Annotated in this window: 48 protein-coding genes (1 of these 48 only partly in view); 18 read left to right on the forward strand and 30 right to left on the reverse strand. The window is 72.0% G+C overall.

The features are described 5' to 3' along the window. Together ACFOX0_RS18070 and ACFOX0_RS18075 are read right to left on the reverse strand one after the other, a co-directional pair. Positions 1-179 carry the 5' portion of a DUF397 domain-containing protein gene (locus ACFOX0_RS18070; RefSeq protein ID WP_377547253.1) on the reverse strand. 10 nt of this gene lie to the left of the window's left edge, so only the first 179 of its 189 coding nucleotides appear in the window; it begins with the start codon at positions 177-179; its stop codon lies beyond the left edge, outside the window. Further along, positions 170-907, reverse strand: coding sequence for a DUF5753 domain-containing protein (locus ACFOX0_RS18075; RefSeq protein WP_377547256.1), 738 nt, complete (start codon positions 905-907; stop codon positions 170-172). The genes ACFOX0_RS18070 and ACFOX0_RS18075 overlap by 10 nt, the downstream gene beginning before the upstream one ends. Before the next feature lie 531 nt (positions 908-1,438). On the opposite strand from ACFOX0_RS18075, the gene ACFOX0_RS18080 reads away from it, so the two are divergent. After that, complete coding sequence (locus ACFOX0_RS18080; protein WP_377547259.1) at positions 1,439-1,768, forward strand: hypothetical protein; 330 nt, start codon at positions 1,439-1,441, stop codon at positions 1,766-1,768. A 195-nt stretch (positions 1,769-1,963) separates the two neighbouring features. Here ACFOX0_RS18080 and ACFOX0_RS18085 read toward each other — a convergent pair whose 3' ends face one another. The 6 genes from ACFOX0_RS18085 to tmk all read right to left on the reverse strand — a co-directional run bounded on the left by ACFOX0_RS18085 (position 1,964) and on the right by tmk (position 8,044). Beyond that, positions 1,964-2,815: a PSP1 domain-containing protein gene (locus tag ACFOX0_RS18085; RefSeq protein ID WP_377547262.1), complete on the reverse strand. Its 852-nt coding sequence runs from the start codon at positions 2,813-2,815 to the stop codon at positions 1,964-1,966. Between the two features lie 251 nt (positions 2,816-3,066). Continuing rightward, positions 3,067-3,726, reverse strand: coding sequence for a hypothetical protein (locus ACFOX0_RS18090; protein ID WP_377547264.1), 660 nt, complete (start codon positions 3,724-3,726; stop codon positions 3,067-3,069). Further along, on the reverse strand, positions 3,726-4,031 hold the full coding sequence (locus tag ACFOX0_RS18095; protein ID WP_377547267.1) for a hypothetical protein: 306 nt from the start codon (positions 4,029-4,031) through the stop codon (positions 3,726-3,728). The genes ACFOX0_RS18090 and ACFOX0_RS18095 overlap by 1 nt, the downstream gene beginning before the upstream one ends. 1 nt (position 4,032) lies before the next feature. Continuing rightward, complete coding sequence (locus ACFOX0_RS18100) at positions 4,033-4,356, reverse strand: YbaB/EbfC family nucleoid-associated protein (protein ID WP_377547269.1); 324 nt, start codon at positions 4,354-4,356, stop codon at positions 4,033-4,035. 224 nt (positions 4,357-4,580) lie between these two features. After that, complete coding sequence (locus ACFOX0_RS18105; protein WP_377547271.1) at positions 4,581-5,861, reverse strand: DNA polymerase III subunit delta'; 1,281 nt, start codon at positions 5,859-5,861, stop codon at positions 4,581-4,583. Then, the gene (gene tmk / locus ACFOX0_RS18110; protein WP_377547389.1) at positions 5,861-8,044 is read right to left on the reverse strand and encodes a dTMP kinase; all 2,184 of its coding nucleotides are present in this window, start codon (positions 8,042-8,044) and stop codon (positions 5,861-5,863) included. Before tmk ends, ACFOX0_RS18105 begins: the two co-directional genes overlap by 1 nt. A gap of 336 nt (positions 8,045-8,380) precedes the next feature. Here tmk and ACFOX0_RS18115 point away from each other — a divergent pair, with 336 nt between their 5' ends. Next, a complete protein-coding gene (locus tag ACFOX0_RS18115) occupies positions 8,381-9,601 on the forward strand; it encodes an amino acid deaminase/aldolase (protein WP_377547273.1) in 1,221 nt (406 codons plus the stop codon). A 3-nt stretch (positions 9,602-9,604) separates the two neighbouring features. On the opposite strand, the gene ACFOX0_RS18120 is transcribed toward ACFOX0_RS18115, so the two are convergent. Beyond that, a complete protein-coding gene (locus ACFOX0_RS18120; RefSeq protein ID WP_377547275.1) occupies positions 9,605-10,300 on the reverse strand; it encodes a TetR/AcrR family transcriptional regulator in 696 nt (231 codons plus the stop codon). Positions 10,301-10,464: 164 nt separating this feature from the next. On the opposite strand from ACFOX0_RS18120, the gene ACFOX0_RS18125 reads away from it, so the two are divergent. After that, entirely contained in the window at positions 10,465-11,817 is a 1,353-nt protein-coding gene (locus tag ACFOX0_RS18125; RefSeq protein WP_377547277.1) for a D-arabinono-1,4-lactone oxidase, read from the forward strand. Positions 11,818-11,889: 72 nt separating this feature from the next. Here ACFOX0_RS18125 and topA read toward each other — a convergent pair whose 3' ends face one another. The 6 genes from topA to ACFOX0_RS18155 form a co-directional block, all read right to left on the reverse strand. Further along, the gene (gene topA, locus ACFOX0_RS18130; RefSeq protein WP_377547393.1) at positions 11,890-14,781 is read right to left on the reverse strand and encodes a type I DNA topoisomerase; all 2,892 of its coding nucleotides are present in this window, start codon (positions 14,779-14,781) and stop codon (positions 11,890-11,892) included. A gap of 337 nt (positions 14,782-15,118) precedes the next feature. Continuing rightward, positions 15,119-15,949, reverse strand: a complete 831-nt coding sequence (locus tag ACFOX0_RS18135) for a hypothetical protein (protein WP_377547279.1) — start codon at positions 15,947-15,949, stop codon at positions 15,119-15,121. Beyond that, positions 15,940-16,482: a hypothetical protein gene (locus ACFOX0_RS18140; protein WP_377547282.1), complete on the reverse strand. Its 543-nt coding sequence runs from the start codon at positions 16,480-16,482 to the stop codon at positions 15,940-15,942. Before ACFOX0_RS18140 ends, ACFOX0_RS18135 begins: the two co-directional genes overlap by 10 nt. A gap of 125 nt (positions 16,483-16,607) precedes the next feature. Beyond that, positions 16,608-18,977, reverse strand: coding sequence for a sodium-translocating pyrophosphatase (locus tag ACFOX0_RS18145; RefSeq protein ID WP_377547285.1), 2,370 nt, complete (start codon positions 18,975-18,977; stop codon positions 16,608-16,610). A gap of 229 nt (positions 18,978-19,206) precedes the next feature. Continuing rightward, positions 19,207-19,653: an ATP-binding protein gene (locus tag ACFOX0_RS18150; protein ID WP_377547288.1), complete on the reverse strand. Its 447-nt coding sequence runs from the start codon at positions 19,651-19,653 to the stop codon at positions 19,207-19,209. After that, the gene (locus tag ACFOX0_RS18155) at positions 19,650-20,006 is read right to left on the reverse strand and encodes an STAS domain-containing protein (protein WP_377547290.1); all 357 of its coding nucleotides are present in this window, start codon (positions 20,004-20,006) and stop codon (positions 19,650-19,652) included. The genes ACFOX0_RS18150 and ACFOX0_RS18155 overlap by 4 nt, the downstream gene beginning before the upstream one ends. A 140-nt stretch (positions 20,007-20,146) precedes the next feature. Between ACFOX0_RS18155 and ACFOX0_RS18160 the strand changes: the two genes are divergently transcribed. Together ACFOX0_RS18160 and ACFOX0_RS18165 are read left to right on the forward strand one after the other, a co-directional pair. Then, positions 20,147-22,741: a DEAD/DEAH box helicase gene (locus ACFOX0_RS18160; RefSeq protein WP_377547293.1), complete on the forward strand. Its 2,595-nt coding sequence runs from the start codon at positions 20,147-20,149 to the stop codon at positions 22,739-22,741. Positions 22,742-22,842: 101 nt separating this feature from the next. Then, complete coding sequence (locus ACFOX0_RS18165) at positions 22,843-23,421, forward strand: hypothetical protein (protein ID WP_377547295.1); 579 nt, start codon at positions 22,843-22,845, stop codon at positions 23,419-23,421. 50 nt (positions 23,422-23,471) lie between these two features. Here ACFOX0_RS18165 and ACFOX0_RS18170 read toward each other — a convergent pair whose 3' ends face one another. The 9 genes from ACFOX0_RS18170 to ACFOX0_RS18210 form a co-directional block, all read right to left on the reverse strand. After that, the gene (locus ACFOX0_RS18170) at positions 23,472-23,840 is read right to left on the reverse strand and encodes an Rv3654c family TadE-like protein (protein ID WP_377547297.1); all 369 of its coding nucleotides are present in this window, start codon (positions 23,838-23,840) and stop codon (positions 23,472-23,474) included. After that, positions 23,837-24,280: a TadE family type IV pilus minor pilin gene (locus ACFOX0_RS18175; RefSeq protein WP_377547299.1), complete on the reverse strand. Its 444-nt coding sequence runs from the start codon at positions 24,278-24,280 to the stop codon at positions 23,837-23,839. Before ACFOX0_RS18175 ends, ACFOX0_RS18170 begins: the two co-directional genes overlap by 4 nt. An 89-nt stretch (positions 24,281-24,369) precedes the next feature. Continuing rightward, positions 24,370-24,537 (reverse strand): DUF4244 domain-containing protein, encoded by a 168-nt coding sequence (locus ACFOX0_RS18180; RefSeq protein WP_377547302.1) that lies wholly within the window; start codon positions 24,535-24,537, stop codon positions 24,370-24,372. 198 nt (positions 24,538-24,735) lie between these two features. Next, complete coding sequence (locus tag ACFOX0_RS18185; RefSeq protein WP_377547305.1) at positions 24,736-25,461, reverse strand: type II secretion system F family protein; 726 nt, start codon at positions 25,459-25,461, stop codon at positions 24,736-24,738. Beyond that, on the reverse strand, positions 25,462-26,100 hold the full coding sequence (locus ACFOX0_RS18190) for a type II secretion system F family protein (protein ID WP_377547307.1): 639 nt from the start codon (positions 26,098-26,100) through the stop codon (positions 25,462-25,464). It abuts the gene before it with no gap. A 233-nt stretch (positions 26,101-26,333) separates the two neighbouring features. Then, positions 26,334-27,554, reverse strand: a complete 1,221-nt coding sequence (locus tag ACFOX0_RS18195; protein WP_377547310.1) for a TadA family conjugal transfer-associated ATPase — start codon at positions 27,552-27,554, stop codon at positions 26,334-26,336. Continuing rightward, positions 27,551-28,627 carry a septum site-determining protein Ssd gene (gene ssd, locus ACFOX0_RS18200; protein WP_377547395.1) on the reverse strand — a complete coding sequence of 359 codons (1,077 nt, stop codon included), beginning with the start codon at positions 28,625-28,627 and terminating at the stop codon, positions 27,551-27,553. Before ssd ends, ACFOX0_RS18195 begins: the two co-directional genes overlap by 4 nt. Positions 28,628-28,815: 188 nt before the next feature. Further along, a complete protein-coding gene (locus ACFOX0_RS18205; protein WP_377547312.1) occupies positions 28,816-29,469 on the reverse strand; it encodes a hypothetical protein in 654 nt (217 codons plus the stop codon). Continuing rightward, the gene (locus ACFOX0_RS18210; protein WP_377547314.1) at positions 29,466-29,792 is read right to left on the reverse strand and encodes a hypothetical protein; all 327 of its coding nucleotides are present in this window, start codon (positions 29,790-29,792) and stop codon (positions 29,466-29,468) included. The genes ACFOX0_RS18205 and ACFOX0_RS18210 overlap by 4 nt, the downstream gene beginning before the upstream one ends. A gap of 228 nt (positions 29,793-30,020) precedes the next feature. Between ACFOX0_RS18210 and ACFOX0_RS18215 the strand changes: the two genes are divergently transcribed. Next, a complete protein-coding gene (locus ACFOX0_RS18215) occupies positions 30,021-30,251 on the forward strand; it encodes a GntR family transcriptional regulator (RefSeq protein ID WP_377547317.1) in 231 nt (76 codons plus the stop codon). A 474-nt stretch (positions 30,252-30,725) separates the two neighbouring features. Next, on the forward strand, positions 30,726-31,772 hold the full coding sequence (locus tag ACFOX0_RS18220) for an alpha/beta hydrolase (RefSeq protein ID WP_377547320.1): 1,047 nt from the start codon (positions 30,726-30,728) through the stop codon (positions 31,770-31,772). A 58-nt stretch (positions 31,773-31,830) separates the two neighbouring features. On the opposite strand, the gene ACFOX0_RS18225 is transcribed toward ACFOX0_RS18220, so the two are convergent. Then, positions 31,831-33,084, reverse strand: a complete 1,254-nt coding sequence (locus ACFOX0_RS18225) for a hypothetical protein (RefSeq protein WP_377547323.1) — start codon at positions 33,082-33,084, stop codon at positions 31,831-31,833. A 181-nt stretch (positions 33,085-33,265) separates the two neighbouring features. On the opposite strand from ACFOX0_RS18225, the gene ACFOX0_RS18230 reads away from it, so the two are divergent. From ACFOX0_RS18230 to ACFOX0_RS18240, 3 genes are all read left to right on the forward strand, one after another. Further along, the gene (locus tag ACFOX0_RS18230) at positions 33,266-34,996 is read left to right on the forward strand and encodes a serine/threonine-protein kinase (protein WP_377547325.1); all 1,731 of its coding nucleotides are present in this window, start codon (positions 33,266-33,268) and stop codon (positions 34,994-34,996) included. A 245-nt stretch (positions 34,997-35,241) separates the two neighbouring features. Continuing rightward, complete coding sequence (locus tag ACFOX0_RS18235) at positions 35,242-35,745, forward strand: hypothetical protein (protein WP_377547327.1); 504 nt, start codon at positions 35,242-35,244, stop codon at positions 35,743-35,745. A gap of 163 nt (positions 35,746-35,908) precedes the next feature. Beyond that, positions 35,909-36,916: a LacI family DNA-binding transcriptional regulator gene (locus tag ACFOX0_RS18240; protein WP_377547329.1), complete on the forward strand. Its 1,008-nt coding sequence runs from the start codon at positions 35,909-35,911 to the stop codon at positions 36,914-36,916. A gap of 119 nt (positions 36,917-37,035) precedes the next feature. Here the strand turns inward: ACFOX0_RS18240 and ACFOX0_RS18245 are convergent, their stop codons facing one another. The 3 genes from ACFOX0_RS18245 to ACFOX0_RS18255 all read right to left on the reverse strand — a co-directional run bounded on the left by ACFOX0_RS18245 (position 37,036) and on the right by ACFOX0_RS18255 (position 40,367). After that, positions 37,036-37,656: a GNAT family N-acetyltransferase gene (locus tag ACFOX0_RS18245; RefSeq protein WP_377547332.1), complete on the reverse strand. Its 621-nt coding sequence runs from the start codon at positions 37,654-37,656 to the stop codon at positions 37,036-37,038. Between the two features lie 110 nt (positions 37,657-37,766). Continuing rightward, positions 37,767-39,326, reverse strand: a complete 1,560-nt coding sequence (locus ACFOX0_RS18250) for a pectate lyase family protein (protein WP_377547335.1) — start codon at positions 39,324-39,326, stop codon at positions 37,767-37,769. 177 nt (positions 39,327-39,503) lie between these two features. Then, positions 39,504-40,367: an alpha/beta hydrolase gene (locus tag ACFOX0_RS18255; RefSeq protein WP_377547338.1), complete on the reverse strand. Its 864-nt coding sequence runs from the start codon at positions 40,365-40,367 to the stop codon at positions 39,504-39,506. Positions 40,368-40,598: 231 nt separating this feature from the next. On the opposite strand from ACFOX0_RS18255, the gene ACFOX0_RS18260 reads away from it, so the two are divergent. Both ACFOX0_RS18260 and ACFOX0_RS18265 read left to right on the forward strand, forming a co-directional pair. Continuing rightward, positions 40,599-41,000: a MerR family transcriptional regulator gene (locus ACFOX0_RS18260; RefSeq protein ID WP_377547340.1), complete on the forward strand. Its 402-nt coding sequence runs from the start codon at positions 40,599-40,601 to the stop codon at positions 40,998-41,000. A 382-nt stretch (positions 41,001-41,382) separates the two neighbouring features. Next, on the forward strand, positions 41,383-41,532 hold the full coding sequence (locus ACFOX0_RS18265; protein ID WP_377547343.1) for a hypothetical protein: 150 nt from the start codon (positions 41,383-41,385) through the stop codon (positions 41,530-41,532). A gap of 144 nt (positions 41,533-41,676) precedes the next feature. On the opposite strand, the gene ACFOX0_RS18270 is transcribed toward ACFOX0_RS18265, so the two are convergent. Further along, positions 41,677-42,618 carry a LysR family transcriptional regulator gene (locus ACFOX0_RS18270; protein WP_377547345.1) on the reverse strand — a complete coding sequence of 314 codons (942 nt, stop codon included), beginning with the start codon at positions 42,616-42,618 and terminating at the stop codon, positions 41,677-41,679. Between the two features lie 81 nt (positions 42,619-42,699). On the opposite strand from ACFOX0_RS18270, the gene ACFOX0_RS18275 reads away from it, so the two are divergent. The 6 genes from ACFOX0_RS18275 to ACFOX0_RS18300 all read left to right on the forward strand — a co-directional run bounded on the left by ACFOX0_RS18275 (position 42,700) and on the right by ACFOX0_RS18300 (position 45,947). Next, positions 42,700-43,650 (forward strand): DMT family transporter, encoded by a 951-nt coding sequence (locus tag ACFOX0_RS18275; RefSeq protein WP_377547347.1) that lies wholly within the window; start codon positions 42,700-42,702, stop codon positions 43,648-43,650. After that, a complete protein-coding gene (locus ACFOX0_RS18280; protein WP_377547349.1) occupies positions 43,620-44,117 on the forward strand; it encodes a YbaK/EbsC family protein in 498 nt (165 codons plus the stop codon). The genes ACFOX0_RS18275 and ACFOX0_RS18280 overlap by 31 nt, the downstream gene beginning before the upstream one ends. A 166-nt stretch (positions 44,118-44,283) precedes the next feature. Beyond that, positions 44,284-44,577: a hypothetical protein gene (locus ACFOX0_RS18285; RefSeq protein ID WP_377547351.1), complete on the forward strand. Its 294-nt coding sequence runs from the start codon at positions 44,284-44,286 to the stop codon at positions 44,575-44,577. A 2-nt stretch (positions 44,578-44,579) separates the two neighbouring features. After that, positions 44,580-45,281: a hypothetical protein gene (locus ACFOX0_RS18290; protein WP_377547353.1), complete on the forward strand. Its 702-nt coding sequence runs from the start codon at positions 44,580-44,582 to the stop codon at positions 45,279-45,281. 43 nt (positions 45,282-45,324) lie between these two features. Continuing rightward, positions 45,325-45,663 (forward strand): hypothetical protein, encoded by a 339-nt coding sequence (locus tag ACFOX0_RS18295; RefSeq protein ID WP_377547355.1) that lies wholly within the window; start codon positions 45,325-45,327, stop codon positions 45,661-45,663. 5 nt (positions 45,664-45,668) lie between these two features. Next, a complete protein-coding gene (locus ACFOX0_RS18300; RefSeq protein WP_377547358.1) occupies positions 45,669-45,947 on the forward strand; it encodes a hypothetical protein in 279 nt (92 codons plus the stop codon). 114 nt (positions 45,948-46,061) lie between these two features. Here ACFOX0_RS18300 and ACFOX0_RS18305 read toward each other — a convergent pair whose 3' ends face one another. Continuing rightward, positions 46,062-47,561, reverse strand: coding sequence for a helix-turn-helix domain-containing protein (locus ACFOX0_RS18305; protein ID WP_377547361.1), 1,500 nt, complete (start codon positions 47,559-47,561; stop codon positions 46,062-46,064). Positions 47,562-47,912 lie beyond the last annotated feature (351 nt).

Here is a 47,912-nt window from a genome sequence, read left to right on the forward strand (position 1 = left end):
TTGGCCAGCTCGACGAACGACTTCCAGGCCGCCGGCGAGAAGGCCAGCGCCGGACCGTCCTGGTCCTTGCTGTCGCGTACGCCGACGACGCCACCGAGGTTGTCGGCCACCTCCACGCAGTCGCCACCGCTCGATCCGCTGCGGGTCGACTTGCGCCACCGCGCTCCGGTCAGGTCCATGAGTTCGCCACCTCTTTGATCAGATCCAATGACTGGCGCCAGGGAAGGGCGTCGTTGCGGACGTACTCCCATCTCCGCAACAGGCTAGCGAGCCCGGCCTCGCCGCGCACCAGTTCGCCGCCGAGTTGGCTCTCCAGGTGCCCGATCCACTCGCCCTCCGCCGACCGGGCCAGCACGAAGGGACCGGACAGTCCGATGTGCAGTGTGACGCTGGCCGGAATGGCCAGGATCGTGACGTTCGGGCGCTCGGCGCAGGCCAGCAGGTGCTGCAACTGCTCGGTCATGATCCCGGCGAACTCCTCGTCGGTCCGCCGCAACATGGCCTCGTCCAGTACGGCCACGTACTGAACCGGATTCTCCTGTGTCAGGATCTTCTGCCGCTCCATCCGGCCAGCCACCAGGCGCTCCACCTCGGCGTCGGAGAGCGCGCAGTCCAGCCGCAGGATCGCGCGGGCGTAGCGCTCGGTCTGGAGCAGGCCGGGAATGAGGTGCGGCACCCAGCAGCGCAGTTGCTCGGCGGCCTCCTCGGCCTCCCGCCACGTCCGCCACCAGGCCGGCTCCCGGCTGCGCTCGGCCTCCTCGTAGAGGTGCACCAGCAGGCCGCCCGTCTCCAGTACCTCGTCGGCCCGGAGCAGGAGAAGACGGTCCAGCGGGCGCTGGCCCAACTCGAACGCGGAGACCATCGAGTCCGAGTAGTGCACGAGCCGACCGAAGTCGGCCTGACTCATGCCCGCGGCCATCCTCATCCGCCGGAGCTGGGCACGGATCATGTCCAAATTGCGGTTCCGCTCACTTTCCACAGTGCTCCCAGGGGGTGAAGGTCGACTCCGGCGAGCCCCGGACACCGTTCCGGCACTCAACCCAAACCCTTCCAGGATAAGGCTCAGCGTAGCGAGACTGTGACCCAGCGAAACCGCTCGGGCCTGCGGGATGCGACAGGCCGATGTGTGAACGGGCGGGATCGCGGGGGTCGGTCCGGGCTCCTCACGGGCCGGCCCCCGTCCAGTCGACGCGAAGGATGGTGAGACATGTGGTCAAGCAGGCTCTGGCGGCTCCTCGACCGGCGACGGCGGCGACGCCTCCCGCAGCGCCGGCCCGGCGGCCCGCAGCCGGTGTGGATGAACGAACGGATGGCGGCCAGGCTCGCCGCCGACCCGCCCCGCCGGAGCGAGCCTCCCCGCCCGGCGTCCGGACCGAGATGGCGGACGAACGGGGACCTCTGGTGAGCGTGCTGGCCGAGCAGCGACGAGGGTACGGCAGTGACTGAGCACCCCGCCGCGACGGAATCCGCGAGCCTGGTCCCCGACCTCCGGGAGCCAGCGCCCCTCGCCGCCCACCAGCCTCGCAGGCCGATGTGGGTCTGCCGGGTCGACGCGCAGCCCTGGCCGTGCGCGAGCGCCCGACTCCACCTCAAGGCCACCCACGAGCGGGACCCGGTCGGCCTGTCCATCCGGATGGCCGGCGATCTGCACGAGGCGATGCGGGACCTCTACCGCCTCAACCCGGGCGACGCACCCAGCCCACGGGCGATGTTCGACCGCTTCCTGGCCTGGCCACCCTTCAAGAAGCCGGTGATCCCGGCGCAGTGACCACCCTCCTTCCCGAATAGGCGAAGCCCCGGCGCTTGGCGGCAACCAGGCACCGGGGCTTCGCCCCCCAACCGCCCCCAGTCCCAAGACCCCCGTTGATCATGAAGTTGTTGTCATGACACGCCGGGCGGGGTGACAACAACTTCATGATCAACCGAGGAGGCCCGGGGTGCGGCCGGCGGTGGGTGGGTGGGGTTAGGGGGTGTAGTGGGCGTCGTGGGCCTGGCGGGGGGCGCAGACCGAGGCGCGGGAGCAGGAGCAGCGGGAGCCGTCGGCGTCCAACCGGACGGTGACCGAGTCGCGCGGGACGCTGTGGCCGACCACCCGGCCGTCACCCTCCGGGGTGCTGACCCGAGTGCCGACCGCCGGCGCCGACGCCTGAAAATTTTGATACAAAGGATGTTCATATTTGAGACAACACATCAACCGGCCGCACGCTCCGGAGATGCGCAGCGGGTTGAGCGGCAGGTCCTGGTCCTTGGCCATCCGGATGGTCACCGGCTCGAAGTCGGTCAGGAAGGTCGCGCAGCACAGGTCCCGCCCGCACGGCCCGATCCCGCCCTGCACCCGGGCCGAGTCGCGGGCCGAGAGCTGGCGCAGCTCGACCCGGCAGTGCAGGGTCGCGCCGAGGTCACGGACCAGTGATCGGAAGTCCACCCGGTGCGGTGCGGTGAAGTAGATGGTGGTCCGGGCGCCGCCGTTGCCGCCGTTCGGGCCGACCGACTCGAAGACGTGGTCCACGGCGACCACCTTCATCGGCAGCCCGTGCTCGCGGATCAGCCGCTTGGCGGCGACCTTCGCCTCGGCCTTGCGGCGGCGCAGCGCCTCGTCCCGGCGCAGGTCCTGCTCGCCGGCCAGGCCGGCCAGCCGGGGAAAACCGCTGGTGTCGTCGCTGACCCACTGGGCGGCCCAGACGCACTCGGCCACCTCGGGTCCGTCGTCGGTGGGCACCAGCACCCGGTCGCCGACGGCGGGGCGCAGGTCACCCGGGTCGAGGTAGTACAGGCGGCCGTACCGGTTGAAGCTGACCGCGCAGAGCATGCCCATCCGCCCACCATACGACGCCGGGCGGGCGTCCGTCCGGGCTCGCCGCTCGGCGGGGACCGCCGACCGGTCGTCTCGTTGCCGCCGACCGTCCGGGCAAAAGCGCTCCTCAAACGAAGACAAACATCGGTGAACAGCGTTGAGTGGTAGCCAGGCCCGCGGGGGGTGCGCGAGGGGGCCGCGGCGTCGCAGCCGGAGCTTGCCGAGGGGTACGGCGCTCCCGAGCGCGACGCCGTCGGCTGTTCCGGCCACGGTCAGCCGGTTATCCAGGTGGTGCCGTCCCAGTCGCTCACCGCCTCCACCGGCCGCGGTGGGGGCAGTTCGGTCAGGTCCGGTCCCCAGCGCGCCAGCAGCCGTTCACCCGCGTCGTACGACTCGGCGACGGTCGCCAGCACCCGGGCACCGATCTCGGCCGCGGCCCGGCCCGGCCGGTCGTCCGGCCCGTCGGCCGTCACCACGAGCATCGCCTCCGCCGACGCCAGCACGTCGAGCAGGGTGTACGCCAAGGCCGTACGGCTGTCGGCGGCCCAGTCGGCGACCGCCTCGGCGTACCCGGCGGTGGCCGCCATCCGGCCGGTCAGGCTGTCCGGACCGTCGGTCAGCCGTTCGGCCAGCGCCGTCCGCCGGGCGGCGTACGCGTCGGCCGCCGCACCGCCCCACGAACCGTCGTCGCCGAGTGCCCGGCCGGCGTCGTCGTACTCGCGGATCAGGGTGCGCACGGCGTGGCCGGCGCGGGCCAGCGCGGCCGGGCGGAGCGCGGTGACCGCGCCCGCCGCGTCCCCGGGCAGGACGCGCAGCCGGCGCACCAGCGGCCAGATCCGGTGGTCGGCCGGGGCACCGACCCGGGCCAGCAGGTCGTCGACCCGGCCGAGTAGCTCGGCGGCCGGCCCGGCGAGCTGGTCGAGCGCGTCCATCACGCCTCCCGGTCGTGTCGCCGCCGGGTGTCGTCGTCGGTGTCTGCGTAACCGGCGGCGGCGGTCCGGACGGCCGCGGCGACCTCGGCGAGCCGGGCCGCCGCGGCGAGCGCCTCCCGTTCCCGGGCGTCCAGTGCGGCGAGCCACCGGCCGTGCAACTCGCGACCCAGTTCGCCGGGCCGGCCGGGGTGGTCGGCGGCGAGGTCGGCCGGGTCGGGTGGGCCGCCCACGACGGCGTGCCCGGCGGCGGTCAGCGTGGCCGCCGCCTCGTCGAGCCGGTCGGCGCGCCTGACGAGACCGTTCACCTCAGTACTCCCCCAACGGCCGGTAGTCGCCGAACGTCTCGGTCCGCAGCTTCTCCCGCGCCCACCGGGCGGCGTCGTCCGCCGCGGTGACCGCGGCCCGCACCGACCGGGCCAGGTCGCTGTTGGACCGCCCGGCGGACCCGAGGATGCGTACGTCGGTGATGGTCCCCGCGGCACTGACCGCCACCTCGACCGTGCCGTCCGGGGACCGGACGGTCACCTCGACGCCGTGCACCGCCTTGTCGAACTCGGCCCGCAGGGACTCGATCCGGCGGTAGCGTTCGACCGCCTCCTCGATCCAGGCCTCGTCGATCTCCCGCCCCATGGATTCCGGCCTTCCTGCCAGCCGCACCGGTGCACGCCGAACGCGCGGAATGTGCCGCTTCCGTGGCACTACCGGACGGACCGTACCGGTCGATCAGCGGCGGGTGAACCCTCCGCGACCATCTGTACCGCGTCTGTACCACGCGCACCGCCGGGGTGGATCCGCGCCGGGGTGGATCCACCCCGCGCCGGGCCGGACCCCCGACCCCGCCGGCGCGGGCCGGGTCAGCCGCGCCAGAGGGCGAGCATCATCGCTTCGACGGCGATCCGCGGCTTGACGTTGGCCTCGATCTCGGTACGGCAGGCGAGCACCGCCTCCAACCGCCGGAGCGTGCTCTCGGCGCTCCACTTCTCGGCCGCGGTACGGGCCAGCGGCGCGGTGTCGGTGTGCACCGGCGCCACCGGCGCCCGCATCGACACGGTCAGCACGTCCCGGTAGAACCCGGCCAGGTCGACCAGGGCACGGTCCAGCGCGTCCCGCTGCGCCCGGGTGGCCCGCGACTTCTGCCGCTTCTCCAGGTCCTTGAGTTGTCCGGCGGCGCCCCGCATCGCGCCGGCCGCCCCCCGACCGGTGCCGCCGGCGCCCAGCGCGGTCTCCAGGGCGGCCCGCTCGCTGGTGTCCGCCTCGGCCACCGACGCGGCCGCCTCGGCCTCGGCCGCCTCGATCAACGCGGACGCGGCGTCGAAGCAGGCGCCCACCCCGGTCAGCCGGCGCGGCACGGCCAGCACCGCCTCCCGGCGCCGACGGGCCTCCGGGTCCCGGGCCAGCCGGCGGGCCCGGCCCACGTGCCCCTGCGCGGCGGCGGCGACCCAGGCCGCCGCGTCGGGCGCGATCCCGTCCCGCCGGACCAGCACCTCGGCCACCGCCTCGGCCGGCGGTTGGCGCAGCGGCACCACCCGGCACCGGGACCGGATCGTCACCGAGATGTCGTCCGGGTGGGTCGACGGGGTGCAGAGCAGGAAGACGGTACGCGGTGGCGGTTCCTCGATCGCCTTGAGCAACGCGTTGCCGGCGGCCTCGGTGAGCCGGTCGGCGTCCTCGATCACCACCACCTGCCACCGGCCACCGGCCGGCGTGCTGGCCGCCCGCAGCACCAGCGCGCGCATCTCGTTGACGCTGATCGAGAGCCCCTCCGGCACCACGAACCGCACATCGGCGTGGGTGCCGGCCAGCGTGGTGTGGCAGCCGGTGCAGTCCCCGCAGCCGGTGCCGTGCACGCACTGCAGCGCCGCGGCCAACGCCCGGGCGGCCACCGACCGGCCCGAACCGGGCGGCCCGGTGAAGATCCAGGCGTGCGTCATCGCGTTGGCCGTCCCGGCCTCCGTCGTGGCCGCTCCGGTGCCCGCGTCGGCGATCGAGGGCGGGTCGGCGACCGGGGACGGGTCGGACCCGGCGTCCGCCCGGGTCGCGTCGGCGCGGAGGATCTCCGCCGCGCCGGCCGCGGCCCGGCGCAGGGTGTCGACGGCCTCGTCCTGACCGACCAGGTCGGCGAAGACGGATCCCATCAGGGCCGCCGTTCCAGCTCACCGCCGGTCCACGAGGCGTCGGCGCCGTCCGACGTCGGCTGGGCCACGATCCGCCCGGCCGGCACGCCGTCGGGCGGCGGGCGGTAGGCCAACTCCGCGGCGGATAACTTCGGCTGGACCGAGGTGTCCGGCTGCTTGGCGGGGTCGGGGTGGACGAACGCGTCCAGGTCGCTGAGCAGCGTCTCGATCCGCCCGCCGATCACCGACCCGATCTGGTCGACCGGGCGGGAGGCGTCCAGCACCAGATAGCGCTTGGGGTCGCTGGCGGCCAGGTCGAGGAAGGCGTACCGGACCCGCTCGTGGAAGTCGAGCGCCTCGCTCTCCACGAAGTCGGTGCCGGCGCCCCGGGCGGCGACCCGGGCCAGACCGGTGGCCGGGTCGACGTCCAGCAGCACCACCAGGTCCGGCTTGAGCCCACCCGTGGCCCAGGAGGACAGCCAGGACACCTCGTCCACCGGCAGCGTACGACCGGCGCCCTGGTAGGCCAGCGACGAGTCGACGTACCGGTCGCTGATCACCACGGCGCCCCGGCCCAGCGCCGGACGGACCACGGTGGCGACGTGCTGGGCGCGGTCGGCGGCGTACAGCAGCGCCTCGGCCCGGGGGGACAGCGCCTGCGCGCCGGTCGGCCCGTCCAGCACCAGGCCGCGGATCCGCTGACCGACCTCGGTCGCGCCCGGTTCCCGGGTCACGATCACCTCGCGGCCCTGCCGCCGCAGCCGCTGCGCCAGCGCGGTGACCTGGGTCGACTTGCCGGCACCCTCGCCGCCCTCGAAGACCACGAAGAGCCCGTGCGAGGCGAACGGCTCGGCCTGCACCAGCGGGCGACCCCGGATCGACCCCCACAGGTCGGCCAGCACCGGGACGCCGGGCTTGTCGTCCATCTGCTTGAACGCGCTCATCCCGGCGAAGATCCCGGCGATGCCGGCGGCCAGCAGCAACAGCCGGGTGGACGAGACCGAGACGCCCAGGTCGGCGATGCGCAACTGGCGGGACCCGCCGACGCCGACCAGCACGCTGCTCAGCGAGATCGCCAGCATCAGCACCAGCCGGGTGCCGGTCTGCACGACCGCGAAGACCCGCCCGCGTACGTCGTCGGCGATCTCTCCACCGAGCAGGGTGGTGCCGGCGAGGAACGCCATCCCGGCACCGGCGCCCACCAGGATCGCGCCGAGGATCGCCATCGACAGGTGGATCGAGGCGGCCAGCACCAGCACCGAGGCGCTGGCCAGCACGATGCTCATCCCGAACCAGCGGCGCCGGGACATCTCCTTGACGGTGAGCGGGCCGAGCCCGATGCCCACCGACAGGCCGACGAACAGCGCGCCGAAGAGCAGGAAGAAGGCGGCGTCGCCGGCGCCCAGCGAGGCGGTGAAGAACTTGGCGGTGCCGATCACGATGCCGCCGCCGGCGAACGCGCCGAAGATGCCCAGCACCAGGCCGCGGACCAGCGGGGTCTGGCCGATGAACTTCCAGCCCTCGACGAACTGGCGGACCACCCCCTGCTCGGGCTGTCCCGCGCTGCCGCCCCGGCCGGTGGCGCTGATCTCCTTGATCCCGAGCAGCACCACGAGCGCGGTGGCCAGCCGGGACAGCGCGTTGAAGAAGAGCGCCAACTGGGCGGGGTTGGCCCAGTCCGGGGCCGGCAGGCCGCGCACGCTGGCGTCAAGCGCCGACAGCCCGACCGCGGCCAGCACCGGGGTCAGCCCGTAGGTGGTGATCAGGGTGAGCTGGTTGGCCGTCTCCAGCCGGGTCCGCGGGATCAGGTTGGGGACCGCGGCCTCCTTGGCCGGGATCCAGATCAGCGTGACCGCCTCGATCAGGAAGGTGGCGATCGCCGCCCAGCCGACGACCACGCCGCCGCGCGCCCCGAGCAGCGCCACCAGTGGGATCGAGGCGAACAGCACGAACCGCAACAGGTCGCAGATGACCATGGTGTAGCGCCGGTCGAACCGGTCGGCCAGCACGCCGGCCACCGGCCCGAGCACCAGCGCCGGCAGCAGCCGGACCGCGATCGTGCCGCCGAACGCGACGCCCTTGGCGGTGCTGCCGTTGACCTGGGCGGCGGCGAAGACCGAGGTGGCGAGCAGGCCGAGCCAGTCGCCGAACGAGGCCACACCCAGGACGATCCAGAGCCGGCGGAAGGGACGGATGCGCAGCACCGACCGCAGGGCGGAGATACCGGAGCGGTCGACCGGGGCGGTGGGCTGCGGCGACACGGACGGGCCGGCGAGCGCGTCGTCGCCGTCCGGCCGGCCGGCTGTCCCCGGCGGGTTGTTGGTGTCGATGGCCGTACCTCCACGTGCCGGCCCATCGCTGGGCTCCCCGTCCGGCCCGTCGTTCGGGCTCCCCCGGGCTTCACTGTAGTCGCGGACACGGTGCGCTCCGCCCCCGACATTCCCCTGATGCCGAGGGTAGGGGGCTGGTCGGGCCCGTGGGGTCCCGGGCCACGCACGAGGGGCGTTCCGTATCGATCACGTTCCGGCTACCGTGCGGTAATGACCACCGACCGGTACGCCCTCCGTACCCGCCTGGACCGGGCGACCGGACACCTCGACCCGCCGTTGGCCGCCGTCGACCTCACCGGGTTGGACGCCAACGCGGACGCCCTGGTCGCCCGTTCGGCCGGCAAGACCGTCCGGGTGGCCAGCAAATCGGTACGCTGCCGCGCCCTGCTGTCCCGGGTGCTGGCCCGGCCCGGCTGGCTGGGCGTGCTGGCGTACACCCTGCCGGAGGCGAGCTGGCTGGTCCGGACGGGCGTCAGCCGGGACGTGGTGGTGGCGTACCCGACCGCCGACCGCGCGGCGCTGGCCGAGCTGGCGGCCGACCCGGAGCTGGCCGCGGCGGTCACCCTGATGGTGGACAGCCCGGACCAGCTCGACCTCGTCGACGCGACGGTCGGCCCGGACCGGCGCCCCGAACTGCGGCTCTGCCTGGACCTGGACGCCTCCTGGCGGCCGCTGCGCGGCGGTCCGGGTGGCCGGCTGCACGTCGGGGTGCGCCGGTCACCGGTGCACTCCGCCGCCGACGCCGGCGCGCTGGCCGCCACGATCGCCGCCCGGCGCGGCTTCCGGCTGGTCGGTGTCATGTCGTACGAGGCGCAGATCGCCGGGATGGGCGACGCGCCACCCGGCCGGGCGGCTCGGGGCACCCTGATCCGGGCGTTGCAGCGCCGGTCGTACCGGGAACTGCTCGGTCGCCGCGCGGCGGCGGTGGCCGCGGTACGCGAGCACGCCGACCTGGAGTTCGTCAACGGCGGCGGCACCGGCTCGATGGCGCTGACCGCCGCGGACCCGGCGGTCACCGAGATCACCGCCGGCTCCGGGCTGTACGGGCCGACCCTGTTCGACGGCTACCGGGCCTGGCGCCCGACGCCGTCGGCCTTCTTCGCGATGTCGGTGGTCCGTCGGCCCACCCGGGGTGTGGTGACGGTGCTCGGCGGCGGCTGGATCGCCTCCGGTCCGGCCGAACCGGGCCGGCTGCCCAGCCCGTGGCTGCCGGCCGGGCTCCGGCTGGTCGGCACGGAGGGCGCGGGCGAGGTGCAGACCCCGCTCGCCGGCCCGGCCGCCGACGGGCTGTCGGTCGGCGACCGGGTCTGGTTCCGCCACGCCAAGGCCGGCGAGCTGGTGGAACACGTCAACGAGCTGCACCTGGTCGAGGGCGACCGGATCGTCGACACCGTGCCGACCTACCGCGGCGAGGGCCAGGCCTTCCTCTGACGGTCAGCCGGCGGGCTGCGGCGCGACGGCACCGGCCGCGGCGGAATCCTGGCCGGTCGGTGCCGGCGCCGGCGGGTCGACGTGCCGGTGCAGGTACTCCCGGATGAGCGCGCGCGCCTCGGCGAGCACCTGCGGGTCGCCCTCGACGTCCCGGCGGAAGGCCAGCTGGATCAACGCGTCGGCGGCCTCGACCGCCATCTCCAGCGCGAACCGCAGCCGCTCCGAGTCGGCGATGCCGAACTGCTCAACCAGCACCCGGACCAACTGTTCGGCGATGACGCCGTTGTTGTCCCGGTCCTCGTCCAGCAGGTGCAGGTCGACCACGTCGCCGAAGTGCAGGGTACGGAAACCGGGCACCTGCCGGTGCATGTCGATGTACTCGTCGATGCCGGCGGCGACGCCGTCCCACCAGTCGGTGAGGTCGCCCTCGGCCAGCCGGTCGGCGAGCCGCTGCAGGTACGCCTCCATGTTGCGCAGCGTCAGCGCCTGCACGATGGCCCGCTTGTCCGGGAAGAACTGATAGACCGAGCCGATCGCGACGCCGGCCCGCTCGGCGAGCAGGGTCGTGGTGAGACCCTCGTACCCCACCTCGTCGACCAACTCGGCGCAGGCGTCGAGCATTCGCTGCACCCGGGCGACACTGCGGCCCTGTACAGGGACTCGGCGCAGTGGACCGGTCGTGGCGGTTGATGTGGCCACTCCTCGCCACTCCCTTTCACGATCAATGCCCCAGCTGGGCAGAAGCCCGGCATGTTGCGAGTTCGGAACCTTACCGGGATTAACGAGCGAGGGAGATTTGCGGTATTTACTGATTCCGTATCTCCCTGATATGAAGACAGCTCTCATTCATCTCAGGAGGGTCGATGCCCGGGACCGGATCGCACCCTGACGTCCCGGCCGACGGCGGCTTCCCGACCGGCGGCCGGTCGGACTGGTCGAACTGGGCCGGCAACCAGCGCGCGTCCGCCGTCGCGGTCCGCCCGTCCAGCGTCGCCGAGGTGGTCGACGCCGTCCGGTACGCCGGTTCGGCCGGCCGGCGGATCAAGGCGGTCGGCAGCGGCCACTCGTTCACCGCCGCGGCCCACGCCGACGACCTGCGGATGGAGCTCACCGGGCTGGCCACCGAGGTCCGCGTCGACCCGGCGGAGAAGCTGGTCACCGTACCGGCCGGGATGTCCCTGCACACGCTCAACGAGCTGCTGGCCGGGCACGGCCTGGCCCTGCCCAACCTCGGTGACATCGACGTGCAGACCGTCGCGGGAGCGGTGTCCACCGGCACCCACGGCACCGGCGCCGGGTACGGCTGCCTGTCCACGTTCATCGATTCACTCACCCTGGTCACCGGCACCGGCGAGGTGCGGCACTGCTCGGCGACCGAGGACCCGGACCTGTTCTCCGCCGCCCGGGTGGGTCTCGGCGCGGTCGGCATCCTGGTCGAGGTGACGCTGCGCTGCGTCGACGCGTTCGTGTTGCGGGCGCAGGAGCGGCCGGCGGCGCTGGCCGACGTGCTGGCCGACCTGCCGGCCCTGATCGCCGACAACGACCACTTCGAGTTCTACTGGTTCCCGTACACCGACCGGGTGCAGGTCAAGGCGAACAACCGGGTGCCGGTCGACGACCGGCCGTTGAGCCGGTTCCGTGGCTGGCTCGACGACGAGTTCCTGTCCAACACGGTGTTCGGCCTCACCAGCCGGCTCGGCCGGGCCGTACCGGCCGTGGTCCCCACGGTCAACGCGGTGGCCGCCCGCGCGCTCACCGCCCGCAGCTACACCGCCCGCTCCGACCGGGTCTTCTGCACCCCGCGCCGGGTCCGGTTCACCGAGATGGAGTACGGCCTGCCGCGCGCCGCCCTGCCCGAGGCGTTGGCCGGCCTGCGCCGGGTGGTCGACCGGCTGCCCGACAAGGTGCAGTTCCCGGTCGAGGTGCGGTTCACCGGCCCGGACGACATCTGGCTGTCGCACGGCTACCAGCGCGAGTCGGCGTACGTGGCGGTGCACCAGTACGTCGGCGTGCCGTACGAGCCGTACTTCCGGGCCTTCGAGGAGGTCGCCAGGGACCTGGCGGGTCGCCCGCACTGGGGCAAGCTGCACTACCGCGACGCCGAGTCCCTGGCCCCCGTCTACCCCCGCTTCACCGACTTCCTGACCGTCCGCGACCGGGTGGACCCCACCCGCATCTTCACCAACCCCTACACGGACCGCGTCCTCGGCGCCTGATCTGCGAGACCTCGGCGCGTTCCGGCCCGGGGAGGGTTAGTTCGCGCCAAGGTCTCTCGGCCCCTCCCCCGACTACTCGGTGGGGCGGGTGGTGGCCTTGCGGGGGGCGGCCTTCTTGGCCGGGGTGGCCTTCTTGGCCGCCGTTGTCGACTTCGCGGCCGTGGTCTTCTTGGCCGCCGTCGTCGTCTTCTTGGCCGTCGTCGTCTTCTTGGCCGCCGCCTTCTTCGCAGCCGTGGTGCTCTCGCCGGCGGCGGTCTTCTTCGCCGCCTTCTTGGTCGCCTTCTTCGCCGGCCCCTTGGCCCGCTTCTCGGCCAGCATCTCGGAGGCCTGCTCCAGGGTCAGGTCCTCCGGCGTCTGGCCGCGCCGCAGCGACGCGTTGTACTCCCCGTCGGTCACGTACGGGCCGAACCGGCCGTCCTTGATCACCAACGGCTTCTCGGTGAGCGGGTCCGCGCCCATCTCCCGCAGCGGCGGGGCCGCCGCCCGGCGCTGACGGGTCTTCGGGGCGGCCAGCAGCGCCAGCGCCTCGTCCAGGGTGACGGTGAAGAGCTTCTCCTCCGACTCCAGCGACCGGAACTCGTCGCCCTTCTTGACGTACGGGCCGTAGCGACCGTTGGCGGCCAGCACCTCGGCGCCGTCCGGGGCGGTACCGACCGTCCGGGGAAGGGTCAGCAACCGCAGCGCGTCGGCCAACGACAGCGACTCCGGTGACTGGGTCCGCAGCAGCGACGACTTGCGTTCGCCACTGGCCACGTACGGGCCGAACCGGCCGGACTTGAGCAGGATCGGCTCGCCGGTCTCCGGGTGCTCGCCGAGCTTGCGCTCACCACCGCCGCCGAGGAACAGCTCGTTGACCTTCTCCGGGGTCAGCTCGTCCGGCGCCAGGCCCTCGGGGATCGACACCCGGTCCTCGGCGGTCGCGCCGGCGCCGCCGTCCTCGCCCTCCGCGCCGGTCCGCTCGGCCGTCGCGGGCTGCGCCGCCGCACCGGGTTGGACCTTCTGCAGGTACGGCCCGTACCGGCCGACCCGGACCACCACCTCGCGGCCGTCGTCGTCGGTGAACAGCGGGATCGAGTTGACGCTGCGCGCGTCGATCTCGCTCAGGTTCTCGGTGACCATCTTCTTCAGGCCACCGGACCGGGCGATCTCCTCGTCCCCGGCGCCCCGGCCGGTGCCGCCGAAGTAGAACGCGGTGAGGAAGTCGATCGCCGCGTGGTCGCCACCGGCGATCTCGTCCAGCTCGTTCTCCATCGCGGCGGTGAAGTTGTAGTCGATCAGCCGCGGGTAGTGCCGCTCCAGCAGCCCCACCACGGCGAATGCCAGGAAGGACGGGATCAGGGCCTGGCCGCGCTTGAAGACGTACCCGCGGTCCTGGATCGTCTGCATGATCGACGCGTACGTCGACGGGCGGCCGATGCCCAGCTCTTCCAGCGCCTTGACCAGCGACGCCTCGGTGTAGCGGGACGGCGGCTGGGTGCTGTGCCCCTGCGCGGCGAGCTGCTCGGCGGTCAGCGGCTGGTCCTTGACCAAGGTGGGCAGCCGGCGCTCGGCGTCCTCGGCCTCGGCGTTCTCGTCGTCGGAGGATTCGACGTACGCCCGCAGGAAGCCCGGGTCGGTGATCGTCTTGCCGGTCGCCCCGAAGTCGACCTCCTCGCTCGCGGTGGAGATCGCCCGGATCCGCACCGACACGCTGGAGCCGACCGCGTCGGTCATCTGCGAGGCGATGGTCCGCCGCCAGATCAGCTCGTAGAGCTTGAACTCCTCGGCGGACAGCTCCTTCGCCACCTCGCCCGGGGTACGGAAGTTGTCCCCCGCCGGGCGGATCGCCTCGTGCGCCTCCTGGGCGTTCTTGACCTTGCCGGTGTAGCGGCGCGGCTCCGGCGGGACGCTGCGCTGGCCGTACAGCTCGGCGATCTGCCGGCGGGCCGCGGCCACGGCGGTCTCCGACAGGTTGACCGAGTCGGTCCGCATGTAGGTGATGTAGCCGTTCTCGTAGAGCCGCTGCGCGGTACGCATCGTCTGCTGCGAGGAGAAGCGCAGCTTACGGGCCGCCTCCTGCTGCAATGTCGAGGTGATGAACGGCGCGTACGGCCGGCGCCGGTACGGCTTCTCCTCGACCCGGGTGACGGTGAACGGCCGGCCCTCCAGCCGGGCGGCCAGCCCCCGGGCCCCGTCGGCGTCCAGGTGCACCACCCCGGCGCCCGGCTTGACCCGGCCGGTGGTCGGCTCGAAGTCCTTGCCGGTGGCGATCCGGTCGCCGTTCAGCCCGACCAGGGTGGCGTTGAAGGTCCGCGGCCCGTCGACCTGGCCCTGCACCGCGAGGGTGGCCAGGATGTCCCAGTACTCGGCGCTGCGGAACGCCATCCGCTGCCGCTCGCGCTCCACCACGATCCGGGTGGCCACCGACTGGACCCGCCCGGCGGACAGGCCGCTGCGGACCTTGCGCCACAGCACCGGGGAGACCTCGTAGCCGTACAGCCGGTCCAGGATCCGGCGCGCCTCCTGGGCGTCCACCAGGTCCCGGTCGATCTCGCGGGGGTTGGCCACGGCGGCCTGGATCGCCGGCCGGGTGATCTCGTGGAAGACCATCCGCTTGACCGGCACCTTGGGCTTGAGGGTCTCCACCAGGTGCCAGGCGATCGCCTCACCCTCGCGGTCCTCGTCGGTGGCGAGGAGGACCTCGTCCACCTCCTTCACCAGCGAGCGCAGCTTGGTGACCTGCTTGCGGCGGTCCGGTGAGACCACGTAGAGGGCGGCGAAGCCGTTGTCCACGTCGACGCCGAGCCGGGCCCACGGCTTGCTCTCGTAGCCCGAGGGCACTTCGGCGGCGTTCCTGGGCAGGTCCCGGACGTGCCCGAAACTGGCCTCCACGACGTACCCCGGGCCGAGATAGCCCGAGATCGTCTTGGCCTTCGCCGGCGACTCGACGATGACCAGACGGGTGCTCCTGGCGTTGCTCGGCACGTCTCTCCCGACCTCACTCGCAGTATCCTGACCCGGCTCACCGTCGTGGCCGGGCCACCACCCGTGGCGGGCCTGCCCGGCCCACGGGTCGAACCTCCAACGTAACGCGCCCTCGTACCCGAGGGACGGCCGGGCGACGAACAGCACCACCCAGCAGCGGTTACGCGGGGTGTCGACACGCCGCACGGGCGGTCGTGCCGAACGGCGACACCGTACACCGCTGCCCTGTCGTCGCGCGGGCAACCGTGCGGATCACTCACTCGTGAAGGCCTATATATCCGTCAATCTGCCGGCAAAACCCGCGTGTCGAGTGTCCTAGATCAGACATTGCCGTCCGTCAACCGGCCGTACCGGGCCACTGGCCGGGCGGGGCCGCCGCCGGTGGGTCACCGACCAGCTCGGTCAGCCGGGCCAGCCGGCGCCGGCCGGTGATCCGGTAGCCCGGTCCCGAGCCGGTCTCCACCAGGTCACCCGCCAGCCCGAGGCCGGTCAGCGTCGCGGCCGCCGTCGCCCGGTCCGCCTCGTCGGGCAGGCCGAGCCGGAGCAGCAGGCCGCCCGGCTCCATGATCCCGGCGGCGGCCACCCAGAGCCGCAGCCGGGCGCCGTTCAGGTGGAAACCGGCCGGCGCCCGCTTGACCTCGCCGCGCAGCCAGCCCCGCCCGAGCGGAGCCAGGATCGCGGTGTACGAGGTGCGCACGGCGTACCCCTCGGTCGGCGTGCCCACCCAGCTCGCCGCCACGCCGCGCCGACCCAGTTCGGCGATCAGTACGTGCACCCGCCACCCGGCGTCGACCTCGACCGACACCCGGGCGGTGCCGCCCATCCGGACGATCACTCCGGGCCCGGCGAGCAGGCCGGCGATGTCGGCCGGCGACGGTTCGACGGCGGCCACCCCGAACAGCGACAACTGTCGCCCGGCATCGGCCTCGGCGGCGGACGCGCCGCGGCCGGCGTGCTCCACCGGGCGGTCGTCCGGTTCGGCCGCCGACGCACCGCCGTGCCGGCGCCGGGCGGTGGCCGCGCCCCGGCGGGACCGCTCGGCCGACCGGTCGTCCGGCTCGACGAACAGCGCGGCCGGCTCGGCGGACAGCTCGGTGGGCGCGGCCGACGGCACCGGCTCGGTGGACGAGGCCGGCGCTGGTGACTCGGTGGGCGGCGTCAGCGACACTCCGGGACCTCGTCGAAGGCCTTCTTGAGCTCCGGCGAGTCGAGGTTACGGGTGTCCAGCGCGCTCGCCTTGTACTCCGCGTTGAGGGTGTTCATGGTGGCCTCCACCCCGTCGTAGAAGGGCTTCGCCTGGCCGGTGTCCAGCCCGGCGATCGCCGTCTTGGCCTTTCCGTACGCGTCGCGTACCGCGGTCAGCGAGGAGAGGAACCCGCCGGCCACCGCGTCCCCTTTCGCCACGTCGGGCACCCCGGCCTGTTCGATCTTCCGCCGGGCCGTCTCGGTGGCCTGTTCCGCGCCGCTCAGCAGCCGGATCAGGTTCTCCCTGGCCTGACCCGGAGTGGTCTTGGCGGTCATCTGCTGTTGGCTGCTGGTGGTCAACCGGCTGATCTCGGTGCGCCACGGACCGAGCGCCCCGCAGACCGTCGCCGCCCAAGCCTGCGGCGCCGGGCCCGAGGCGCAGGCGCCGAGCAGCAGGAGAAGAACGCAGAGCACGACCGCGGGCTTTCCGGCGGTCGTCGCGCGGGGCGTACGCATGCGAAGCAGCGTACGGCGTCGAGCCCGACGCGCCAGTGGTTAGCTGCGCGGCATCCGGCGGAACGCCACCGGGCCCCCGCTTCGACCCGGTTCGGTCGAGGCGGGGGCCCGGTTGTCCGTACGGCTCAGGCGTTGACCGGCTCGGGCCGCTGGTCCGCGCTGTCGCTGCCCGCGTCGCCACCGCGCCCGGCGTCGGTGTCCGTCATCGCGACCGGCTTGCGCTTGCTGAACACCACCGCCGCGACCACGATCACGACCGCGATGACCGCGACCGCGATCCGCAGCGGGGTGTTCTTGTCGGTGCCCACGCTCCACGCCACCACGGCCGGCGCGATCAGCAGCGAGACCAGGTTCATCACCTTGAGCAGCGGGTTGATCGCCGGCCCGGCGGTGTCCTTGAACGGGTCACCGACCGTGTCGCCGATCACCGTCGCGGCGTGCGCCTCGGAGCCCTTGCCGCCGAAGGATCCGTCCTCGACCAGCTTCTTGGCGTTGTCCCAGGCGCCACCGGAGTTGGCCAGGAAGACCGCCATCAGCGTGCCGGCCCCGATCGCACCGGCCAGGTACGCCGCCAGGGCACCGGGCCCGAGACCGAAGCCGACCGCGATCGGCGCCAGGATGGCCAGCAGACCGGGCGTCATCAGCTCGCGCTGGGCGTCCCGGGTGCAGATGTCCACCACCTTGCCGTACTCGGGGCGCTGCGAACCGTCCATGATCCCGGGCAGCTCGCGGAACTGCCGGCGTACCTCCATCACCACCGCGCCCGCCGAGCGGGACACCGCGTTGATGGCCAGGCCGGAGAAGAGGAACACGACCGCGGCACCGATGATCAGGCCGACCAGGTTGCGCGGGTTGGCCACGTTGAGCGCGCCCAGGATCTCGGCGCCCACGTCCTTGACCCCGGCGTCGGCGTACGACGTGCTCAGCGTGTCGGTGTACGAGCCGAACAGCGCCGTCGCGGCGAGCACCGCGGTGGCGATCGCGATGCCCTTGGTGATCGCCTTGGTGGTGTTGCCGACCGCGTCCAGCTCGGTGAGCGTCCGCGCGCCCGCCTCGTCGATCTCGCCGGACATCTCCGCGACGCCCTGCGCGTTGTCGGAGATCGGGCCGAAGGTGTCCATCGCCACGATCACGCCGACCGTGGTGAGCAGGCCGGTGCCGGCCAGCGCCACCGCGAACAGCGACAGGGTGAGCGATCCACCGCCGAGCAGGAAGGCGCCGAACACGCCGGCGCCGATCAGCAGCGCCGAGTAGACCGCCGACTCCAGGCCGACGCTGATACCGGCGAGCACCACCGTGGCGGGGCCGGTCAGCGAGCTCTTGCCGATGTCCTGCACCGGGCGCCGGTTGGTCTCGGTGAAGTAGCCGGTGAGCGCCTGGATGGCGGCGGCCAGCACGATGCCGATGACGACCGCGCCGATGGCCACGAACCGCGGGTTGCCCTCGGTGCCGGCGAACTCCTCGCCGAAGCCGGCGAAGGTGGCCGGCAGGTAGAGCCAGGAGGCGATCGCGACCAGCACCGCGGCCAGCGCGGCGGAGATGTAGAAGGCCCGGTTGATCGCGGTCAGGCCGTTGCGGTCCGACGGCCGCAGCCGGGTGATGAACACCCCGACCAGGGCGATCACCGCGCCGATGCTGGAGATGATCAGCGGGAAGACCAGGCCGTCCGCGCCGAACGCCGCGCGGCCCAGGATCAGCGCCGCGACCAGGGTCACCGCGTACGACTCGAACAGGTCGGCGGCCATGCCGGCGCAGTCACCGACGTTGTCGCCGACGTTGTCGGCGATGGTCGCGGCGTTGCGCGGGTCGTCCTCGGGGATGCCCTGCTCGACCTTGCCGACCAGGTCGGCGCCGACGTCGGCGGCCTTGGTGAAGATGCCGCCGCCGACCCGCATGAACATGGCCAGCAGGGCGGCACCGAAGCCGAAGCCCTCCAGTACGGTCGGCGCGTCACCCCGGAAGATCAGTACCACCAGGGCGGCGCCGAACAGGCCCAGTCCCACGGTCAGGAAGCCGACCACGCCACCGGTGCGGAAGGCGACCCGCATGGCCGCCTCCCGACCGCCCTGCGCCTCCCGGGCGGCGGCGGCCACCCGGACGTTGGCGCGGGTGGCCAGTGCCATGCCGGCGCCACCGATGAACGCGCTGAACACCGCGCCGACCACGAAGAACGCCGACCGGCCGATCTTCACGGCGAGTACGTTGCCCTCGGTGTCGTGCACCGGCAGCAGGAAGAGCAGCACCACCGCGATCACGACGAAGATGGCGAGCGTTCTGAACTGGCGGAGCAGGTAGGCCGACGCGCCCTCCTGCACGGCGGCGGAGATCTCCTGCATTCTCGTGGTGCCCTTGCCGGCTGCCAGCACCACCCTGGTAAGGGCGGCGGCGAAGCCGAGCGCCACCAACGCGAGGACCGCGGCGATGATGACGTACGACAGATTCGCGCCGGTAAGGGACAGCCCGCCGCCCGCGGCGGCCAAGGTGGTCCCGGACATTTCCGTCCTCCTGTTAGGCGAACATTCGCGTCGGTCGGCGGCGAGCACCGCCCCGACATCCCCACGCAGGGTGTTACGACCCGATTCCGCGGCACGTGGAACCGGGCCACCTGCTGATCACCCCGGGTACTCTAGCCCTGGCCGTGTCGGAGGTCACACGCCGGTCCCACTGTGTCGCGATGATCTTCATCATTGTGTTAGCACACGACACGCGGTATGGAATGCCCGGTCAGGCGGGTCGACGGCCCAGCGGCCAGGACATTCGGACCTCGGTGCCGATGCCCTCGTCCACCGGCCGCACCGTGAGGTCCTCGACGAAACCGGCGAGCAGGGCGAAGCCCACCCCGGTGGTGAGCGCCTCGTCGGTCAGCGACTCGTCGGCCAGTTCGTCCGGGGGCAGGGCGGCCAGTCCGAGTCCGGCCTCGATCGGCGCCCGGTCGATCACCCGGACGGTGTAGGGGCCCTGGTCGGACATCTCCATCTGGACCAGGTCCGGCAGGCCGTACTGGTTGTGCAGGGCGACCGCGCGGGTGCACGCCTCACCGATGGCCAGCCGGACCTCGTCGAGCAGGTCCTCGGCGACCCCGGCGCGCCGGGCCACCGCCACGCCGACCAGCCGGGCGGTGCGGACGTGCACCGGTGCGGGGGAGAACGACAGCCGTACCGTCGCCATCACGCGCCGGAACCGGCCTGGTCCGCGCTGGTCGCGGCCTCCACCGTGGGGTAGATCGGGAAGACCTGGTCCAACGCCGTGATCCGGAAGATCTTCAGCAGCGGCTCCTTGCCACACACCAGACCGAATGTCCCGCCCACCGCGCGCAACCTTTTGAGCGCACCGACCAGCACGCCGAGGCCGGTGGAGTCGAGGAAGTCCACCCGTCCGAGATCCACGACGACCTTACGGGCGCCGTTGTCGATCAGCTCGATGAGTCGTTCCCGCAGCCGGGGTGCGGTGTAGACGTCCACCTCGCCGCCGACCTCCAGCACCGTGTGCTCGGCGACGGTGCGGGTCGCCAGCGACAGCTCCATCTTCTCCTCCATCCGATGCCGGGAACGCTCCTGGGCATCTAACCATCGGCCGGTCGGCGGGGTGTCGGGGCCGCCGCCCGGGCCCCTTTACCCACGCCCCGGGTTTCTCACGACTGTTCATCGGTGCGAGAGTGCAGGGCGTGACCTCCGCAGCCACAGTATCGGTCGGCGGCGGGGCCGAGCGCGTACCGGACACCGCCGGGCCGGCCCCGGAGGACCTGCTGCGCCGGTTGCGGAACCGCGGGCCGGTCGACCCGGTCACCCACGTGGAACGGCTGCCGGCCAGCCCCGGCGTCGCCGTACCGTGGCCGGACTGGGTGCCCGAGCCGTTGCGCGCGGCGCTCGCCGGGCGCGGGGTGACCGCGCCCTGGCAGCACCAGGCCGAGGCGGCCGAGCTGGCCCACCAGGGCCGGCACGTGGTGGTCGCCACCGGTACGGCGTCCGGGAAGTCCCTGGCGTACCAGTTGCCGGCATTGTCCACGTTGCTGGCTGACCCGCGGGCGACCGTCCTCTACCTCGCGCCGACCAAGGCACTCGCCGCCGACCAGTTGCGCGCCGTCGCCGGCCTGGCCCTGGACGGCGTACGTCCGGCCTGCTACGACGGCGACACCCCGCGCGCGGAGCGGGACTGGATCCGGCAGCACTCCCGCTTCGTGCTGACCAACCCGGACATGCTGCACCACGGGATCCTGCCCGGTCACGCGGCCTGGGCGACGTTCCTGCGCCGGCTGGCCTTCGTGGTGGTCGACGAGTGCCACACCTACCGTGGCGTGTTCGGGTCGCACGTCGCGCACGTGCTGCGCCGGTTGCGCCGACAGACAAACCGGTACGGGCGGACCACCACCGTCGCCCCGGCCGGCCCGGACCGACCGGTGTTCGTCCTGGCCTCGGCCACCTCGGGCGACCCGGCGACGGCCGCCGAACGACTCACCGGCCTGCCGGTCACCGCCGTAACCAGGGACACGTCGCCGCGCGGCGGGCTGACCTTCGCCCTCTGGGAACCGCCCCTGCAACCCACTCACCCGTCCGATGCGCCGGTCCCCGGCGCGTTCGAACCCGGCACGGCGGATCCCGGCGTGGAACCCGCCAGCGGTGACGGCGGCATCCGCGCCGCGCGGGCGGCCGACGACGGTCCCGGTACGAGCCACCGGCGGGAGCGCCCGCGTCCGCGTACCCGGGAGACCGAGGCCGGGGCGGCCGGCGGCCCGGCCGCCGGACGGGACCCGGTCGCGGAGGTGGTGCCGCAGGTCCGTCGGTCGGCGCTGCGGGAGACGGCCGACCTGCTCGCCGACACGGTCGCCGCCGGGGTACGCACCCTGGCCTTCGTCCGGTCCCGACGCGGCGCCGAGGTGGTGGCGACCAGCACCCGGCGCGCCCTGGACGAAGCGGTGCCGGGGCTCGGCGCCCGGGTGGCCGCCTACCGGGCCGGCTACCTGCGCGAGGAGCGGCGCGCCCTGGAGGACGCGCTGCTGACCGGCGAGTTGCTCGGCCTGGCCTCCACCAACGCGTTGGAGTTGGGCGTCGACCTGGTCGGCCTGGACGCGGTGCTGGTCTGCGGCTATCCGGGGACCCGGGCGTCGTTGTGGCAGCAGGCCGGCCGGGCCGGGCGCTCGGGCCGGGAGGCGCTGGCCGTACTGGTGGCCCGGGACGATCCGCTGGACAGTTATCTGGTGCACCATCCGGAGTCGCTGTTCGGTCGCCCGGTCGAGGCGACCGTGCTGGACCCGGCCAACCCGTACGTGCTCGGTCCGCAGTTGTGCAGCGCCGCGGCCGAGGCCCCACTGACCACCGCCGACCTGGAGCTGTTCGGACCGGGTACGGCGGAGACGGTCGAGGCGCTGGTCGCCTCGGGTGCGCTGCGTCGCCGGCCGACCGGATGGTACTGGCGGCACCGGGAACGGCCCGAGGTCGACCTGCGCGGCACCGGCGGTACGCCGATCTGCGTGGTCGAGTCCTCGACCGGCCGGCTGCTCGGCACCGTCGAGGAGTCGTCCTCGCACTTCATGGTGCACCCGGGCGCGGTCTACCTGCACCAGGGCGTGTCGTACGTGGTGGACGAGTTGGATCTGGCCGACGCCTGCGCGCTGGTGCACGCCGAGGAGCCGGACTGGTCCACCCATGCCCGGGACGTCACCTCACTGTCGGTGGTGTCGGTCCGGTCGTACCTGGACGCCGGCCCGGTCGGAATGTTCCTCGGCGAGGTCGACGTGACCAGCCAGGTGGTCTCGTACCAGCGGCGGCGGATCGCCTCCGGCGAGGTGCTGGACACCCGGCCGTTGGACCTGCCGGCCCGCCAGCTGCGTACCGTCGCGGTCTGGTTCACGGTCTCCCCGGCGGCGCTGGCGGCGGCCGGGGTGGCCGACGCCGACGTGCCCGGCGCCCTGCACGCCGCGGAGCACGCGGCGATCGGCCTGCTGCCGCTGGTCGCGACCTGCGACCGGTGGGACATCGGCGGGTTGTCCACGGCTGCGCACCCGGACACCGAGGCACCCACCGTGTTCGTCTACGACGGGCACCCCGGCGGCGCGGGCTTCGCCGAGCGGGCCTACCGGGCGGCGGCGGACTGGCTGGGCGCGACCCGCGACGCCATCGCCGAGTGCGGCTGCGAGGCCGGCTGCCCGTCCTGCGTCCAGTCCCCGAAGTGCGGCAACGGCAACAACCCGCTGGCCAAGTCGGACGCCGTGCGGGTCCTCGACGTGGTCCTGGCCAACCTGCCCACTCCTGACGCACAGTGATGGCTTGACTGCGAAATGCCCCAATGGTGGGTGGCTGTGGGCCGGCTGTGCAAGACTGCCGCGCACCGATCCACCCGACCCCCAGAGCGTTGAGGTACCCGATGCGACTTGACGAGCTCCAGGCCCAGCGGCACCTGCTGATCCGGCAGCGAATCCGGTTCATGGTCAACCAGTACGAGGTCCACGCGGTCGCCCCGGACGGTTCCGAGGGCGAACTGCTCGCCTTCGCCCAGCAGAAGCGGCTGGCCTTCAAGGAGCAGGTCACCCTCTACACCGACGACTCCAAGCAGCAACCGGTCCTCGGCTTCCGGGCCCGCCAGGTGCTCGACCTCGGCGCGACGTACGACGTCACGGACGCGTCCGGTGCCGCGATCGGCCTGTTCCGCAAGGACTTCGGCCAGTCGCTGCTCCGCTCCACCTGGCACGTCGAGCAGCCCGGCCTCGGGCAGCTCACCGGCCAGGAACGCAGCCTGCCGGTGGCCCTGCTGCGCCGGTTCGTCGACTCGCTGTCCTGGTTGCCGTACCACTTCGACTTCACCATGAACGGGCAGCCGGCCTTCTCGGTGGTGAAGAAGTGGGGCCTGCGGGACCGTTACGTCGTGGAGATCCACCATCCGCAGCTGGACCGGCGGCTGGTGATCGCGATGGCGGTGGGCCTGGACGCCCTGCAGAGCCGCTGACCCGGTCCGGGCCGGGGCGCCTACCAGGGCGCCCCGGTGGACCGCCATCGTCACCCCGATCGGATCGGGCCGGCCCGGGCGGCGCCGGTGGCGACCATGGTCAGCCGGGGCAGCGGAGCGACCGTCGACTCGACCCGGATCCGGATGTCCAGACCGTCGACGGCGCAGCCGACGAGCCGACCGCCGTTCGCGGCGACCAGATCGGCGGCTCGGGCACAGGCCCGGTCCGCACCGTCGGCGGCCCGCGCCGCCCCGGCGAGCGCACCGAGGTCGGCCGCCACCCGGGCCTGCTGATGGCCGACCCGGGCCGCTCCGACGCCGGCTCCGGCCACGCCACCGGCCAGCAGGACCAGTCCCACCGCCAGCAACCAGAGGGTGGCACTGCCCCGATCCGCTGGTCGGCGCCGACCGGCCGTCATCGGGGGACTCCCCCGGCGCCGCCGGAGTCCACGACGCCGCCGGAGTCCACGACGCCGCCGGAGTCCACGACCGCACCGGAATCCACGACGGCGCCCGGCTCCACGGCTGCCACGGCTGTGGCGGTGACCGTGAGGGCGGGGAGGTTGCCGCCCAGCGCCCGTACCGGTGCCCGGCAGGTGGCGCTGACCCGATCACCGTCGAGGTCGACCGCCATGACCGCATTCGGCGGAGCCTCGGAGCCGTCACCGGCCGCCCCGGCACCGCGCGCGGTCGCCAACGCGGCGTCGCGGGCGGCGTCCAGGCAGTGTGCCCGGGTGGTGACACCGCCGATCGCGGTGAGTCCGGCCAGTAGCAACAGGACCAACGCGGGCAGCCCGGCCGCCAGCTCGGCGGTGAACGAACCCCGGTCACGGTCCGGACCGGCGAGCCGCGCGACCATCTCAACGCCCCGTTGGCGAGGGACGCCGAACCACCGGGCCACGCCGGCCCCGAACTGATCACAATGACGAGGGCCGGCGAATCGCTCGGTCACTTCAGTGCCCGGTTGATGATCGCGGTCAGCGCGGCCTGGACGGTGCCGGAGGTGAGCACCTTGAGCAGGAGGCCGGCGAAGGCGACGGCGGCGAGCGTGCCGACCGCGTACTCGGCGGTGTTCATGCCGTCGTCACCGCGCAACCGGCGGAGCATTCTGCGCATCTCGGATTCCTTTCCTCTCGGGTCCCGCCTCGCGGGACCGCTGCGTTGGGTCGGATTCCCGCGTCGCGGGAGGTGTGTGGTTCGGTCGGATCCCATCGCGGGATCTCCGTGATCGGGTCGCGTCCGCGTCGCGAAGCCCTGATGATTCGGTCGGATCCCGCGCCTCGCGCGGGATCTCGGTGCTCGGGCGTGCGGGCATTACAGGACGTCGCCCAGGACGGCCACGATCACCGGCACCAGGCCGGCGAGGATGAAGGCGGGTAGGAAGCACAGCCCCAGCGGCAGCACGATCAGCACTCCGGCCCGACGGGCGGCCGTCTCGGCGGCGAGCGCCCGGTCGGTGCGCAGGTCGTCGGCCAGCCGGCCCAACGCGCGGGCCAGGGCGGCGCCGCTGGCCGAGGACCGCACCACCGCCCGGATCAGCCGGTCGGCACCACCGACCGGCGCCAGGTAGGACCATGCCTCGTCCGGTTCGCCGCCCAGCCGGATGGTCCACGCCACACTGGACAGTCGCCCGCCGAGCGGACCGCCGAGGGCGTCGGCCACGGCGGCCACCGCCCGGTCGACCGGCGCGCCGGACCGCAGCGCGGCGGCCAGCAGGTCGGCGGCGAGCGGCAGGTCCGCCGCCTCCCGGGCCCGGCGCCGCCGGGTGTCGGGTGACTCGACCCGACGGAGCAGTGGATCCAGGCAGATGGCCAGGACCAACCCGATCACCGGTCCGAGCCAGCCGCCGACGAGAACGGCGGCGGCCACCCCGCCGAGCAGGGCGGCGAGCCGGATCCGGTCCGGCCTGAGTATCCGTTGTCCCGGTTCGGGTTCCCGCCGAGCCGCGCCGGCCGGCAACTCCGGCCGACCCTGCCGTGCGTGATGGTCGCCGGTGATCGGCCGACCCGGTCGTGCGTGACGGTTTCCGGTGGTCGCCATTCAGGACACCACCCGCTGCCCACCGCCGCTGAGCCGGGCCGTCCAGGCCAGCCCGGCGACCTGGAGCACGACCGCGCCGAGCGCACAGCCCGCGCCGACCGGGGTGTGCAGCAGCACCTGAACCGGGTCGGCGCCGATGACGTAACCCAGGGCGACGCCGCCCGACGGCAGCACCGCCAGCAGCCACGCCGTGGCCCGGGTGCCGGCGGCCTGGGCGGCGGCCACCGCCAGTCCCCGGTCGGTGGCGCGGGCGTCGCCCTCGATCCGCTCCAGCAGGTCGGCCAGCGGTGCTCCGGTCTGCTCGGCGAGCCGTACGGCCGCCCGTGCCAGCCTCACCAGCCGGTCCGGTTCCCCGTCGCCCCCGGCGTGCCCCTCGTTTTGGCCGGGTGATTCGAATGCCGCGAGGGCGGTCGGGACGGGTAGGCCGGTACGCAGGTCGGCGGCCAGGGCCGCCAGTCCGTCCAGTCGGCGTCGCCGGTCGCGCGCGGCCGCCCGGGCGGCCCGGCCACGCAGTGCCGCACCGGTGGCCAGCCCGCCGTAGACGGACGCCAGGAGTCCACCCACCGGTCCGCCGAGGATCGAGCCGACGCCCACGGCCACCAGGCCCACCAGCAGGGCCGTCCGTCGCGGTGCGGCCACGACCCACCGTGGCAACCCGGCTCGCCGTGGCCGTCTCCCGGTTGCCGCGGCCCCGGTTGCCGCGGCCGAGCGCGGATGCCCGAGAACCGTCCGTCGGCGGGTCAACCGCCGCAGGCCCGGCCACCGGACCGGAGACAGCCGCGTCCCACGTGATCGCCCGACGCGCCGACCCAACCGGGCAGCGGCCAACCCCGCCACCATCAGACAGCCCGCGGTCAGCAGCAGGGTCCCCGTCACGACGACGCTCCCGGTCGGGGAGCCGACGTGGGCAGCACCGGCGGGACCCGTACGCCGCGACCGGCGATCAGCGCGGCCAGCGCCCGGGCGGCCGGGCCGGGACCCTGACCACGCGACCAGGCCGGTACCACGGTCACCAGCCGGTCCGGGCCACTGGGCAACAAGAGCGACACCGCCTCCACCGTCCGGCCGGCCGCGGTACGTCGGACCTGCACCAGCACCTGCAACGCCGCCGCCACCTGGGCGTGCAGCGCGGCCCGGGGCAATCCGCCCAGCAGACCCAACGCCTCCAACCGGGCCGGTACGTCGGCCGGCGTGTTGGCGTGCAGGGTGCCGGCGCCGCCCTCGTGCCCGGTGTTCAACGCGGCGAGCAGGTCCACCACCTCGGCGCCCCGGCACTCCCCGACCACCAGCCGGTCCGGACGCATCCGCAGGGCCTGGCGGACCAGCTCACTCAGGCCGATCGCCCCGGCGCCCTCCACGTTGGACGTACGGGCCTGAAGACCCACCACGTGCGGGTGCACCGGTCGCAACTCGGCGGCGTCCTCGACCAGGACGATCCGCTCGGTGGCCGGCACCAGCCCGAGCAGGGTGTTCAGCAGGGTGGTCTTGCCGGATGCCGTGCCGCCGACCACCAGATAGGCCAGCCGGGCGGTCACCAGCGCGGCCAATAGTGCGGCGACCGGCTCCGGCACGGTGCCCCGGTCCACCAACTCGTGCAGGGTGAACGGCCGCTGCCGGAAGGTACGCAGCGACAGGTACGGCCCGGAGGTCGCCACCGGCGGCAGGACGGCGTGCAGCCGGGTCCCGTCGCCGAGCCGTACGTCGACGTACGGGCAGCCCTCGTCCAGTCGGCGCCCACCGGCCCCGGCGAGCCGCTGGGCCAGCCGGCGGACGTCGTCCGGCCCGCCCAGCGGCACTCGCACCGGCTGCAACCCGTGGCCCCGGTCCACCCAGACCTGGTCGCCGTTGACCAGGACGTCGGTGACCTCGGGGTCGGCCAGCAGGGGCGCCAACGGGCCGGCGCCGGTGAGCTCGTCGTGCACCCGGTTGGCCATCCGCAGCACGACCGTGTCGCCGAGCACCGCGGCGGCCGGCTCCTCGCGTACCGCCGAGACCACGGCCGCCGGGGAGGCCGCCGTGCCGGTGGTGGCGAACTGGCGGCGGACCCGGAGGGTGAGGTCCCGGGCGGAGGCGGCGTGGCGCGGCGCCGTCATGCCGCGTCCTCGGTGTCCTCAGCGGTGGCGGCACCGGTCAGCTCCGCGACGATGCGCTGGCACAGCTCGGCCAGCGGGCCACGGCCGGTGGCGGCGGGGGCCTCGCCGCGTTCCAGGCCCCGGCTCAGCCCCGGCTCGGGGCGGAGCATGCCGGTCAGTGGCAGGTCGAGTGCCCGGGCCACCTCCCGGGCCCGCAACCGTCCGGGAGCCGGTCCGCGCACGATGACCGACAGGTCGCCGCAGTGCAGGGCGACCGCCGAGACCACCCGGGCCGCCGCGGCGGTGGCCCGCAGCTCGGCCGGTACGACGACGAACGCCCGATCGGTCGCCTGCAACGCGATCACCGCGGGGTCGTCCAGATATCGGGGCAGGTCGACCACGACCAGGTCCCGCCCGCGACGGGCGGCGTCCATGGTGGCCGCCATCGCCTGGGCGGGCAGGGCCAGCAGCGCACCCCGGTCCCAGGACAGGGTCACCAGGTCACCCCGGCTCGGCAGTGCCCGGGCCAGGGCCAGCGGGTCGACCTGGCCCTCGGCCTCGGTCAACGCCGGCCAGCGCAGCCCGGCCAGTTCCTCCCAGCCGAGGACCAGGTCCAGCCCGCCGCCGAGCGGGTCCGCGTCGACGAGCAGGGTCCGCAGCCCGGCGCGCGCCGAGGTCACGGCGAGCCCGCCGGCCAGCACGCTGGCGCCCGCGCCGCCGCGACCGCCGATCACCGAGACCACCCGCCCGGTCCCGGTGACCGTACGGGCGAGCGGATCGGCCACCGTGTCGGCGAACCGGTCGACCAGCCACGGCTCGGCCGGTGGCAGTACCGCGACGTGCCCGGCGCCGATGAGTTCGGCGAGCTGCCAGCCCAGGTCGTCGGAACCGCCGTGGCCGACCAGCACCAGGTGCGGCCGGTGCGGCAGCCGGGCCCGCAGGCACGCCTCGGCCTGGTCGACCCCGACCAGCACCAGCGGCGCGCCGGCCCACCGGGGCCGGGCGGCGGCCGGATCCGCCACCACCTCGACCTCGGTGCCGCCGGTCGCGGCGATCCGCAACAACTCGTCCAGCAGCTCGCCGTCGGAGGTCAGGACCAGCGGCAACCGTCCGGGACGGACGGAGGTACGGGGTGGCATCGCGAACATCTCCAGCGGGGAACGGCGACGGATACCCGCATACCGTGCGGTCTGGCCGGACCGCCGCCAAGACCCTCCCCCACAACCTGTGGATAACTGACCGCCCTGTGGATAACTCCCGCCGAGCCTGTGGATCTGCTACGTCACCACTGCCCGACGATCACCTCGACCTGCCTCTCCAGCGCCGGGTCGACCCGCCCGGTGACCCGCACCAACACGCCGCCGTTGCGGACGTGGAACTCCGTCCCGAGCAGGGCACCCGCGCTTTTGAGCGTGTCCTGGACCGCCTGCGACCGCCGCCGGGCGGCGACCCCGTCCGGCCAGATCTCCACCACGCCACCCCGGCCCACGGAGTACCGGTCGGCAGCCGCATCACCACCGGGCAGCTCGAACGATCCGCGCGAGAAAGTGCCGTTGGGTCTGCCGACCAGCCGGTCGGGATCGGTCGCCGCGTCCTGCTCCGCCGCCGCCCGCACCGGGACCCCAGCCCGGGCGAGCCGATCCAGCACCTCACCCACGCCGACCGTCCGGTCCGATTCAGCGCCTCCACCCGGCGCCGTCCGGCCGACCAAGACCGTGCCGGTCGCGGTGACGAGCACGCTCACCACCACGACCAGCAGGAACCGCCGGGTCCGCCGCCCGCGGCCACCACCGTGGTACGTGACACCGGTGGGTGCGTACGCCCGGTTCCGCTGGTTGGGTATGCACGGCGGCCGCGACCCGGCGAGCCGGTTGCGGGTGGGGACCTGCGGAAGCTGGCGACGGTCCGCGTGGCGTAACCGGTCCGGTGTGCTCACAGCGGCCATCCCGGCGCCCGTCGCGGAAGCTCCCAGCCCTGGTCGGGCAGCCGCCCGACGTCCGCGCTCCCGTCGACGTCGGTGATCTCGAAGGCGTCGGTGATCCCGCCGGCATCGGTGACTTCGCTGGCCGGGCGGACGTCGTCGTGGAACGGCGAGGGTCGGCGGTACAGGAACCGGCCGAGCACGAGTTCCAGGTTGACCCGGTCGACGTGTGACAACTCGGGATAGCCGTGCTTCAGCAGGGTGGTTCTCAGGTCACCCAGCAGCGCGGCGGACAACCGCGTGTCGCCGGGGTGGTGCGGTACTGGATAGTTTGTCATCCGGGTCCACTCCTCGTTAGTGGATCAAGGCCCCCGGCTTGCGCCGTAATCGCTCGCCGGGGGCCGTCTTTAGCCGTGCGCCGCCTGTCAGTCACTCTCGTAGCCGCTGAGCGACCTCTCGACACGCTTCGAACGACACCGATCACTCAAAGCTACGTTATGAACGTCCTGTACGTCTAGCACGTACCCCACGACTTGTGCGTCTGGTTCGTCCATATCGTTTGGCTCATGATCGACCTGATGTCCCCGACGCCGCTCTACGTGCAGCTCGCGGACCTCCTCGCAGGCCGCATCGCGGATGGCGACCTCGCTCCACGGCAGCCGTTACCTAGCGAATCCACACTGCAGCAGGAATACGGGGTAAGTCGCGGGACCGTCCGCGCGGCGATGGCCCTGCTACGCGAGCGCGGACTGGTGGTCACCATTCCCCAGCGTGGAACGTACGTCGCGGAGAGTTGATCGCACGGCCCTGCGGTTGTGAACATCTAGCGTCGCACTAGCAGCAACAAGCGTTCACAAACCGAACCACCGGGCCCGCCTCATCGATCGGGAAGGGCGGACCTCGGGTTTGTGAACGTTTGTTGTCACTCCAACAGCAATAAACGTTCACAAACTCGCCCGGCGCGCGGCAAACCCGCGGCCCACCGAACGCAAACGCCGACGACACCGGACCGCAAACGCTGAAGGCCAGGCCGGCAAACGCCGAGCACGAACTGGCCGACGCCGACGCCGACGCCGAGGGCGCGGTAGTGCGGCGCCGAGTCCTGGGCACCGGGCGCAAACTGCCCGGGCAGCAAATGTGACTAGAAGAGCTTTGTTCACTTTTCGGGCCAGGCTTCGGTTCGCGGTCCGGATGCCGTTAGGAAGCCGGCCCTGCGGGGAGTCGACAGGTCGCACCGACCGCGACATCAGCGGGCGAGAGGAGGAGCCGTCATGGCTCAGGCCGTCACGAGCGTGGTCCTGGAACCGGCCTGTCAGCAGGTGGCCGAGATGACCGCCAACCCGCCGTTCCTGTTCCAGCTCAGCCCCGAGCAGGGCCGGGGCAGGCTGGACGAACTCCAGTCCGCCGGCAAGGTGCCACGGCCGGACGCGGACATCGAGGACATCATGGTGCCCGGCGGACCGTCCGGCCAGGTGGCCGTCCGGATCATCCGGCCACCCGGCCGTCAGGACGGCGCCCGCCGGGGCAAGCTGCGCGAACGGGTACGGGACATGGCGCAGGACGCCGTGTCGCCGAAGCGTACGGAGAACCCGCTGCCGGTGACCATCTACCTCCACGGCGCGGGTTGGGTGTTCGGTGACACCGTCACGCACGACCGGCTGGTCCGGGAGTTGGCGGTCCGGTCCGACTCCGCCGTCGTCTTCCCGATCTACACGCTCTCGCCGGAGGCGCGCTTCCCGGCCGCGCTGGAGGAGTGCTACGCGGTGGCGCAGTGGCTGGAGCAGCACGGTTCCGAGTTCGGGCTCGACCCGTACCGGATGGCGGTGGCCGGCGACTCGGTCGGCGGCAACATGGCGACGGTGCTGGCCCGGATGGCCAAGGACCGCAACGGGCCGCGGTTCCGGGCGCAGGTGCTGTTCTACCCGGTCACCGACGCCGACTTCGACACCGGCTCGTACCGCGAGTTCGCCCAGGGTTACTACCTGGGTCGCGACCTGATGATGTGGTTCTGGGACCAGTACCTGCCGGACGTCGGCCGCCGGTCCGACCCGATGGCGTCACCGCTGCGGGCCAGCCTGGACCAGCTGCGCGGACTGCCCCCCGCGCTGATCATCACCAACGAGGCCGACGTGCTGCGGGACGAGGGTGAGGCGTACGCGGCGAAGCTGCGGCAGGCCGGCGTACCGGTGGCCCAGGTGCGCTATCAGGGCGCCATCCACGACCTGGTGATGCTGGACGCGCTGGCCGGAACCAGCGCGGCCAGGGCGGCCACCGCCCAGGCCGCCGGCATGCTGAGGGAGGCCCTGCACCACTCCTGACCGTCGCCGGGCACCGGCATCGCCGTGCCGGTGCCGGGCATGGCCGCTTCGACGGAGGTCACATGCGCCCGTACTGCTCCCGGACGAGTGCGTTGATCATGGCGGTGTCCGCCGGCGGGCGCGCCAGCGACTGGACGACGACGACGAGATCGCCGCGGCGAGCGAGTGCGATGGTCTGCACGCGACCCGCCGGGTCCGCGGCGCTGATGGTCAACAACTTCCCCGCCGGCACACCGGGAACGTCCGACACGACGACCCCGGCACCGAGCGGGCCTTGGAGCAGGCCGACTTCCTTGAAGAGGCTGTCGGCGGAGTCGCGATCGAACCGGCTCAACACGACCGCCACGTCGGTGCCGTCGGACGTGGCCCAGCCGACCGCCGCCAGCTGGCGTATCCCGTAGCGCCGGAGCGACCCGGACCAGAATGGCACGCCTCCGGTCAACGACGCCAACTCCCCGGCACCGGGCGAGTCCGGTCCGCCGCCGAGCTGAACGACCCGGGTGGCGCCCTGGGGAGCGGACACCAGCATCGGCTTCAGGTCGGGTTCCGGACCCGGTTGGTGCACGGCCAACCAGATCCCCGCAGCCGCGGTGAACACCAACACCACCGCCCCGATCACCACACCGGTGACGGGGCCGCGCCGGCGCCACCACGGCACCCACTCGGGCCGTGCCGACCAGTATCCGGCCGGCGCCGCCGACGGCGTGGGACCGGTCACCGGGCCGTCCGCCGACGCCGCCGACGGCCCGCCGCCGGTCACCGGCTCCGCGGGTACGGGCGCCTCGACCCCGGGAAGACGACCGGTCACCGGTAGCCGGGTGGAAAGGGCCAACACAGCGGCGGTCAGCAGGACTCCCCCGGTCAGCGACAGCCACCCGCCGAGGGCCAACTCCACGCGGGGCCGCTCGTCGGGATGCCAGCCGGCCAACGGGATTGCCGACCGGGCCAGATCGAAGAGCAGCAGCACCGACACGGCCAGCGCGGCCAGGGCGACCCAGGACGCGACGCGGCGCAGCTTCGGCCTGGCCCAAGCCACCACGAACATCCCGAGCAGGAGGGCCCAGCTGACGAAGAGTCCGGTCGCGGACCCGGACAACGCGGCGATGTCGTAGGACCGGGTCTTCACCTCGGCCGCCCGGCCGAGCAGGAACGCCGTCCCGCCGTTGCCCGCGGTCACGATGCACAGGGTCGTGAACTGGGCGGCCAGCAATGCCGCCATACCCGTCACCGACAACGCCAGGGCGCCGACGCGTCGGCCGACCGATGTCCGACCGGGCGGCGCGTCCGCCGGATTCCTCAGCTCGTTCTCCACCGACGCATGGTTGCCGGGCCGGGATCGACCGTCCATCCTCCACTTAGGTACATCCCGCCGACGGCCGCCGGGGCCCGGGCCAATATGGACCGAAGGACCGCAGCCGCCCGTATGCCCACGGAAATCCCGCTATGGCGGTCGATCGGTTGCCTGGGGTCAACGACTGGGTAGAGTCGACCCCGTGGCGGGGCCCTTGCTGCTCGACGGCCGCTACCGGGTGGGGGATCCACTGGGCAGCGGCGGGATGGCGCGCGTCTGGCGCGGCCGTGATCTGCGCCTGGACCGGCCGGTCGCGGTCAAGAAACTGTCCGGCGGTGGGTTGTCGCAGGCGTACGCCCGGGAACGGTTCGACCAGGAGGCGCGGGCGATCGCCCGGCTCTCGCACCCCAACATCGTCTCCGTGTACGACTTCGGCAGCGAGGACGACGAGCCGTACCTGATCATGGAGTTGGTCGAGGGCCCGACCGTCGCGCGGCGGTTGGCCGACGGTGATCCGCTGCCGGTGGCCGACGCGGTCGCGATCGCCGTCCAGGTCTGCGACGGTCTCGCCGCCGCGCACGCGGCCGGGATCGTGCACCGGGACGTCAAGCCGGCGAACCTGATCATCAGCCCGTCGGGCCTGGTGAAGATCTGCGACTTCGGGGTGGCCCGGCTGCTGGACGCCACCGGGCACGCCGAGTTGACCATGTCCGGGATCTCGATGGGCAGCCCGCAGTTCATGGCCCCCGAACAGATCAACCACGAGGAGGTCGGCCCGCGGACCGACCTGTACGCGTTGGGCTGCACCCTGTACGCGATGCTCACCGGCAATCCGCCGTTCCACGGCGCCCCGCCGATCGGCATCATGCACCAGCACGTGCACAAGCCGCCCCGACCGGTGCGCGAGTTGCGCCCGCAGGTGCCGGCGGAGGTGGCCGACCTGGTGGCGGAGCTGCTGGCCAAGGCGCCCGAGGACCGTCCGGCCGACGCGGACACCGTCCGGAACCGGCTCGTCGCGGCCGATGTCGACCCGGCGGCCTCGGCCGGCACCGCGCTCCGCCCGTCGTACGCCCCGGTCGGTTTCCGGCCGGCCGGGTCGACCCCGGCCGGTCCGGCGGTCGACGGACCGGTGTCCGATGGTGCGGTCCATAGTGGATCCTTCCCGACCGGGTCCGCCCCGCCCGAACGGGTGCCGCGCGGGGCGGCTCTGAACGCCGTGTCGACCGGCGCGTCCCGTACCGCCGTGGTGGATCCGCCCGACGCGCCGTCGGCCGGCGGGCCGCCGTCGCGGGTCGTCGGCTCCCCGCCGCCGGTCCCACCCGCGACGCCGAGTCGGCGCAGGTGGGTCGCGCCCGCGATGGCCGGCGCCGTGGTGCTGGCCGCGGTCGTGGCGGTGCTGTTGGCCGCGTCGATGGCCGAGCCAGGCCGGGTCCGGGGCGACGGCGGCACGGACCCGACCGCCGACCCGACGGTGGCCACGACGGCCGACGCGGCGTCCGCCGTACCGGTCGGGTCGGGCCCGGCGGGGTCGCCGGCCGGCGGCTCGTCCGCTGACCCGTCCGCCGGCCCGAGCTTGACGGCCGGACCGACCGGTACGCCCGGCAACGGCCCGGTCCCGGCGACGGCGCCCGCCGCCACCCAACCCGGACCGGCCGACGGCCCGCCACCGGCCGCACCGATACCCGCGCTGCGTCAGGAGATCCGACAGCAGGCCAACTCCGGCGCCCTCGACAACGGTGCGGCGAACGACCTGGAGCGCAAGGTCGACGACCTGGAGAAGGCGATCGCCAAGCCCAAGCCGGCGGATCAGGACAACCGGTTGAAGAGCCTGCGTGACACGCTGACCGACCTGCGCCGCAAGGGCAGGGTGAACCCCGCCGGGTACGACGCGATCAGCGCCGCGGTCAACCGGGTCGAAGCCAGCCTGAGCTGACCTGTCAGCAGCCGCTGTCGGCTCCTGTCCGGGTCACCCTGCCCGCCGGCGGGACACCCGCCGCCAATTCTGCCGTCATCGTTGCGAACCCCTCCGACCTGGGCACTTCCGTCGGCTCGAGATCACCCCGGGCCCGCTGGTGAAAAGTTTTCTGTAGTCATCCGGGTCGATGCATGGTAGAAAACTGCCACAGGCCGGCCCTTGTTTCGCAAAAATCTACCCCCTGCTGCGATACAGGAGATTCCATGTCATCGACCCGTCGTGCAGTCCGCCGCCGCGTGCTCACCATGCTCGTGGCCGGCGCCGCAGCGATCGGCGCCGTACTCGGCTTCAGCACCCCCGCCTTCGCGGTCAGCCAGTCCAGCGCCGCCTCCCAGTTCAGGGCCGCCGGCGTCACCTGGAGTTCCAGCGGTGGTTGCACCAACCGCAACCAGTCGAACTGCACCTCGTTCGAGGGGATCCGTCAGGCCACCATCGACGGTGTCATCACCTTCAAGCGGATCAGCGGGTGCGCCATCAACATCACCGGTGGTACCGAGACCGGCCACGCCAGCGGCACCTACAGCCACTGGAACGGTTACAAGGTGGACGTCGGCATGACGACCTGCGTGACCAACTACATCAAGGGCCACTACACCTACGTCGGTTACATCTCCGGCTGGGGCTACCAGTACAAGGCCCCGTCGGGCAACCTCTACACCGACGAGGGCAACCACTGGGACATCCTCTACTACACCTGCGGCTGCTGACGTCGCACCGACCTCGCCGCTGCCAGCGAGGGAAGGGACTCCGCTCCACGCTTTCCAGCGTGAGCGGGGTCCCTTCTTTTCGTCGGGCATGCGTCCGAGGGTTCGATGAGAGCGCTCTCGGGCCTATCGTTCATTACACGGTGTCGCGGGGAGTCGATCACAGATGAACAAGCTCAAGCCAACGATCGAGGACGTCGCGCGGGAGGCCGGAGTGTCCCGGGCCACCGCGTCGCGCGTCATCAACAACGCGCCCGGTGCCTCCGGGCTGCTCCGCTCCCGGGTGCACGCCGCCGTGGCGGCGCTCGGCTACCAGCCCAACGAGTCGGCCCGGGCGCTGGCCTCCGGACGCAAGCGCGCGGTCGACCTGGTTGCCCTCAGCTACGAACCCAGCATCGAACGGCTCGGCGCGGACCCGTACTACAGCCGGGTGCTGGCCGGCATGGTGTCCGCGCTGGAGGGCGTCGACGCGCAGCTACGGGTCCACGCCGGCCGTCAGGCGGACGGTCCCGACCTGCTCGACCGGGTGGCCGACGACGTCACGGCCGGCGCCGTGCTGATCAACGTACCGCCGGCGCTGGCCGCCGGGTTCCACCAGCGGTGCGCTCGTACGGTGTCGTTGGGGGCAACCGCGCCGGCCGTGCCGGCGGTCGAGGCCGACAACATCGGCGGCGCGTACGCGGCCGTCCGGCAGCTGTACGACCTGGGTCGGCGCCGGATCGCGGCGATCCACGGCCCGGAGGCGAACACCTGCGCCATCGACCGGCGCATCGGCCACGCCCAAGCGGTACGCGACCTGGGGCTGGCCGACCTCAGCGCCCGTGGCGGTTTCGTCCGCTCCGGCGGTCACCGCGCCGCGGGCGAACTACTCGCCCGGCATCCCGACATCGACGCGATGTTCGTGGCCTGCGACCTGATGGCCGCCGGCGCGATCCAGGCCATCACCGCCAGCGGCCGGCGCGTCCCGGAGGACGTCAGCGTCGTCGGCTTCGACGACAGCCTGGTGGCGATCTGCACCAACCCGCCGTTGAGCACCATGCACCTGCCCGTCGAGCAGATGGCCGCCGCCGCGACCCGCGCGCTGCTGGGCGGTGCCGTGGTGCCCGGTTACCGGGAACGCTTCCCGGTCGAACTGGTCACCCGGGAGAGCACCGGCCACCCCAGCACCGTCTGACCCCGGCGACAACCGATCCTGCCGGCATACATTCGAGTGCGCCCAGGCCCGCCGCCGGCGCGGGTGACGCCTGCCGCCGGGCCGGGCCGCGAGCGTCGGCCCGGCGTCGCCGGTCACCGTCACGGGTGGGTCGCGTGCCGCGTCGCCCACATCTCGCGGGTCAGCTCGTATTCGACCTCGCCCTGGTCGGTGCCGGGGATCGGGTCGTCCCAGGTCGGGAAGTACGTGCGGACGTACCGCATGCCGACGGCCGCCATCACGCCCCGGGATCCGGCGTTGACCGTCATCGTCTGGGCGATCACCCGGCGCTGCCCCACGGTGTCGAAGGCGTGCTCCAGCAGGGCACGGGACGCCTCGCTGGCCAGGCCGAGCCGCCAGTATCGCCGTAGCAGGCGGTAGCCGAGTTCCGCCACGGTCGGGTCGTCGGGCTGGTCCGGACCGTGCGCCGGCGGCAGCATCATGAGCCCGACGAACTCGCCGCCCTCCTCGCTCGCCGGTGCCGTCGAACCCCGCGCGCCGCCGTCGGTGCCGAACGCCATCCAGAAGCCCAGCCCGTCGACCTTGTCGGCCAGGGCCATCCGCCGGGCGTGCGACTCGACCACCTCGTCCCGGGTCCGCGCCCGGTCGTAGAGGTAGCGCAGCACCTCCGGGTCCGAGTCGAGCCGGATCTCCAACTCCAGGTGCCGGTCGGCGAGCGGGACCAGCAGCAGGCGGTCGGTGCGCAGGATCGGTTGAGCCACGCGGCCACGATCGCACGAGCCGGTCACCGGGGGCGATCCGATTTCCCGGTACGGGCCGGACCGCCCGGCGGGAGTACCGGGCCCCGCCGGGCGGTCCTGGATCACCCCCGTCAGCCGGCGTAGGTCTCGAACTCGGCGATCCGCGGTGTGCCGCTCGCGCCGGTGATCTCGAAGTTGATCTTCTTGAGCGAGGTCGCCGCAAAGGTGGCGACGCCCGCCGTGCCGCCGGTGGCCAGGACCGCGCCGGTGTCGTTGTTGACCAGTCGCCAGCCTGTGACGGTGCCGACGGCGCCCGACGCCTCCCGGATGACGACCCGGGAAACCCTGGTGGCCGAGTCCCACTTCACCGAGACGCGACCGGTCGAACCGCTCGGCGACCAGTACGTGCCCGGGTCACCGTCGCAGACGTTGCCGTAGCTGGTCCCGCTCGCCTTGCTGGAGCCGTCCGCGCCGGCGCCGAGGCTCAGGTTGGTCCCGCCGGGCTGGGTCGGCGGCGGCGTGGTCGGGTTCGGCGGCGTGGTGGGGCCGGAGGTCGGCCCGGACGTGGGGCTGGTCGGCGTCTGCGGCGCGCAGTTGCCGTCGGACACCTGCAGGCCCTTGCCCGCGCCCGCCGTGCTCGCCACGATCTGCGGCACGCAACCGGCCGCGTCGAGCTGGTACGCGTACGGGATGCTGATCGTGGTGGTCGACGTCGGGTTGGGGCCGGCCGGGTGGTTCTCGGTGCCCGGGGCCGACCAGGTGACGTTGTCGAAGATGTTGCCGCCGACCTGCCAGTAGCCCATCAGGTCGGTGTAGAACGTGCCCAGCACGTCCGCCGAGTTCCGGAAGTAGTTGTTCTCCACCTTGGCCTTGCCGCCGGCCCGGGGGTTGATGCCGGACTTGGTCAGGCCCAGGTAGTAGTTGTCGTAGATGTGCGCGGTCGCGCCGCGCAGCAACGGCGTCCGGGAGTCGATGTTCTCGTACAGGTTGTGGTGGAAGGTGACCGGCCCGTTGCCGAGGTCGCTGTCGCTGGACCCGACCAGGCCACCCCGACCGGAGTTGCGCAGCGTGTTGTAGGAGACGGTCACGTAGGTGGTGTCGGCCTTCATGTCGACCAGCGAGTCGTACCCCTGGTCCTCGCCGCCGGAGGCGTACAGCGTGTTGTGGTCGATCCAGACGTTGTGGACGCCGCTCTCCATGCCGATGGCGTCGCCGCCGTTGGAGGTCGGCGAGCCCGACTTCTTGACGTTCCGGACGGTCACGTTCTGGATGATGATGTTCGAGGCGCTGCGCAGGTGGATGCCGAGCTGGTCGAAGATCGCGCCGCCGCCGACTCCGACGAGCGTGACGTTGCTGACCTCCTTGAGTTCGATCTGGTCGGCGGCGGTGTTGCAGCTACCGCCGGAGACCTTTGTGGTGTTGCCGTGGTTGATGGTCCCCTCCACCTCGATGATGATCGGGGTGCTGCTGCTGGCCCGGGTGCACAGGGCCGTGTGGATGGCGGTCCCGGTGGTGGCCCGGACCCGCTGGCCGCCGGCACCACCGGTGGTGCCGCCGTTGAGCGTCGCGTAGCCGGTCACGCCGCCGGTCGCGGCCGACGCCTGCGGCGTCGGCAGGACCAGAACGGCCCCCACCACCAGGGCCGCCGTGGCCGCTGCCGCTTGAATTCCCCGTACGACTGGTCGTCTCATCCTCGCCTCACTCTTTCTCGGTGAACGTCGGGGATGCGCGTCGCCGCGGATCGGGTCGTCAGGGAACCACCGACGTCATCAGCTCGTCATATCGATTAACTTGAGCATAGGAAAGCGCTTTCTCCATATCAACAGAGCGCGTGTGCAGGTTATTTGCAGTCGGACCGGTGGACGGGGTTACGGCCGCTGAGGATGGGCGTCGGCCATCGGGTCGAAGAAGTTCCTGAGCGCGGCGGTCGCGTCGCCGATGGCGACCTTGGCGTCGTCGAAGGGGTGGCGGAGGAACTCGTGGATCATTCCGTCGTAGCGTTTCACCGTGACAGGAACGCCGGCGGCAGCCAACCGCTGGCCGTACTGCTCCCCCTCGTCGCGCAGGGCGTCGTACTCGGCGGTGATGACCAAGGCCGGCGGGAGTCCAGTCAGGTCCGGCTCCAGCAGCGGGGACACCAGCGGGTTCAGCTTGTCGTCCGCCTCGGCGAGATAGTGGTCCATGAACCACTCCTGGGCCGCACGGCTGATGTTGCCGTACTTTCCGGCGAACTCTGTGATCGAGTAATTCGTCCGCCGGAAGTCGAGATCGGGATAGATGAGCAGCTGGAATCCGATGTGCGGCCGCCTCGCGGCACGCGCCTTCAGCGCGACCACGGCGGCGAGGTTGCCGCCGGCGCTGTCGCCCGCGACGGCGAGCCGCGACGGGTCGACACCGAGTTCGTCCGCATTGTCCGCGACCCACGTGGTCGCCGCGTAGCCCGCCTCGACCGGGACGGGAAACCGGTTCTCCGGGGCGAGCGGGTAGTCGACCGACACGACGACGCTCTGTGCACCGTTGGCCAGTACGCGGGCGAGGCCGTCGTGGGAGTCGAGATCGCCCAGCACGTAGCCGCCACCGTGGAAGAACACCACGACGGGGAGCGGCGGGCCGCCGGCCGGTACGCCGAGCGGGCGGTAGATGCGTACGGCCAGGTCACCGGCCTGCGTCGCGGCCACCCGGTCGACGACTTCCGCGACCTTCTCCGGCTCGCCGGCGGACGCCGCCGTCAAGCGGCGTGCCCCGGCGCGGGCCTGCTCTGGCGACACGGTGTGCAAGCCGGCGAAATTGACGGCGGCGAGTCGGTCCAGATGTACCTGGACCTGCGGGTGAAGCGGCATGGCGTGATCTCCCGACGCGGTGCTGGATGTGTTCTGCCCCAGCCTGTAACTTGAACCGCGATTCAAGTCAAGAAGACGTCGGCGCCATTCCAGGCGCTGCCGATCGGGGTAGGAGCTGAGGCCGTGACACGCGCCGCGGAACTGGACATCGCCGAAGTCGCCGAGCGGACGGGGATGACGGCATCGGCCCTGAGGTTCTACGAGCGGCGCGGACTGATCATGTCGAAGGGCCGGCACGGCCTGCGCCGAACCTTCGACCGCGACGTCCTCGACCGGATCGTCCTCATCGGTTGCGCACAGGCGGCCGGGTTCACCCTGGCACAGATCGCACGCTTCCTCGTCGCTACTCCCGGCGACGCCGAGTTGCGCGAACGGATGACCGAAAAGGCGCGCGAGTTGGACCAGGACATCGACCGCCTGACCCGCATGCGCGACAGCCTCCGACACGCGTCCACCTGCACGCACACGCCGCTCATCGAGTGCCCCGAGTTCAAGGCACGCATCACGGACGCGCGCCCCGCCTGAACGGCGGCCACACCGACCGGTGCACGGCGGCGGTCGGCGACCAGGTCACGCTGGACACGAGCGCGAAGTGACGATCTGCCACTTCGCACCAGCAACGACGTCGCAAGCTGATCAGCGCACTCGCGGGGAGTGCACTGGCCGTCGCCACCGTCGGGCTGCTGCCCGCGTCCCCCGCGACCGCCGCCCCCGCCCGGGCGGACCTGGTCGTCGCCGCCTCCGCCGACCCCGCCGAGGTGCCGGCCGATGGCGGCTGGTCGACCCCTCGCGGTCGACCTGCACAACTCCGCAGACCTCGGGCCAGCCCGGCTACCTGGCCACCGTCAACCCCGACGGCAGCTACGTCGCGTACGCCCGCCCGGGCACCTACCGGGTCGAGTTCTACGTGCAGGACCCGCACGAATTCATCGACTCGACCGACTCGGACCTCGTCTACCACTGGAACGAGACCGGCGGCTACAACAACTACGGCTACACCGACTGGTTCACCGCCACGACCGGTGACCAGGTCACGCTGGACGCGGGCGTGAACTGACGGTTCGCGTCACGACGTACGGGTGACATCCGGGCGGGTCGGCCTCGTGGCCGGCCCGCCCGGGCGGCTTCGGTGCAGGATCTTCCGCCGGGCATCACGTCCGGCTGGGGCCGTCCTCCGCGACGGCAACGTCGGCCCGGACTCCTACCGTCGTTGGGCCTTCGGCTGGCTCCCGGCGACGGCCACGGTGTCCCGGCTCCGGATGGTCGCGGCGGCGCGGTGCAACTCGGTGAGGGCGGTCCGGACGGCCCGCCGCGCGGTCCGCTCCGGACGATGGAGTACGTCGATGTGCCGCCGGGCGTGCACGCCGCTGAGCGGCTTGAGGACCAGCGCCGGATGCGGTCGGGTGGTCCAGCGGGGAATCAGCGCCAGCCCGCCGCCCGCGGCCACCATCTCGGCGACCACGGAGAACTCGTTCACCCGGTGGACGATGTCGAGCCGGCGGTTCGCGGCGGTGCCGATGGCCTCGATCGTCGCCATCACCGGAAAGCCGTCGTGCACGGTGATCCAGGGCTGGTCGGCCACGTCGCGCGGGGTGAGCCGGTGCTTGCCGGCCAGCGGATGCGTGCTCGGCATCGCCACGTCGAGCGGTTCGCGCAGCAGCGTGGCGGCGGCCACGGTAGCCGGCCACGGGGGCGTGTGGTCGAGCCGGTGGGCCAGCACCAGGTCATAACTCCGGGTGAGCCGGGGAAACTGGTCCTGCGCGACGTCCTCGTCGGCCAGCGTCAGCCGGGGCCCGTCCGGCCCGGCGACGCGCAGCAGCAACGGGAAGAACGCCGCCGCCGCGCTGTGGAACGCCGCCACCGACACGTCGGCGTCCGGTCGCTCGACGAAGTCGGCGACGGTGTGCCGTGCCCGGGCCAGGGCGGTTTCCACCTCGATCGCCGCGGCGGCGAGTGCCTGCCCGGCGTCGGTCAGCACCACCCGCCGACCGTCCCGCTCGGTGAGCGGGACGGGAATCGAGCGCTGCAGCAGCCGTAGCTGTTGGGAGATCGCCGACGGGGTCACCAGCAGCGCCTCGGCGACCGCGGTGATGCTCCCGAGTTCCCCCAGCTCACGCAGGATCCGCAATTGTCGCGCGTCCATGCCCGCAGTGTAGGGCAGCTAAAGCGTTGGTTCAGAAGTTGGTTCTTCACTTCATCGTCGGGGGTGCGGCAGCGTAGGGCGGTGCCCGATACGCGCCGTACCGATGTGGTGCTTCTGCTCGTCGCGATCGTCTGGGGTTCCAGCTATCTCGCGGCGAAGAGCGCCACCGTCGCCCTGCCGGTCCTGGTGGTGCTGTTCGCCAGGTACGCGATCTCCGCGCTCGCCTGCCTCACCCTCCAGACCCCGCGCCGCGCGTCCCGCCGGTGGAGTCCCGCCGAACTCCGCGTCGGCGCGATCCTGGGCGTCACCCAGACGGCCGTCCTGGTGCTGGAGACGTACGGGGTGGCACACACCAGTGCCGCCAACGCCGGCCTGATCATCAGCCTCACCATCGTCCTGACGCCGCTGCTGGACCGTACCGGCGCCCGTGGCCGGCTGCCGTTGGCGTTCTTCGGAGCCACCGGCGTCTGCGTGCTGGCCGTCGGACTTCTGATGTCCGGCACCGGCCTGCACGCCCCGCGCACGGGAGACCTGCTCATGCTGGCCGCCGCCGTGGTGCGAGCCGGACACGTCGCGTTGGTCGGCCGGCTCACCGCGGACCATGCCGTCCGTCCGCTGCCCCTGACCACCGTCCAGACAGTCGTCGGTGCCGCGCTGTTGCTGGCGCCGGCCTCGACCGAGCTGGACGTCCTGGCCCACGCCAGCGGCACGACCTGGGCGCAACTGGTCTACCTGGCCCTGTTCTGCAGCGTGTTCGCCTTCCTGGCCCAGACCTGGGCGGTGCAGCGGACCTCCGCGAGCCGGGCCAGCCTGCTGCTGGGCACCGAACCGGTCTGGGCCGTCGTGGCCGGAATCGCCCTCGGCGGCGAACGACTCACCGTCCTGGCCACCCTCGGCGCGGGGCTGATGGTCGCCGGCACGTACTGGGGCCAGGCCGTTGAACGCGCCCACCGCACCCGTACCCGCACCCGTACCCGAACTTCGTCGAAGGAGAACGGCACGTGCCGTACGCCGACACCTACCAGCGCCTGATCGGCCTGCTCGACACGAGCGCGACCCCGTACCGGCTCATCGACCACGAGCCCGAGGGCAGCACCGAGGCGGTCAGCGCGCTGCGCGGACACCCCGCGTCGTACGCCGCGAAGTGCATCGTCCTGCGGGTCAAAATCGACCGGCGGACCACCCGTCATGTGCTCGCGGTCGTTCCGGGCGACCGGCGGGTGGACCTCGACGCCGTACGGACGCTGTTCGGCGCCCGCTACGTCGGGTTCAGCGACGCGTCCACCGCTGAACGGTTGGCCCAGGCGGTCCCCGGCACCGTCCTCCCCTTCTCCTTCGATGCCGCGCTCGAACTGGTGGTGGACCCGGAGGTCGTCGCCCTACCACAGCTCTACTTCAACGCTGCGCGCCTGGACCGGTCGGTGGTGATCTCCGGTGCCGACTACGCCAGGCTCACCCGACCACGCATCGAATCCATCGCCGGACCGGCCGCACCCTGACACCCGCGTCGCCGTACGGCAGGCTCGTGGTCGATTCCGTGCCTCATGTCGGATCGACCGTCACGCAGGGCAGCGGTCTCGTGACCGCTGCTGCTATTTTGCCGGCATGGGCCGAGCGCGCCGCGACTTGCGTGACCAACAAGCACCCGGGAACGACAGTGAGACGTTGGAGGCATACCGCCGATCGGTCGGACGGTTGCAGCGGTCGGCGTACCGGAACCTGCGCCAGACGATCGCCAACGCAACGATCTTCTTCGCCGCGGTGGCTACCTTCATGATTGTGATCGGCGAGGTCACGCCGGCTCGACTGCCCTGGTACGCGGCCTCCATATTTGGTGGCGCGCTCGGCCTGTGCAGCTACGCGATCCAGGAGCCTCGTCGTCGCTTGTTCATCCTGGGCGCGGCTGCCCTCCTCGCGATTGTCGGCCTGACCGGCGCGCTCATCGTCAAGCAGGCATAGGCATGACTTTGATTGTCGACCCGAACGCGGTGGACGGCTTCGCCAACCAGATCGGGCGCGCCGGCGACAACGTGTGGGACACCCGGAACTACTTCAACCGCTATGCGGAAGCCGGCACGGGCGGGGAGGCGTTCAGCCTCGCCAAGGCCAGCCATGAACATGCCGTCGAGATCATCGACAGCACCCTCAACCGACTCGCCTGCCTGCTTGATGCCTCCGCGCCGGAGCTGCATGCCGGTGCCGGGTACTACCGGGCCAGTGACCTCGCGGTCGCCGACCGCCTCGACCGGGCGTTACCCCCGGCGGGAAACCGCTGCGTCACCGCCCTCGAACTGGAGTTGGCGAGTAATCCCTGCGCCCCGGCGCATTTCATCGACCCACGCGACGTTCGGAGCCACCTGTCACCGCCACCCGAGCCGGACAACCCGTTCAACGCCCTGGGCTGGATGGACTACCTCAGCCCGTCCTCGTGGGCGAACAGTGCCTTCGACGCTTCGACCCGGTCGGGGAGATCCAGAAACGCGTCTTCGGTGACTGGGAAGCCCTGGCAGCCCTGGCCCCGGTCGTCAGCAATATCGGTGGCGCGCTGCACGATCTGGCGTACAACGTGCAATCCGGCGCCTGCACCCTCCACCCGCTCTGGCAGGGCGTCGCCGGCGAAGCAGCTTCCGATACTTCACCACCACCGCCAACGCTGTAGCTGACCTCCACGGTCCACTCGATGCCGTCAGCAAGGCGTACCAGGAAATGTCCGACGCCGTCTGGTCCGCCGGCGAGGCACTCGGCGGCGTCGTCAAGGGCCTCATTGACGCGGCCATCATCGCCGGGATCAGCGTGGCGGCAGGCACCGTCACGGCGGAGACAGGCGCCGGTGCCGCGATCGGCTACGGCGTCGCGGCCGTCGAAATCGCAAACATGCTTCGGCTCTGGGGCGAAGCCACCAAACTCTGCCAGCAACTCACCGCAGGGGTACTCGCCTTCCGCGCCGCCCTCGGCCGCGAACTCAACGATCTCGACACCGCCGCCGTCCCCGCCCTGCCCCAGGGCGGTCGCTACGATCACCCGCTCGCCGGGGCGAAGGGCTAGGCAACATGGACGAGGACGAGATCGCGGACATCGCCGGCGGCGACGAGAAACGGATCCGCGCGCTTCGAGGCGCACTCGGTCAACTCGCTCGGAGTCCCAATCCCCTCCTCCGGGAGATGGCCGCAGCCGTCCAGAACGGTGAACTCAGCCTCCGTCAGGCGGTAGCCAGCGAGAGTTACGGCAGTGAGTTAGCGGCGCCCTTCCGCACCTTCTGGACGAGCTACCAGCAGATGACCCCCGAACAAAGGGAAGATCTGGTCGAACGGGCAAACGACGGCCTCTGAGCAACCGGTGGTGACGCTACTCCGACCCTCACCACCTGCCCCGGCCCCGACCAGCAGCGCACCCGACCGCCCGCGGCTCCAACGGCGGTCGGCAGGTTGCGGCAGCCGGGCTGCTCATGCCGCACCGGAGAGGATCACCTCCCGGTGCTCCCAAGCAAGGTGTAGGCAGGCCGCGCCGCTCGGCGCCATCGATTCGGAGGTAAGTAGGCGATGGATGGTCGGCCCGTCGAACGAGAACTCTTCTGCGTCCACCTCTCCTTCGTCGTTCTCATCGACCATCTCGCCGAAGAGACTGTCAAACGTGGAGGCTTCGAACACTGCCACGGTTAGCAGGTCACCCACATAATTCAGTGCGTCGACTCCGGCGCCAAGGGCGAAGACGCGGATGTGACCGGCTCGGCGGGCAGCGTCAAGCGTCCTGAACGGTTCCTCGGTGGCGTAGTCGATCGGTGGCCCGTCGCCGTCATGCTCAGGGTTCCCTAGAAATTCCTCACTGTATTCCCTCATGACATTGCGCCACAGGTCGAAGTCAGGCGATTCGGGTACCGGAAGGACTGACGCTGGTTGAAAGACCCCGGTTGGAAACACGCTCAACATGCCGCCCGCGATTGCTACCTTCGCAGGATTGCGCCGAAGGAGGAAGAACGTGGATCCGGCACGGCTGGATCGAACGGTAAGCGTGCTGATCGACGTCATGAGAGGATACGACGCCAGCTCAAACGGGTCTCGAATGAGTCGCCGAAAGCTAAGGTTCTCCCAACGGACTTCTTCCGGCCTGATCTGGTCCTTGTCGTTCACTGCGACGAGTGCGACCTCATGCGCCAGGGTCTCACCTACGTCGATCATGTCGAAGTAGCACATTTCGCCTAGAGTCAGGCTCAACTCAAGGCAAGGTTGCTGGTCGTCACCCTCTGGCGCCACATCCAAAAGGCGGTAGGTGAGCCGATTTTCGAACAGGCGCGGTCGGGCCAACTCCCGCATGGCGCGGTGGTACCTCGTGTACTCGCGCGTCGGGGTGACCAGGGGGCGGACACGCCGGGCCTCCCGCTCAGCGCCGGTAATCAACGGCCGGGGCGTGCTCTCCTGCCATCGAAGCCGTACGTCTGCGAGGTCGGCCGGTTTGGCCAGACGCCAACGCGCCGGCATCAGCATTCCCGTATTTCCTAGACGGATGGCTTCCGGGTAGATGTTACTGACAAGCTGCGTCAGCGCTCCCCGATGCAGTCCGAGGGATTGCCGGGTACGCAGCCACTGCCGCCGGCTCTCGGCCACCACGCCTTGCTCCGGCATGTTTTCGATGTCGGCATCAGCCAGGCCAACAAGTTTTCGTGGAATTTGCAAACCTTCTGCGAACCGCTCGACCAGCTCCAGACTCGTCACTTTCCTTGAGCCGCGCTCGATCTCGCTGATGTGTGGCTGCGGAAGCCCGACAAGCATTCCGACGTCCGTCTGACTGGCGCCCGTCCACTTCCTAAAGATCCGCACCACTGCGCCGATATCTCGATCAGCGAGCAACTGAACTACGTCCGGACGTTCCCAAAGTCCGGGCGGTGGTTTCGGGGGCTGCTTGTGGTGCGACACGTCGCCGGTAGCCTTCCTATCAGGATTTGCCATACAGTCGGCGTATACGGTGCTGGGTTTCCATCTCCCGGCGTTGCGCTGTTTGATTGTTTTTATGACGCCCAGTGCTTCCCGCAGTTCTTGCCAGCGAGTAAAGACTATCGAGCCTGTTCGCTGCGGTCACGCTCCAAGCTCGCCACACGCTCGCTCAACTCGCGAACCGTCGTCACCAGGTGGTCAAGGCGTGCGGAGAGGTCCGCTCCTCTCCCGGCTCCTAGTACTCCAGCAGGAGATCCGTTTCAGGGCTCGGTGAGGGCTTGTTGGGCGTAGTGGCTGATCTTGGCTGCGGCTTGGTGTTGGCGTCGGTAGATGGACCAGGTGATGACGTCAGCGACGCGTCGGGTG

The organism is Micromonospora zhanjiangensis (assembly GCF_042650605.1).
GTDB classification, from domain to species: Bacteria; Actinomycetota; Actinomycetes; order Mycobacteriales; family Micromonosporaceae; genus Micromonospora_J; species Micromonospora_J zhanjiangensis.

Coding starts and splice junctions, on each gene's coding strand:
- ACFOX0_RS18145 (WP_377547285.1), bottom strand. CDS start 18,977: ATGTCCGGGACCACCTTGGCCGCCGCGGGCGGCGGGCTGTCCCTTACC.
- ACFOX0_RS18105 (WP_377547271.1), bottom strand. CDS start 5,861: ATGGGATCCGTCTTCGCCGACCTGGTCGGTCAGGACGAGGCCGTCGAC.
- ACFOX0_RS18075 (WP_377547256.1), bottom strand. CDS start 907: ATGAGTCAGGCCGACTTCGGTCGGCTCGTGCACTACTCGGACTCGATG.
- ACFOX0_RS18270 (WP_377547345.1), bottom strand. CDS start 42,618: ATGGACGCGCGACAATTGCGGATCCTGCGTGAGCTGGGGGAACTCGGG.
- ACFOX0_RS18085 (WP_377547262.1), bottom strand. CDS start 2,815: ATGGGCATGCTCTGCGCGGTCAGCTTCAACCGGTACGGCCGCCTGTAC.
- ACFOX0_RS18125 (WP_377547277.1), top strand. CDS start 10,465: ATGCCCGGGACCGGATCGCACCCTGACGTCCCGGCCGACGGCGGCTTC.
- ACFOX0_RS18175 (WP_377547299.1), bottom strand. CDS start 24,280: ATGGTCGCGCGGCTCGCCGGTCCGGACCGTGACCGGGGTTCGTTCACC.
- ACFOX0_RS18240 (WP_377547329.1), top strand. CDS start 35,909: ATGAACAAGCTCAAGCCAACGATCGAGGACGTCGCGCGGGAGGCCGGA.
- ACFOX0_RS18195 (WP_377547310.1), bottom strand. CDS start 27,554: ATGACGGCGCCGCGCCACGCCGCCTCCGCCCGGGACCTCACCCTCCGG.
- ACFOX0_RS18165 (WP_377547295.1), top strand. CDS start 22,843: ATGCGACTTGACGAGCTCCAGGCCCAGCGGCACCTGCTGATCCGGCAG.
- ACFOX0_RS18140 (WP_377547282.1), bottom strand. CDS start 16,482: ATGCGTACGCCCCGCGCGACGACCGCCGGAAAGCCCGCGGTCGTGCTC.
- ACFOX0_RS18300 (WP_377547358.1), top strand. CDS start 45,669: ATGGACGAGGACGAGATCGCGGACATCGCCGGCGGCGACGAGAAACGG.
- ACFOX0_RS18250 (WP_377547335.1), bottom strand. CDS start 39,326: ATGAGACGACCAGTCGTACGGGGAATTCAAGCGGCAGCGGCCACGGCG.
- ACFOX0_RS18210 (WP_377547314.1), bottom strand. CDS start 29,792: ATGACAAACTATCCAGTACCGCACCACCCCGGCGACACGCGGTTGTCC.
- ACFOX0_RS18170 (WP_377547297.1), bottom strand. CDS start 23,840: ATGACGGCCGGTCGGCGCCGACCAGCGGATCGGGGCAGTGCCACCCTC.
- ACFOX0_RS18185 (WP_377547305.1), bottom strand. CDS start 25,461: ATGGCGACCACCGGAAACCGTCACGCACGACCGGGTCGGCCGATCACC.
- ACFOX0_RS18090 (WP_377547264.1), bottom strand. CDS start 3,726: ATGGACGCGCTCGACCAGCTCGCCGGGCCGGCCGCCGAGCTACTCGGC.
- ACFOX0_RS18295 (WP_377547355.1), top strand. CDS start 45,325: ATGTCCGACGCCGTCTGGTCCGCCGGCGAGGCACTCGGCGGCGTCGTC.
- ACFOX0_RS18100 (WP_377547269.1), bottom strand. CDS start 4,356: ATGGGGCGGGAGATCGACGAGGCCTGGATCGAGGAGGCGGTCGAACGC.
- ACFOX0_RS18215 (WP_377547317.1), top strand. CDS start 30,021: ATGATCGACCTGATGTCCCCGACGCCGCTCTACGTGCAGCTCGCGGAC.
- ACFOX0_RS18235 (WP_377547327.1), top strand. CDS start 35,242: ATGTCATCGACCCGTCGTGCAGTCCGCCGCCGCGTGCTCACCATGCTC.
- ACFOX0_RS18220 (WP_377547320.1), top strand. CDS start 30,726: ATGGCTCAGGCCGTCACGAGCGTGGTCCTGGAACCGGCCTGTCAGCAG.
- ACFOX0_RS18180 (WP_377547302.1), bottom strand. CDS start 24,537: ATGCGCAGAATGCTCCGCCGGTTGCGCGGTGACGACGGCATGAACACC.
- ACFOX0_RS18290 (WP_377547353.1), top strand. CDS start 44,580: ATGACTTTGATTGTCGACCCGAACGCGGTGGACGGCTTCGCCAACCAG.
- ACFOX0_RS18155 (WP_377547290.1), bottom strand. CDS start 20,006: ATGGAGCTGTCGCTGGCGACCCGCACCGTCGCCGAGCACACGGTGCTG.
- ACFOX0_RS18305 (WP_377547361.1), bottom strand. CDS start 47,561: ATGGCAAATCCTGATAGGAAGGCTACCGGCGACGTGTCGCACCACAAG.
- ACFOX0_RS18115 (WP_377547273.1), top strand. CDS start 8,381: ATGACCACCGACCGGTACGCCCTCCGTACCCGCCTGGACCGGGCGACC.